Origin of the sequence: Desulfocicer vacuolatum DSM 3385 (genome assembly GCF_900176365.1) — a bacterium.
In the GTDB taxonomy this organism is placed as follows: Bacteria; Desulfobacterota; Desulfobacteria; order Desulfobacterales; family Desulfobacteraceae; genus Desulfocicer; species Desulfocicer vacuolatum.
Genome location: NZ_FWXY01000024.1, coordinates 1 through 57,671 on the forward strand (window position 1 = coordinate 1; position 57,671 = coordinate 57,671).

Consider the following 57,671-nt stretch of genomic DNA (forward strand, 5'->3'; position numbering starts at 1 on the left):
GGCCTTGAATTCTGTACTGTAACTTCTCAATTTTTCTCTGCTCATTTTTATGCTCCTTTCAGGCATTTTTTATTACCCGATTACGAGCAAAAAGTTTCCACATTATATAGGGGGTTAGAGAGAACTCATGGGGCGTAACATGGTCATAAACCTCGTTCTGGCGAATATCCTTTCGCCCGGACCATTTGGCAATATCAAGTTGACTGAGGCCGCCCCTTTGGGCCAGGGTGTTTAGCCAGTGCCTGAATTGGTGAGAGGTGATAACGATGGGGCTGCCGTCAGGCTCAGTAAATCCAAGACGACTGAAGACAGATGCTTTACCATGTTTTTGGCCTGCACCCAGCTGATTGTTTATGGTGTCAGTGGTAACGGTTTCAAACATGCAACGGTATGCAACTCTTCTGGGGTGGAAAACATTCCTGGGAACCACAAGTAGAGCCCCGCTGTAATTAAGGCTTGTTTCTGGATTTAAAAAAGGAAAATGCTTTGGGAGCATTTTAATGATGGCCTTTTCAAATTCATGGAAATTAAAATAGATGTGATGTCCAGATTTTATTTCTTTTACTCCAACATTCCGTGCCCATCGAATACCCTCGTCCGGCTGGGCCAGCCCAATGATTTTACTGACATCCTTTCCAGTGATTAATTTTTCACCTTTTAAATGTAGGCAGTCTTCAGGCAGATAAACCCTGTTGGCATTTTCTTCATACCATCTGGCCATCCTGCGGGCTTCTTCTGTCTCTTTTCGAAGTTTTGAGACGGCATCCTTTACTACGTCCACCATGGTTCCGATAATCCATTTGACCATGGGGGCGGCTCCCTTGGAGGGCCACCATCTGAGTCCATAGGCTTCACTACCATCTGGTTGTTTCTCATGGACCTCACAATCCACCGGGAGTTGGAATACCTCATTGATGCGATCCGATGCGCCGCAGAGAACAGCGACGATTGAGGTGCTAATGATATCAGGTGCCTCTGTGGCTAAATTATAAACATGGGGCAGGGCAGAAAGACCGGCTTCAGATGGTAATTTGTTCAATCGGTCCTCGTCTGCCTTCTTTCCCACCCGGTTTTTATCTTGGGAGCGCTTCAGGGGGTTTTTCCATATAAAAGCGTGGGCCACCAGCTTATTTTCAACCAGAAAGTGTGAGATCATCCCAAGCTGAGAGCCGATTCGGTAGGAGGTGGAGGCTTTAAATTTATCCCGAATAAGCTGGGCTGAACGATTGAAGACTTCAGCGTCTGATCGTTCAACCTTTGAATCTCCGTGAAGCTCCAATAGGGCTCGTTCTAAAGCACGCAGGGCCGATAGCCTAAAGCCAACGATCTTGGTGGGTTTCATGCCATGCTGATACCGCATATAGGATTTGGCAAAATTCAAAAACGGTAGAGAAAGGAGTGCGCCCGTTTTCTGTTTTGAGGTGTCATGGTTGCTCCATGTTAAAGCCACCCGCCCCTTACGACCTGAAATAAATACCCAGGGTGTCACATCCCAAACACCAGCATCCCAGTCCAGATCTTCCCCAAAGATGGTCAGTTCATTACGGCACAGGTCAATAAAGCCTTTGAGGTTATGGGCGGCATCACACTCATTTCTTGGAATAAATTGAATGATATCAGACATGACCTGCCCCCTTCAGTTTGATCTCCTTGCATTTTTGGACCACGTCTGCCACTGCAAGAATGGTTCTGTCGTTAACAAAGGCAATTCTTTCATCACCGGTCTGCTCCAGAGTCCTTTCACGTTTTGAAATGAGCTCTTCAAGCACTATTTCATGGGGACCGTCAAGCCAGGCCTGAAATTTCCGGCAGGTGTAACAGGCAATGGGGGCATAGGCCCCGCAGAAACCATACTTTCCACAGGTGCCGACACCTCCGCCTTTGGGTGATGCTATATTGGGGTTTCTAATTCTGCTGGCAGGGTCATCACCCCGTTTTGCCTTTGACTCATCTTCAATAATAATGCCCATAAATGCCTGGGCCATGGGTGCCAACTGCAATGCAATGGCCTTATCAATTCGTTCTATGATTTCCGGCGTTGCCTCAACATAGACACCCACATTCTGAATATCACTATGATCCAGAAGATCAGCAATAATAAGTTCGCCATGGCCCTCCATGGCAGCACGGGTGCCAATGGTTCTGCGAAAACGGGTGGGTGAGACTTTGATTTTTTTTCCGGTTCTTTCTGAAGTCACCTTCAGTTTTTGAAATATCCTGACTATCTCATTGTACAGATATGTTCCATTGCAATGATGACTGAATCCCACCGGGTTTGAACTCAACCAGTTTGGAAAGATTGGAAGCTCTTCAGCATCAATTTTGTCGGTTAAATTCTCCCGATGATATTTTTTTATATTTTCAATATGAATTTCTAAAAGTCGACCAAGGTCATGGTCCAGGGCACGGGATTTCAATTCCTCCCGAATATTTTGTCCCCTTTGCTTGGCCCTTGGCACCTTGAGCAGGTAGCTGGAAGAGCCGTCCTTTGCTTTAAGGACTGTAAGATCCTTTATTTTTAAGGCAGCAAGCTGGATATTTCTTGGTCCCAGTGCCATGTATAAAAGGGTCAAGACATACTGGTGGGTTTGAATTTTGTCCTGGGAATAGGCATCGTGCAGCGCCCCATAGATTCCATGCAATTCAATTTCTGTAAAGGGTCCTTTTTCCGGGTCCATGGTCAGAACCGCTTCCCCCTTAAAGTTTCCCCTGAGTCGTAACTGGTTGAGCAGGGCCGGTACTTCCGGTTGAATTCCCGGATAACCGAGGGCATGCCATTTTTTAAAGAATCCCGCCAAAACTGTAAGATAATATTCTTTTTTAGCAGAAAGCTTGTCTTTGTAGTTTATGATATGGGTACTGCTGATCGTGGACAATAATTTGTCAGAGTAAACCCCCTCAACAAATTTCCAGAAATAGAAAAAAATGTTGTCAGAAAAACTGGCTGATTTTTGTTCAATATAAAAGAGAATTACTTTTTTAAAGGCTTGAACTAAGTTTGAGTCACAATATCTGCCAAACTTATTAAAATCCAGGCAGATATTGTGACTGAGGTCGGCAATCACCCATTTGTCATCCTGGGGGTAAAATTGGAAACCACTCCTGCTTATTGCCAATTCTGGTAGTGACAACAACTCGTTCACTGGTACAGCAGATTTTAAAGGATTCATGACTTTACTCCTTTTTCATTAATTTTTTCTGTAGTTCCAAGGACGCTTCATTCGCTTTTTTCCTGACATATCTTTTCGTGTATGTCGCGGCCATACCGGAAAATTCAGACCAACCCATTAAATAGGAGCGTAGCTTCTTCTCTTCAGCCTCGGAAACATTATTTTGTTCCATTATTTCTGAAAATCTATCATTCCATGTATGTCTTAAAACATGGCTAGTAAGGTTGTCCGGCAAATCGGATATTTTATTTCGCAGGGTTCTGAACACTTTTGTAATACCAGCCAATGACAGGGGTTGCCCAGTACCTGTTGCAGTAAACAGGAACTCATGTCTGCCAGCACCAGGCGTTTTATTTCGTACATTTAAGATATAATCCTCAATCAGTGCTGCAAGGTCATCCTCAAAGGGAAGGATTCGGTCACGGGTCTTGGCGTTGGGTTCATAAGATCGTGGATCGTCCAGGTCGTCAGGAACTCTCCTGATCAGCAGTTCATTGGATTGAAAATTAATATCTTTGATGCGGGTCAGGAGCAACTCCCCTTTTCTGGCTCCCAGAACAAGCATCATTAAAATAAAAAGGCGATTTCTGACCCGCACTTCGGGATACCGCCAGGGGTTTTCAGGAGAATCGGGGCGGATGACATCCATAAGTCGCTTCTGGATGTCAGGGTCAAGTCCTTCCCGACTACCTTTTAAATTGCGCCCCTTGCTCGCCGGCAATCTGGCCTGGATGGCTTCTCTCATCTGCAAACGGGAGGTTTTAAACAAAGAGTGTGCTTTTGATTGTGGTGAGATCTTAGGCATCTGCTGTTGAGCAAGCCAATCCAGGTAGTCCCGGATATATAAAAGGCGGATCAGTTTTGTTTTGTTATCAACGGTACAGATCTGGGTATGAACGGATTTTCGATATTTTTCAATGGGATAGATACCGTTTGTAACGCCGGGTTTAGACAATTCCGGGAAGTTTTCAATATCTTTGCAGAGTTGGCCATAGGTAAGACCAGCTACAGAAACCAAACTCTCAATTTCCACGATGCCGAGCAAATCTTGATCTGAAAAACGCACATCAATGTTAATGGTGTTTGCATATGCCCAGGTGTAGAGATGCATGATCGCCCGGAGATTGGCTGCCAATGTTGCCGAGGACTTGCCTGAAGATCTTTGGATGGCGATGGTGTATACAGTTGGTAAAAATAGAGGCTTTCCATCTGCTTTTTTTATAAGGATGGGAAATCTTTCTCCATCATCAAACCTGAGCCATTTGATATAAAAAGGACTGGGCATAGTTTACACTCCATATGAGTACTGTTCACTACAAAATAGTATAAACTATAATTGTGAGAGTGTAAATCTAAAAATGGCGTAATTTTAATAAATTACGCCATTTTGTTTACATATTTATATTAGGTCATTTTCAGAACGGAATGTCATCATCACCTTGACCACCACCCGTCATACCCGGATCAGCCGGGCTGGTCCCGGGACCTGCTCCGCCCTGATATCCACTGTCAGGGGAAGCTCCGCCGCCCTGGGGGGGGTGCGGAGGTTGATACCCACCTCCACCCTGGCCGCCGTTTTGGTATCCGCCACCGCCCTGGGGTTGATAGCCGCCGCCACCCTGGGGTTGATAGCCACCACCGCCGCCTTGTCCACCTTGGTATCCTCCGCCACCAGCAGCTCCCCCGCCACCGCCGAGGAATTGAACGTTATTGGCAATAATATCAGTACTGTAGTGGGTTTGGCCTTCTTTTTCATATGTGGATGTCTGGAGTTTTCCCTCCACGTAGACCTGACGTCCCTTGGACAGGTATCGCTCGCAATTTTCACCCATTTTCCCGAAAACGGTGACCCGGTGCCATTCGGTTTTTTCCTGGCGCTGTCCAGTGTTTTTATCGGTCCACACATCACTGGTGGCAACTGCCAGTTTTACAACGGCCGTTCCCTGCTGGGAATATCGGATTTCGGGATCACGCCCCAGATTTCCCACTATGATTACTTTATTTACGCCTGCCATGTGATCCTCCTGTTCATTAATATTTATCTACTTTTACACATTGGGTTTTGTACCTTAATCTGATACGCCTGTCAAATATCCGCTTCCTTGTCAGACCGGTCATGCATAAAGGAATTGTTTTCATTTTTCATAGGGAATATCATCTGCTTTGTCATGAAAAGCCGGGCCGGTAAAACAGATAACAGCTTAAAATCCAGCCATAAAATCAGATAGCGGTGGGTTTTCCCATGACACAGCTCATCATATCCCTTTTAATCCGGGTAACCCACAAGCAAGTGGGTGTGGATGTATAATAATGATCTTTACATGCTATACTGAGCGGGGTATATGAAGAAGATGAAAAAAATAGCTTTGGAAAAAAGAATCAAAAGAAGAATCACCGCACGGGATCATATATTTTTTGCAGCCTGTGCACCGGGGTTAAAACGTCTGTGCCACCGGGAACTTATTCAGCAGATGCCCGATTTGAAAAATGTAAACATGATTCCCGGCGGAGTGGAGTTTTCCGGCACTGTTCAAGACTGCTATAAAGCCAACCTTTACCTTCGAAGCCCTTCCCGGATCACCATGCGCATTGCCGGGTTTAAGGCGGAAAATTTCAGAACCCTGGAAAAACGGCTTCAGGAGATCGAATGGGAGTTATACTTAAAAAAAGGTATTGCCTTTTCCTGCGATGCGGTCACCCGCCATTGCCGATTATACCACAGTGATGCCATTTCCCAGAGGGTGGAAAAACAGATCCTGGATTATTTTGATCAATTACCCCATGAAAGAAACAGCTCTGTTGCCCGGGGAATTCAAAGTGCCAGCCAACGGATTTTAATCCGGGGGGAGGATGATCGGTTTGAGATTTCTTTGGACAGCAGTGGTGACGGCCTTTACAAGCGGGGGCTTAAAAAATATGTGGGGGCAGCCCCCCTGAGAGAAACCCTGGCCTTTGCCCTTCTTTCTGCGGCTGAATATACCCCGGGAAAACGTCTCATTGACGGTATGTGTGGATCAGGCTCCTTTTCCCTGGAGGCTGCCATGATCACCCGAAACATGGCCCCAGGATTGTTTCGCTTTTTTAGCTTTGAGCAATGGCCCTGCTTCAGTGAAAAGCAGTGGCACTATTTAAAAAATGAGGCCACAAAACAGATAAAACTTTTAAGCGAACCCACTGTGTTTGCATCTGATCTTGATTTGCAATGCGTGGAGGCCCTGGAAAAGACGGTGGAGGAATTTGATCTGTCATCCACCATCCAGGTGTTTCCAAGTGATTTTTTTGCTTTGAGGCCTGATGTTCTTTCTTCCGGTCCCGGAGTGGCTGTATTAAATCCCCCCTATGGTAAACGCATTGGAAGCCCTGCAACCATAAAAGCATTATATAAACAAATCGGTGAAAAACTGGAATCTGATTTCAAGGGGTGGACGGTTGTCATTATCATGCCGGACCGGCAGCTGGCGGAATCGTTTTCTTTTTCCCATCGTTGGATGCCTTTGTTCCATGGGGGGCTTGAGCTTCATGCCGCCATTGGGCGGGTGTAAGTAAGAGGGGGGATTTGTCAATAGTTTGATGCTTCACATGGGGGATTGATGATTACATCAATGGGTCGGAAAAAGTAAGTTCATCCGGCATAAGTCAACCAAGGATATCTGATTTGCTTTTAAGGGGTATGCATGATTTCATCAATTAAGATTCCAGGTAAAATTCCAGATAATCGTTTCGGTGATGTCATCACCACCATTGATTCCCACACCGAAGGGGAGGGCACCCGTTTGATTGTGGACGGGCTGGGAAATATCCCCGGTATCACCATGACAGAAAAGCTCAACTACTTTAAAACCCATCACGATGATGTGCGATGTTTTTTGACAAGAGCCCCCCGGGGGGGTGAAATTCTGGCCGCCATGGTCACCGATAATGTGACACCGGAGGCTGCCTTTGGCCTCTTATATATGGATGCAAAAAGATATCCTTACCTGTGCGGACATGCCACCATTGGCGCTGTGGTAACCCTTGCCCAATTCGGTTATCTTAAATTAAAAGAGGGCAACAACGTTATCGGGGTGGACACACCGTCGGGGCTCATGACCGTGGAGGTAACATGCCAGGAGCAAGAGGTGGTCTCCGTGGCCATGGATATGGTCCCTTCTTTTGTGTACGATACTGCAAAGGAGATCACAGTGGAGGGATTTGGAAAACTTTGCATTGATCTGGTGTGCACCGGAGGTTTTTTTGCCATGGTGGACACGGAACAGCTGAACCTTTCGCCGGTACTTGAAAATAAAAATGTGCTGGTGGACCTTGGCATGAAAATCATTGATGCTGCCAATGAGCAGCTTAAGGTGGTGCATCCTGTTCGATGGGATGTCACCACCGTGGATGTTACTGAGTTTTATGAATCTACCAATGAAACCCCGGCCACCGGGGGCAGGGGCATGGTGATTTATGGTGAAAGCCATATGGATCAATCTCCCTGCGGTACCGGCACGGCAGCCAAACTGACCCTGCTTCACCATTATGGTAAAATCGGCATGCACCAGCCGTATATCAATGCAAGTCCTCTGGGAACCACGTTTGAGGCTTCCCTTGTGGATAAAACCTGCATTGGAGACCTGGAGGCCATGGTCACCCGGATCAAAGGCCGGGCATGGGTCACCGGCATCCACCATTTTGTCATGGATAAAACAGACCCGTTTAAACAAGGATTTATTATTTGATGCCAGCATTTCCTGATCTGATTGTGTTTAATGCAAGTGTTTGTACCCTGGATGAAGAGGTGCCCCACGCCAGCGCCGTTGCCATATGCGGTAAATATATTCAAGCAGTGGGTGGGGACAAAGAGGTGCTTGCCCTGGCCGGTCCCGGGACCCGGAAAATTAATCTGGAGCAGCAATTGCTGCTGCCTGGATTTACAGATACCCATTTTCATTTTTATGAATGGGCATTAAATTGCGACAGCATTGATTTTTCATCAGTTTTCAGTTTTAAAGATATGGAAAATGCCATACAGGGAAAAGCGTCTGTTCTGCCGCCGGGTCGTTGGATATTGGGCCAGGGATTTAATGAATCCGATTGGCCGGAAAACAAAATGCCTGACAGAGAAGATCTTGATCGGGTGGCCCCCTGCCATCCGGTGTGCATCTGGCGGTGCGATCTTCACCTGGCCGTGGCCAACTCCATGGCCCTGAAACTTGCCGGAATTGACAGGCACTCCCCGGAGCCCCGGGATGGCGTTATTGTAAGGGATGCATCGAAAAGGCCCACGGGGGTACTCAAAGAATTGGCCCCGAACCTGATAAGGGACGCCCTGCCGGAGCTGCCGGAAGCTGAGCTGCTTTGCAATATGGAAAAACGAATGTCCCAGGCCCATGCCCTGGGATTGACCGGAATACATGATATTCGTCTCATGGGAGGAGAAGAAGGCGCCACAGCACTTCAGGCGTGGCAGACCCTTCATGCCCGGGGGAAACTTGCCCTTCGGTGTCATGTCTCTTTGCCCGGTGAAATGACACAACAGGCCGCTGCTCTGGGCTTTCACACCGGGTTTGGTGATGATCTGTTGAAAATCGGGCACTTGAAATTTTTTGCAGATGGGGGCATGGGGGCCCGCACCGCATGGGTCACGGAAAAATATATAGATGCCGCCTATGGCATGGCCCTGACCCCGGTGGAGGAGATTGAAGCTGCGGTGGGGCTGGCCGATGGGGCCGGACTTTCTTGCATGGTCCATGCTGTGGGAGATCGGGCCTGCCATGAAATTATTGATATGTATGCCCGGATTGAAGCCCGGGGGCTCAGCCGGTGCACAATTCCCCACCGGGTGGAGCATGTCCAGATGATCCTGCCGCAGGATCTTCATCGTTTGGCCACATTAAAGAATCTGGCCGTTTCCTGTCAACCGGCCAATTTAAGCATTGATATCTCCATGATTGACCAATGCGTGGGAGAACGGGCAAGATATGCCTACAATCTTAAAAATATCCTGGACAGTGGTGTGCCCATGATGCTCAGTTCCGACGCCCCGGTGGCAGACCCCAACCCCTTTGCCGGGATTTATGCGGCGGTGAACCGGAAACGTGCAGATAAAATCCCAGGGAAGGGATGGTACATGGAACAGGCTCTCACGGTGGCTGAGGCGGTGAAGGGATATTCTTTGACCCCGGCCCGGGCATCCGGCTGTGGGGAATCTCTGGGTTCCATAACCCCTGGAAAACTGGCGGATATGGTGGTAACCGATCGAAATATATTTAAAATACCTCCGGAAGACATCCTTGATACCAAGGTGGTCATGACCCTTTTCAACGGCCGGGTGGTCCATGGATGACAACGATCTTGATGTTGGGTATCTAAGGGCTATTTTTGATCAGTCAGCCGATGGTTTGATGATTTGTGATGCCCAGGGCAGAATACTTAAAATGAACCGCAGTGCTGAACGACTCAATGGAATTAAAGCCTCCGAGGTGTTGGGAAAGAAGGTGGCCAGTCTTGTTAAAGAAGGACAGCTGGACAGATCTGCCACCCAGGAGGTGCTGGAAACCAGTCGTCAGGTCAGTGTGGTCCAGGTCACCCCTAAATCGGGGTATACGCTTCTGGTCACGGGGACTCCGGTGTTTGACACCAATCATGACATTGCCTTTGTGGTGGTGAATGAACGGGATATTTCTCTTATTGAAAACATGCGTCAGGAGCTTGACCGCACCCGGCAGGAATCCGAGAAAATACGAAATGAACTCACGGAATTAAGTCTGCTGGAATTGAAAGAGAACAATATTGTGGCTGAAAGCAATCCCATGAAGCAGACCCTGCATCTGGCCCTTAAACTTGCCGGCATTGATGCCTCCCATATTCTTATCCAAGGAGAATCCGGCACAGGTAAAGGGTTGCTGGCCAAATTCATCCACGCCCACAGCTCCCGGCGAAAAAAAACCTTTATGCAGATAAATTGTGCAGCCCTGCCGGAAAATCTTTTGGAGGCAGAGCTGTTCGGTTATACAAAGGGGGCGTTCACCGGAGCAAAGGAAACGGGTAAACCCGGCCTTTTTACCCTGGCATCCGGAGGCACATTGTTTCTGGATGAAATTGGAGAGATGCCCCCCCGGGTCCAGGCGAAATTATTAAAGTGTCTGGACGATCACGAAATAATGCCCATTGGCGGTACCACGGGAAAAAAGATCGATTGTACCATCATTGCCGCCACCAACCGGGATTTGAACCAAAGGGTTGCCACAAAACAGTTCCGTCTGGATCTGTTGCACCGTCTGAACACCTTCCCCCTTTCCATTCCTCCTTTGCGGGAGCGGCCCGAGGATATCCTGGAGCTGGTAAATCTTTGTCTTAAAAAGTATAACAAAAGATACCGTCGCCGGACACATATGGGGTATAAAGCCTTTGATGCCCTGAAAGCATATGAATTTCCCGGTAATGTTCGGGAACTGATTAATATCGTCAAGCAGGCCGTTGTCATGTGCGATGGAAGGTCTCTTGACGATTATATTATCCATGCCACTGCACCTGCCGGGCGCTGCATTTCGCCGGTTAAATCCACCAAAAATCCCACGGATCTTCCGGGAAAACTCATGGCTGTGGAGCATGATATGCTCCGGCAGGCGGTTCAGCAATGTCGTACCACCCGGGAGATTGCCGAATTTCTTGGCATCAGTCAGCCCACCGTTGTCAGGAAACTGAAAAAACACAGTATGGGCAGGTTAAAGAAATAACACTTGTCGTCATCGTGACACAGCTTGATCGTCACTTTCACCATGCCGGTGAATTTGTGGATCTTATTCCGGGTACCACATTGGAAACAGGATCGCCGGAATAGAAAAATAGAGGTATTTTAATTTCTTGATTCACATTTAGATCAAAGTCTTCAAAACCCCTTTCAATAATATGTTTTGGAGAATATGCTTAGATTCATAATTAAATCTTTTTTGTATTGTCTTTAAAATCAGGATGTTGAGCTTTTAGGGATGATTCATTAATGAATTAAATGCCGATTTTTATTTTTTGTGTTAGAAATTTGGTTGTTAAAATTACTTTTAATTCAGTAGTTTACAATAAATCGTCGGTGGCGGCATGTTAATTGTAATGTTAATTAATTTTTAACTCAACTTTCGGTGTTCGCATTTCGTGGTGGGGTCAGGCTTTCGTTATTGACATTATCGAGGCTTTTTTCGTTGGCAAAGGCCCTGGTCGATAACATCAATAACAAAAGCCTGACCCCGTCGGCACACTGACCCCATCGGTACATTTAAAAATGCCGGCTTTGAAATGAAGCCCGAAAGTTGAGTTTTTAAGATTCATAACAATTGTTCTTTCTTTACCCCTCCATGGTGACGGCCAAATATTTACGATGGTCTTTGGGATTAAAATAGAAAATACAGGACATCCTTCATGAAAGAAAAAACATGGAAACCGTGGTTATTGTTATCTCCTTCACTGGCAGCTGTTTTTTTACTTCTGGTGGTTCCGGTCTGTTTTGTCATTGTTTACAGTTTCTGGCTAAGGGCCCCCAGCGGGCAGGATATCCCTGCCTTTCAGATGGGAAATTACGCCAAGTTTTTCGCAGATTTCTTTTATCCCTCCATTCTTTTGAAAACCCTGAGGGTGGCCCTGGAAACTGTTTTTTTCTGTCTGATCATGGGGTATATTCCAGCCTATTTTTTTTATAAGACCGAATCACGGTTCAAGCCCTACCTCATGGTGCTGGTCATGCTGCCGTTCTGGATCAGCTTCATCATCCGGACCCTGAGCTGGATCAACATACTGGGGGATTCCGGTTTAATCAATCATCTCTTGATGAATATGGGTATCATTAAAAGTCCCCTTGCCATGCTGTACAATGAGGGGGCCGTTATCATGGGACTTTTACAGTATCTGTTGCCCTTTATGATAATGAACATCTATGTGAGCCTGGACGGCATTGATAAAAGTCTTGTGGAGGCTGCCAAAAGTCTGGGGTGCACCGAATGGCAGGCATTTCGAGAGGTGACGCTTCCCCTGAGCCTGCCCGGTGTGAGTGCCGGGTGTCTTCTGGTGTTTGTCCTCACCTGCGGTACCTATCTGCCCCCCATGATTCTTGGGGGACCGGGCAACGGCATGATTGCCAATTTGATTTTCAAGCGGGTTATCGGCACCCTGGACTGGCCCTTTGGATCTGCCATCAGCACCATTTTGCTCTTATTGCTGATTCTCATTGTTTACACCTACAACCGGTACCTGGGTATCAATCAGATTTTTAAATCCATGAGTAATTCATGACGGTTTTTATTAACCATAAAACCCCCGGGCAACCTCAGCAGAGCCGCCCCCCGACGGGCAATAGGAACCGGACAATTGAGCTGTCTACAGTTCCGGTCCGGGCCCATTGCCCGTCGGGGGGCGGCGGTATAATACCATTTAGCTCCGCGTCTACGACCCTATATTTGTTGTGTTCGCCAGGAGATGCTCGTTTATATGAAATACGCCTCAAATCAGGGGTGTGTTTCAGGCTTTGTTGTGGGTAGGCCCGGCCCGGGCATGGCAATTGTGTAAAAAAAACGTAAGGATCTAATATGAAAAAATTCATTTCCGGATGGTCATTGATAAAACTTTACACCCTGCTGATTTATGTGTGGATGTTCACTCCCATTGTGGCCGTGGTGATCCTGGCGTTTAATCCCCAGCAGTTTGGCACCTTTCCCATGGAAGGCTTTAGTTTTAAATGGTTTGTGAAGCTTTCCCGCAATGCCACTATTCTGGATGCCTTTAAAAATTCCCTGGTGCTGGGGGGATTTACAGCGGTGTTTTCAACGGCCATTGGGGTTCCTGCGGCCATGGCGTTCATTCGATATGATTTCAAGGGCAAAGACTTTTTAAATACCCTGCTCATTGCCCCCATCATGATTCCCGAGGTGGTGTTGGGGGTGGCCCTGCTTTTGTTTATCCGGTGGCTGCAACAGCCCAAAAGTTTTGCCTTGCTGCTCATTGGCCATGTGGTGCTTACCTTGCCCTATGTGCTGCTCATTGTCCAGGCAAGGCTTGTGGGGATAAAAAAAGAATATGAGGAAGCGGCCCTGTCCCTGGGGGCCAGTCCCTTTCAAACCTTTAAGGAGATCACCTTTCCTTTGCTGGCCCCGGCCATTTTTGCAGGCATGCTGTTTTCTTTTACCATCTCCTTTGATGATGTAACGGCAACCCTTTTCTGGGCAACGGCCCAGAATCAGACGGTGCCTGTAAAGATATTTGGTATGTTGAGAAATTCCATCAGTCCGGAAATCAATGCCCTGGGAGCGGTGATGATTGTTCTTACCGTTTCCATTCCCCTTGCGGCAGGCTACGTGACCCGGCGCTTTGCCCGGGGAAGTAAGTAAAAATAACCGCCACGGGCGGACCGTATTCTGACCTCGTTCCGCCCACAACAAAGGTAGAAATATTCCCCGGGTTTGCGGGGCATTTCATATAAAAAAAAATTGAGTTGCCAACGGATGTACCTGGTTTTTAACCTGAAACAATTAAGGAGAAAAGAATGGGAAAAAATTTGGAAAAACGATTGGACGAAGTGTATGAAAATTACAAGAATGGCAATATCTCCCGCAGGGATTTTGTTAAGTTCGTCGGTATTGCCGGTGCATCCCTTGGCATCATGGCCGGACCTTCCGGACTGGTGAGCCGGGCCTTTGCCGCAGACAAATCCATTACCTGTCACTCCTGGGGCGGCACCACCTCTGAAGCATTGAGAAAATTTGCCTTTGATCCCTTTACCAAGTCCACGGGCATCAAGGTGATTGATGCAGCCTTCACCGGCATGGATGCCTTTTTAACCCAGGTGAAAGCATCCATTCCACCGGGGGGAGAGTTTAACATTGCCCATTTAAGTGCTGTGTATGATTATGCCCGGTACACCGACCTTGGGTTTGGGGTGGCCCTGGATGAGGCCAAAATTCCCAATTTGAAAAATGTTATGACAAAAATGACAGAAACCCTGCGTAAAATTTCCAAGGGGACTCTCTCCGCCGTGCCCTACGATCTGGGCCAGACCGGTATTGCCTACAACACGGATAAAATATCCAAAGAAAAAGCCGAAAAGCTGGGGGCCTCCCTGTTGTATGACAAAGACTTGAAAGGAAAGATAGGCTCCTGGGGCGGTGATTTCAGGACAAACATGTGGTATGCGGCCCTGCACACCGGTCAGAGCCCCAATAACATCACGGATGAGAAGGCCGTGTGGAATGCCTTAAAGGAACAGCGGGGGTTGATCAAGAAATATTGGGCATCGGGATCGGAACTCATGAGTCTTTTGGCCAACGGCGATATCTATGCCACAGTGGCATGGTCCGGTCGGGTGGCAGCATTGCAGAAACAGGGCCATCCCATCGGGTACCTGGCCCCGGACGGCACCTATTCCTGGATGGAGTACATGTATGTGCTTAAGGGCACAAACCTTGATGTGGCCCAGCAACTGCTCAACTTCATGCTGGAACCGGCTGCATCCATTGCCGTTGCCCAGGGTCAGAATTATCCCACCAGCCTGGATCCCACCAAGATTGATATGCCCGAAGATGTGAAGAAACTTCCTGCCTTTGATCCCACAGGAAAGTTGGATGGATACTTGTTTGCCGATCCTGCCTATTGGAATGCCCATCAATTGGACTGGGCCGAAAAGTGGGACCGGATCATGGCTGGCTGATTGCGTAAAGGTCAACACCCCTTGAGCTAAGGGCTCAAGGGGTATTTTAAAACAGTGGGAGAAAATGGTTTGACACAAGAAAAAAATCCGGCTTTTGTCAGGTTTCAGGGAATTGAAAAACGGTATGGCAAGGTGGTGGCCGTGAAAAAAATGGATCTGGAAATTCCGGAAGGTGCATTGGTCACGCTATTGGGGCCTTCGGGGTGCGGGAAAACCACCTTGCTGCGCATGCTGGCAGGCCTTGAGACACCCACCGGTGGGGATATTTTCATCAAGGGAAAGCGCATTAATGATACCCCCATCCATAAACGGAATCTGGGCATGATTTTTCAGAATTATGCCCTGTTTCCCCATAAAAGTATTTTTGACAACGTGGCCTTTGGGTTAAAATATCGGGCTGTTCCTAAATCTGAAATAAAGGACAAGGTTGAAAAAGCCCTGGAAACGGTGCGCCTTCCCGGGGTGGGAAACCGAAATCCCTCCCAGCTTTCCGGGGGGCAGCAGCAGCGCATTGCCCTGGCCCGGGCCATTGTCATTGAGCCCGATGTGCTGTTGATGGACGAGCCTTTGTCTGCCCTGGATGAAAATTTAAGGGAAGACATGCGCCGGGAAATTGATAATCTCCAGGCTGAACTGGGGGTGACCACCATTTTTGTCACCCATGATCAAAGAGAAGCTCTTTCCATGTCAGACAAGGTGGTGGTGATGAAGGACGGGCTTGTCCAGCAGGAGGGCACCCCCGAAGAGGTTTACAATAATTCTGCCAACCATTTTGTGGCTGATTTTTTGGGACATTCCAATTTTTTAAGTGCTGTGGTTGAAGAAAAACACAACGATGTTCTCAAAGTCCGCCTGGATGATAAGAGCAGTTGCCTGGTGAGCCCGGTGGGGAATTTTGAAAAAGGGGATAAGGCGGAAATCGTGATCCGTGCCCAGAAAATGAAACTGGGGTACCAGGACGAACACTCCCCGGAAGAAGATATGAATTTTTTTCACGGCACCATTGTGGACCGCAGTTACATGGGGGGCGAGGTGAGTTATTTTGTGGAACTCCCCGGAAAACAGGTGCTGCATGTCATTAATTTTGTGAAACGTTCTCCCTATCGTCGGGGGGACGATGTGTATGTGAAAGTGGACCCATTTCATTGTCGATTGCTGCAATCATGAGCTGATTCTTCCCATATATTCGGTGTTGTGATCAACCCTTTTTACTTGATGACTTCTTTTTTGCGAAACCGGCCATAAAAAATGGAGTCATCACGTTTTAACAGGAAAATTGCGTTTTGGCGAAGGCAAAGGTGAAAACAGCGTGGCAGAACTTTCAAATTTCATTCCCTTGAAAAAGAGTTTTCTGTGGGTCAAGCAACATCTGGATCCCTCTTGGAGCTATATTGTCATTGAAAACAATGGAAACTCACAGGGATTGTCCTTGTTTAAGATGGATCACAGGGTTTATGCCTGTTTAAAACAAGAGAATTACACTTGGCAACAGGTCATTGACATGGATGTTTCCAGGGAATACTTAGTGATACGGATTCCGCCTGATAATGAGGAAACGCGTTTGGGCAGGATCATGGGGCTCGGGTTTCCCGGAAATACAGTGTATTATTTATACAAAGCTGAAGAGATAAGAAAATGAAAGAAAATCTGGATGGGCGGCTGACAATCCGCTTTGAGCATTCAAAAAAAGAGGCAGATGTGCCATTGTCCACCTTGGTGGATGGTGCGGTGAAATTTTTGGAATTTTACGGAAATGCGCAGTTCTGTGGCCGTGAATTTATTGCCGTTACAGGGCAGGGAAATGGAAAAACCAAGCTGGCCGCACTTTTGGGGGCCACGGGGTATGAAGCGGATGCCATGGGTTTTTTTTCTGCGGTGTTTGGGGCCATTGGCAGTGCCCGGGCACAGCATCTGGTCGTAAATGAAATAACAATTCCCCATATGCTGCTGGTGGCATTGCTGGAACGGGTGATACCGGGACATGGGTATCTTTCCATTAAAAATCCCCAGCGCCTGGAAGTGACCACCAATCTGGATATCCCGGATGACCGGCGGGGGGATCTCCAGAAGGTCATGGATAAATATCCAGTGCGCCTTTCCCGACATACCATTCGGCAGATGATGGTCTCCCGGGATGTGGCATATCAATACATGCCCTTTGTGGAAGAACTGGGTTCTGTGGGCCATGTCAATACCTGGATTGGTCAGTTCCATGAAGGATTGCTGGAGCAGATGTACCAGAACCGGGTGATTTTTTTGCTTAATATGAGCTGCCCTGTCTATTGTCGGTTTTGCTTCAGAAAACATAAAGAGTCCAGGAATGAAAACAATCCCACGGTGGAAGATGTAAAAGCAGCAGTAAAGCATGTGGCAGATTCTCCCTCCATCAAGGAGATTGTGGTCACCGGGGGAGACCCTTTTTTGAACCGGGCCAACATGGCCGCCACCATTGACGGACTCATGGCCGTGGATCATGTCCAGACCCTGCGCCTTGCCACCCGGTCGGTGGCCTATTATCCAGACCTGTTTCTGGAAAATGAAAAGGCCTATCTTAAATATCTCAAGCAAAAGAGTCTGGAACTCCAGCAGAACGGCAAACGCATGGAGCTTGCCACCCATTTTATTCATCCCGATGAAGTTTCTCCTGAAGCCCTTGATATTATTTCTGATCTGGTAAAAAATGGTATTGCCGTGTATATCCAGACCCCGTTTTTAAGTGACTGCAATGACACAGGACCTGAGCTGGTGAAATTGTTTCATCTTCTCCGGGGGGCCGGGGCTGAGCTGCACTATATTTATATTCCCTGCAGTCCCATCCATGGGAATTCCATTTATTGGAAATCCCTGTCCGACGGTATCTACATGGCAAAACACCTTAGAGCCCATTTGTCAGACCGGGTGATGCCACGGATCTGCACGGCCACCCCCATTGGTAAGATGGACTGGCACACCAGTGGCTGGGCCGTGGAGCGGGTGGCGGACAATGAAAATTTTGTGTGGATCAGAACGCCGTATACCCCGGCATATTTTAAGGTATTTGCTCCCTTGACGGAAAAATTGACCAATATCCGCACCAATGCCGAGGGCACCATTGATATCCAGTACATGGCAAAAATCGGGGATGACAGTCTCCTCCTTGGGGAACGCCCTGTTAAGGTTGCCCCGAAAAATGCGTTGGCAATGGATGCGGATGTGTCTGCCCTTAAGGAGGAATTAATTGCCACCTGTCAAACAGACGTTTCCATGGTGGAAACAAATATTAAAGGCCTTTCCCGCCTCCATGAAACAAGGGTTCTTGTGGATGCAGATGGGGTGGAAAAAGAGGCGTTAGCCTACATCGCAGAAGATAGCCGGATAACCGATGTGGTGGTCACGGCCAGGGAAGATGCAATGGACAGTCTTTATGTTATTTCCAAATTTGTTCGACAATTGCAGGATATTTCCCACGTCAATGCCGTGCGACTGCGATCCATGGCCTTTGCAACAAGTCCAGAAATTTACACCCTGGGGGTGGTCAATACCCTGGGGGATCTGAACCGATTGTCTGTGGTTAATCCCTTGCGACTTGAAATTGAAACCTGGTTTGTACAGGATCAGGAGGTTCAGCCCATCCATGCCGCCGTGGCAAGGCGGCTTAACAACAAGGGCATCACCGTTTACGCCAATGTGCCCTTGCTGGGCGGTGTAAATGACACAGATACCGCCATCCATGATCTGGCCTATGTCCTTCGACGATCGGGCATTGAGTTTCATCATCTTTATGTGGCGGGACTGCCTGTCCAGGGGCAATGGAATATAAAACATCCCGTGGATTCCTATGATGTCATTGACATTGCCACCATGGTGAGACGGGAAGGGTCGGGCCGGGAGATTCCCAGATACATCATTGCAACGCCCCTGGGTGAGGTGGATTATGGATTAACTTCTCAATTTATCCGGCAGGGGGATGCGCTAAAGATCAAACTCACCTGTTATGATACAGACTATTATCGATCCATGGACCCAAGGTTCTGCTTTCCCAAAGGTGTGGATCAGGATCTGGATGGACACCCTGTTATGGAACTGCCGGGATTTGTTAAAACCAATGATTTTCCCATTTCCTGATTTGGAGGCTGAATGATGAGATATCCCTATATTGATTATTGTGATCAGGTAAAGATTTGTCCGATTTTTGAAGGGTTGACAGGGGACCCCCTGGTGCTGGATCTGGGTGCAGGGTCTCCGGTGTATGACAAGGTGGATCTTTATGATCAAAAGGCTTTCCAGGCATGGCTTGATGGCATGATGGATGGACAATACACCTGGGGGGTGGCCTCCTATCTGGAAAACCGGGAACCTTTGCTGACCTATCCCCAGATGCGCAGGGAACAGCGGTATTACCACCTGGGCCTGGATATTATTGTGAATCTGGACGCCGAGTTACATGCCCCCCTGGATGCCACGGTGGTACACAGTGATTACGAAGAAGGGCCGGGAAATTATGGTGGTAATGTGCTGTTGCGCCATGACAGTGATGATTTTGAAACCTTTTATTCCCTGTATGGGCATTTAAACCGGAAACAATTACCCCGGGTGGGGGATGCCTTTGGGGCAGGGGATACCTTTGCTGTGATTGGAGATTTCCATGAAAACGGCAACTGGTTTTACCACACCCATCTCCAAGTTATTACCCAGAAAGGCTATGAGCAGGGCTGGGTTTCCAAAGGCTATTGCACGGCCGGGGATCTGGCTGTCATGGATGGAATCTGTCCTTCGCCTTTGTCTTTGTTTAAGGTTTGAATTCGGTTTTTATATAACCGCCACGGGCGGACCGTATTCTGATTCGGTTCCGCCCACAACAAATATGGGATCGTAGACGCGGAGCCAAATGGTATTATACCGCCGCCCGGCCCGGCCCGGAACTGTAGACAGCTCAATTGTCCGGTTCCTATTGCCCATCGGGGGGGCGGCTCTGCTGAAGTAAACTTGGATGCTGCCTTTTCATGTAAACTGCCATGGGCAGACCTTAAAACTTGAAAATCCCCTGATCGAACTTAACTGATCAGGGGATTTTTATGTTTTAAAATTTATCTAAAATGGGAGATGTCAGTTTTAACCTCCAAAGGAGGCATCATCCATATCCACGGCAACAGAACTTGTGGTTTTCAAGGCTTTGAGATTACCCATGGTGATGGGCAGCTGGGTGTCCACAAAAAATTGCAGGGATTTAACCACACCGTCATAAAAGGGTTTGTCTTTCTTTTTGGCTTTTTCAAGTTTCCGGGCTGCCACAGACGCTCTCCACAGAAGCATCCAGGCCACCACCACGTCGCCCACGGCATCCTGAAAGGGATGGGCATTGGCAAAGGCATTTAATACCTTGGCGGACATAGCTGTCTGTCCCATGTGCATGGCCACTTCAGCCATGCTGTTCATGGCCAGCTCAACTTTTTCTGCCTGTTCTTTCAAGGCTTCAATCTCTTTGGCCCCTGCCACGGCTTTTTGCATCTCTCCAAAAAGATCCATCACAGGTTTGCCTTTGTTCATACCAAGTTTCCGGCCCAGAAGATCCATGGCCTGGATGCCGTTGGTACCCTCATAAATAAGGGTGATGCGGCAGTCTCTCAGCAATTGTGCCATGGGGTATTCTTCAATAAAGCCATATCCGCCATATACCTGCATGCCCTGGCTGCACACTTCAAAGGCCCGGTCCGTGACATAGCCTTTGGCAATGGGGGTGAGGATCTCCACCATGCCCTGGTATTTGGCCCGCTCCTCCTGGGTTTCACCAATGGCGGCAAGATCTGCACAGTAATTTACATAGTAGAGAATGCTTCGCATGCCCTCCACTAATACCTTCATTTTCATCAACTGACGCCGAACATCAGGGTGGTTGATGATGGCCACGGATTTGGCCTCGGGATTCATCATTTCCAGGAGATTTTTTCCCTGGACCCGTTCCCTTGCATAGTTCACGGCATACATGTAGGCAGAGGTGGCACAGGCAAATCCCTGGTAGCCAACCAGGAGCCTTGCCTCGTTCATCATGACAAACATGGCCTTCATGCCCTTGTTTTCTTCCCCCAGAAGGGTTCCCACGCAATTGCCGTTGCTGCCAAGGGCCAGAGAGCAGGTGCTGTTGCCGTGGATGCCAAGTTTGTGCTCAATGCCGGTGCAGATGACATCATTAAATTCACCCGGAGTGCCGTCTTCGTTGACCCTGTATTTCGGCACCAGGAATAAAGAGATGCCCTTGGTGCCCTCGGGGGCGCCTTCAATGCGGGCCAACACAGGATGGATGATGTTTTCTGTAAGATTGTGCTCTCCACCGGAAATGAATATCTTTTCACCGGTGATGCTGTATGTACCGTCATCATTTCTTTTAGCCGAGGTGGTCAATGCACCCACATCGGAACCGGCACCGGGTTCAGTGAGAAGCATGGTACCGGCCCATTTACCGGAATACATGTTTTTGAGGAAGATTTTCTTTTGCTCATCGGTTCCAAACTCTTCCACCAGCTTGCCGGCCCCGTGGGTGAGACCGGGGTACATCATAAAAGGATAGTTGGCACCGTTGAAATATTCCATGGCTGCAGAAGCAATGGTTCTTGGCATGCCCTGTCCGCCCCATTCCGGGTCTTCGGTCATGGCCAGCCATTCGCCTTCATTAAAAAGATCATAGAGGCGCTTAAAGGATTTTGGTGTGCTCACCACACCGTCCTTGAGAGTGCACCCTTCCTGGTCTCCTTCCTGCTGGGTGGGCAAAATTTCTTTGATGGCCAGATTTCTTGCCTCGGATACAATGAGATCAATGGTTTTTTTGTTGAATTCAGCAAAATCTTCGCTTTTTTTAGCAAGGGATGCAGCATCCAGCAGTTCATGAAGTAAAAAATCAATGTCCCTTCGATCAGAAATAAATTGTGCCATGGGGTGTCCTCTCCTGAAAATAGTTGTGACAGCAGGTGGTTTTTGTGCCGTTACAACCGTTGAAAATTTAGATAATAAGTGAATTGCTCTTCATTTTTTATTCTGCTATGATCCCCCGGGTTTCTTTGGATGGATCATTCAGTGTCTGGTCTTTGTTAAAAAAACTTGACCATTTATTATTATGGTAAAAAATTGGTGCAGTTTGTTGTTTTTAAGTTTATGTATGAAGATTTTTTGTTGTCTTTTGTTTATGAATATTTAAAATGAATGCTTATTCATTGCATGCGTTGACAGCATAGTCAATGAAAAATTTAAATTTATGGAAAAAAAGTGTATGGAAAAAATATTAATCAGTGGGTGCCTTTTGGGAATGAATGTGCGTTATGATAATAAAAATCAATCTATTGAAAGTGAGATTGTTATAAAATGGCAGCGGGAAAGCCGTCTGGTGGTGGTGTGCCCGGAGGTGGAAGGGGGGCTTTTTGTTCCAAGGCCTCCGGCGGAAATTGTGGAGGGGGGTGGTGAGGATGTACTCAATGGAAAAGCCGGTATTTTAAATAAAAACGGTGAAGATGTGACGGCTGCATTTATCCGGGGAGCCGAGATTGCCCTTGAATTGGCAAAGCGGTTTTCCATCCGTATTGCCATACTCAAGGAAAAAAGTCCTTCATGTGGCTCATCTTCTATTTATGACGGTTCATTCAGTGGGAAACGAATTCCCGGTCAAGGGGTTACTGCGGCGTTGTTAAGGAAAAACGGCATTAAAGTCTTTTCAGAAAAACAACTTGCTGCTGTCCAGGAATATATAGGCCTGTTACCGAATTAACTCAAGAATCATAAGTTTTTATGGGTTGTTTAAATATTAAACCGGAATAAAAGCGTTGTAAGGGAGCTTACAGGTTTTAATTTAGCTCTTAGACAAAGCAGTGTTTTTAAAAAGTAATTTTTTGAAATTTATAAAAGGCAAATCAATAAATTGTGATTTTCTTAAGGGTTGAAAAATAATCATTTCAATGAAATATTCAAATTTAAAGGAAATTATGATGAAAATGGATGAATACCGAAGAATTAAAAAAATCTGGATAAAAAAGAATTGATTGAATATATTGGTTAGGGTACCCGTGGGCTGCCGTTTATAAGATAATTTATTTTCCCGCAAAATAAATTTGTCCCTGTTTTTGTAAAAACGGTTTGCCAAATAGACCATTAAAGGTATACGATTTTAACTGTTTTTTTGAGTTTGCATGGATAACACCACTCTATTTTAAATACTCAACTTTCGGGCTTCATTTCAAAGCCGGCATTTTTAAATGTACCGATGGGGTCAGGCTTTTGTTATTGATGTTATCGACCAAGGCCTTTGCCAACGAAAAAAGCCTCGATAATGTCAATAACGAAAGCCTGACCCCACCACGAAATGCGAACACCGAAAGTTGAGTTAAATAGTAAAGATGTTGACGAGTGGTGAATGGATAAAAATAAGGAGAAAGAATGCAATTTATTGTAACAGGATATGATGGAACGGATGATAAGGCTCTGGACAGGAGAATGGCTGCCAGGGAAGCACACCTTGCCATGGCAGGGGATATGCATAAAAAAGGCCGCTGGCTTTATGCCGCCGCTATTTTGGATGAGGCAGGTAAAATGATGGGTTCCATGATTGTGTGTGATTTTGATTCCAGAGAGGCCATGGAGGCAGAATGGCTCAATAGCGAACCCTATGTGACGGGGAAGGTCTGGGAACGTATTGAGATTAAAAAGGCCCAGGTGGCACCTTTTTGTGCTCCTTAGATTGCTTTGATCTTATTAACTTAACTTTCGGGCTTCATTTCAAAGCTGGCATTTTTAAATGTACCGACGGGGTCAGGCTTTTGTTATTGATGTTATCGACCAAGGCCTTTGCCAACGAAAAAAGCCTCGATAATGTCAATAACGAAAGCCTGACCCCACCACGAAATGCGAACACCGAAAGTTGAGTTATTAATTTCATGGGATGCAATACTTTTTTTGTAAAAAAACTCAAATCAAGGGAAATTCTTGAGCGTTGTCCTGGGCAAACCAAGGTGAAATACAAGTTTTGCCCGTGGCGTTTTTATATGAGATACTCCGTAAATCTGAGGGATATCTCAAGATTTGTTGTGGGCGGAACCGGATCGGAATACGGTCTGCCCGTGGCAGTTATATGAATTGTTTTATTACAAGGAGGAGAATGTAATGAAGAAAATTATGATGCTGACCCTGGGGCTTTTCATGGTATTGTCCGTGGGATTTTCTGCAAGTGCCAAAACAATGACCGTGGGTCTGGATGCCGATCCGGTTTCCCTGGATATCCATGTGCAGCTGTCAGGCGGTATGCTTCAACTTTCCCACTGGTGCTTTGATCCCCTGGTCCGTTGGACCCAGGAGATGACTTTTGAGCCCCGTCTGGCCACAAAATGGGAGCGCATTAATGAGTATCGCATGCGTTTTTATCTGCGCAAAGGCGTAAAGTTTCACAGCGGCAATACCTTTACTGCCAAGGATGTTAAATGGACCTTTGACCGCATGAGAAACAGTGTGGATTACAAAGGTCTCATTGAACCGTTTGTGGGTGTTGCCATTGTTGATGACTATACAGTGGATATTGTTACGGCAAAACCCTATGCGCTTCTTTTGAATATGGCCACTTATTTCTTTGCCATGGACAGTGAATTCTACTCCGGCAATGATGAGAACGGCCAACCCAAGGATGCCATTGTAAAAATCGGCCCCTCCTTTGCCCTGAACAATGCTTCGGGTACCGGACCTTATGTGGTTACCTCCCGGGAACATGGCGTAAAAGTGGTGTTTGAGCGCTTTAAGGATTATTGGGATACAAAATCCCCGGGTAATGTGGATAAAATGATCCTCACCCCCATTAAAGAAGATGCCACCCGGGTGGCCGCCCTTTTGTCCGGTGATGTGGATTTCATCACTCCGGTGCCCCCCCAGGATTTTAAACGCATTGATTCCGATCCCAACGTAAAGCTGGTTACTTGTAACGGCGGTCGTATTATTACCCTGCAGCTCAATCAGAAAAGACGTCCTGAGTTTAAAGATGCAAGGGTACGCCTGGCCATGGCCTATGCCATTAACAATGCCGGTATTGTTAAAAAAATCATGAAAGGCACTGCCACTGTGGCAGCCCAGCAGGGACCTGAAGGATATGCCGGCTACAAACCTGAATTGACCCCCCGGTATGACCTTAAAAAAGCCAAGGCTCTCATGAAGGAAGCAGGACTTGAAAAAGGCTTTGAGTGCACCATGATATCCCCCAATAATCGCTATGTTAATGATGAAAAAATTGCAGAAGCCGCCACCCAGATGCTGGCAAAAATTAACATTAAAGTAAATTTAAAGACCATGCCCAAGGCCCAGTATTGGGACGAGTTTGATGCCCAGGTTGCCGATATTCAGTTGATTGGATGGCATTCTGATACAGAGGATTCCGGTAATTTCAGCGAATTTTTGATGATGTGCCCGGATAAAGCCACGGGGTACGGCCAGTATAACAGCGGCAACTACTGCAATAAAAGAGTGGATGAGCTGACCCTGGCAGCCCAGGCCGAAGTGGACCTGGCAAAACGGGCTGACATGCTCAAAGAGATTGAACAGATCCTTTATGATGAAGCTGCCTTTATTCCTTTTCATTGGCAGAATCACTCCTATGCCGGTAAAAAAGAGCTTGGCATTGCACCGGTTATCAACTCCATGAATTTTCCTTACTTTGGTGATATTGTCGTAGAATAATTGTCATGGGCAGGCCTGGTTTTTTTCAGTCGGGTCTGCCTGGAACAAAGCAGAACTTTCACCTGAATCCATGACCGCTCCATGGGGGAATCCAATGCTGTGACTCTCCTGTGGTGTGGTCTCCAAACATGAAGAAGAGTCTCTATGTTTGCATTTATTATCAGAAGAATTACCCAGGCCATTTTTGTCATGCTTGTGATCAGCATGGTGGGATTTGCCATTAAAAATAAAATTGGAGATCCGGTGCGGGATCTTGTGGGCGAGCGGGTAACACCGGAAGAGCGGGCCCAGATCCGGGATCAATTGGGACTCAATGACCCATTTGCTGCGCAATATTTACGGTTTCTTAAAAATGTGACCAAAGGAGACCTGGGCCAATCCTTTTTTTATAAAAAACCGGCCCTTGATGTGATTGTGGGCAAGGCACCGGCCACCCTGGAACTGGTGTTTGGCGCAGCCCTGATTATCATATTGGTTTCCATGCCCCTGGGGGTATACACGGCTTTAAAGCCCCAGAGCGCTTTTTCCCGTTTTGTCATGGGGTTCAGTACCCTGGGGGTTTCCATGCCGGTGTTTCTCACTGCCATCATGCTTATCTATGTATTTGGAGTGAATCTGCACTGGCTTCCTTCCTATGGCAGGGGAGAAACCGTGGATCTGTTTGGTAACGGCTGGTGGCAGACCGGTTTTTTAACCCTGGACGGTCTGGAGCATTTGATTTTGCCCTGTATCTCCCTGGCGTCCATTATGCTGCCTTTGTTCATCCGGCTCATTCGTTCGGAAATGATGGAGGTGTTGGAAACTGAATATATCAAATATGCCTGGGCCAAGGGGTTGAGTCCCATGCGTATCTGGCTGGTCCATGCCTTTAAAAATACCCTGCTTCCTGTTGTCACGGTGTTTGGGGTACAGATCGGTATCATGTTTGCCTTTACCATTCTGACGGAAACCGTTTTTCAATGGCAGGGCATGGGATATATGTTCCTGGAAGCAGTGGAACGATCGGATATTTCCCTTCTCATTGCCTATCTCATTGTGGTGGGATCGGTGTTTGTGCTGGTAAATACCCTGGTGGACATTCTGTATGGTTTTATTAATCCCACAGTGAGAATAGCAGGCAGAAAGTAAACTACCCCTACCCTAAAGGGATAGCGGCTTTTTAAAAAGCCGTAATGTTTTAGAGTGGTAGCTTTTAAGAAATCTTCGGATTTTGAGAAAGTTTGAGTTTACCAGACTCAGGTAGAAGAAATTCTACCTACGATAGATAGGTTATGACACAAATGATTGCCGCCCCAGATCAGCATCGAATGTCGCTTGTATTTAAAAAAGGTTGAGGGAAGACCCAGTGATATAAGCTTTGAAGCCTATTTATCTTTGTCGAGGGGAAGTCGGATTTTCCAATTGGTAATAGATTGGAAATACGCATAACCTGAAGAGGAAAAACTTTATATTAGTTTTTGTACTTAATCAAAAAAAAGAGCCACTAATGCCCTGCAAGCCTTCAAAAGCTAAAAGATTATTAAAAGAAGGCAAGGCCAAGGTAATAAACCGAATGCCATTTACAATCAAATTAATATTTGGTTCAAGTGGATATAAACAGCCGGTGATTGTAGGTATGGATACTGGCTCTAAAGTTATTGGATGTGCTGCTATTGCTAACAATCAAGTTGTTTATCAATCTGAAATCCAGATCAGGCAAGATGTTTCAAAAAAAATGCAAGTTCGGAAGAATTACAGGAGAACGAGAAGGGGAAGAAAAACAAGATACAGACCTGCTCGTTGGGCTAATCGGGCTTCCATGAAGAAAAAGGGGCGGTTGGCTCCAAGCATTAAATCAAAAGTAGAATCTCATTTAAGAGAAAAAGTTTTTGTAGAGTCTCTCCTGCCAGTTACTGAATGGATTGTAGAAACCGCCAGTTTCGATATTCACAAAATCAACAATCCAAACGTGAATGGGAAAAGTTATCAAGATGGAAATCAAAAAGGCTTCTACAATATTAAGGCTTATATCCTGAGTAGGGATAATTATAAATGTCAGTCAAGGCAGAAAGTCGAGCATTCTAAGAAACTCAATGTTCATCATATTGTTTTTAGATCAAAAGGAGGAACAAATACGCCTGATAATTTAATTACTTTGTGTGAAAATTGTCATAAAAATCTTCATGCTGGAAAATTTAAATTAAAGACCGGAAAATCCAGAACAAAACATGCAGCTGAACTTGGAATAGTTAAATCTCAATTAAAAAATTATTGGGATTTTAAGGAAACTTTTGGATATGAGACTAAATATTTTAGAGAGCAAATTCTTAAATTAGACAAAACTCATTATCTTGATGCTGTGGCGATCTGTGGACAAGCGGATGTTAAATTATTGGATAAAATATTTCATAAAAAACATATACCTTCAGGTGATTATCAGCTAACAAAAGGTAAGAGATCCGAAAAAAAAATTCCAACCGGAAAATTATTTGGATTAAGGAAATTTGATTTGATTAGAACAAGTAAGGCAGTTGGGTTCATTAAAGGTAAAAGAAGTTCAGGTTATTTTGCCTTAATGGATATTTTTAATAACACGCTAACTGCTTCAGTTAATGTCAAAAAGGATTGTCAAAGACTGACAGCAAGAACTACAACTATTATACAGGAGATGGCAATTCCTCCCCTACCCTAAAGGGGTAGGGGTTTCCTTGCCACAAAAACATATGAAAGCATCTCTTAAGCGATTTAAAGAATCTTATTTTTTTTACAGTTTCAAGCGGGATAAGGTGGCTATGGTCAGCTTTATCATCCTGGTGCTCTTTCTTTTGTTGAGCATCGGTGCCCCCATTATCTCCCCTTATAATCCCTATGATTCAGCCAACATTGATATCATGAATTCCGAAATTCCTCCGGCCTGGTATGAAGAGGGATCAACACAGTTTCTTCTGGGCACAGACAATATGGGTCGAGATCTGTTGTCCACCATGTTTTACGGATTGCGTATTTCGGTGATGATTGGTCTTGGAGCGGTGTTTCTCCAAGCCATGATCGGTATCATGGTGGGACTCACCGCAGGGTATGTGGGGGGAAAGGTGGATGCCGTACTCATGCGCATGGCAGATATTCAGTTTTCCTTTCCCTATCTCATGGTGGCCATTTTCATCAGTGCAGTATTTCAGATTCTATTTGGCATTGGCAGTTATGAAAAACTTGCCGTGCCCCTTCTTGTTGTCATCATCGGGCTTTCTGAATGGCCGGTGTATGCAAGGACCATCAGGGCTTCGGTCATGGGGGAGAAAAATAAGGAATATGTGGAGGCAGCAAGGGTGATCGGTCTTTCCCGGCCGGTGATCATGGTGCGCCATGTGCTTCCCAATACCCTGACATCGGTGATGGTGATTTCCACCATACAGGTGGCCAATGCTGTCATGAGTGAGGCGGCCTTGTCCTTTCTGGGGTTGGGTATGCCGGTTACCATGCCTTCGTTGGGGTCTTTGATTAAATCGGGATTTGAATATATTTTTTCCGGCATCTGGTGGATCACCATATTCCCCGGTATTTTTCTTATTTTATTTGTGCTGGTGATCAATCTTCTGGGGGACTGGATGAGGGATGTCCTTAACCCGAAATTGTATAAAGGATAGTGTCTTATGTCTCATCTTTTGGAAGTAGAGGATCTGGAAGTTAAATTTGCTCTGAGGGGCGGGGATCTCACCGCCATTAACGGGGCCAGCTTCACCCTGGACCCCGGGGAAAAAATGGGCATTGTGGGGGAAAGCGGGGCCGGTAAATCTGTCACCGGGTTTGCCATTATTAATCTTATCTCCAAGCCCGGATTTATTTCCGGGGGCAGAATATTGTTCAACGGAGAGGAGATCAGTTCCTTTTCCGATGAAAAAATGCGAAAGATCCGGGGAAACCGCATCAGCATGATTTTCCAGGACCCCATGATGACCCTTAATCCTGTCTTTACCATTGGTACCCAGATGGTGGAAACCCTTAAGGCCCATAGAAACATTTCCCGTCATGATGCGGAAAAAATTGTCCTTGAAAAGTTGAAGAAAGTTTATATTCCTTCGCCGGAAAAACGTCTTTCCCAGTACCCCCACGAGTTTTCCGGGGGCATGCGTCAGCGAATTATCATTGCCATGTCATTGCTCACTGATCCCGCGCTTATTATTGCCGATGAACCCACCACGGCCCTTGATGTCACCATCCAGGCGGAGATCATGGATTTACTCCAGGAACTTTGTGACACAGATGAAATGGGGCTGATTCTCATTACCCATGATCTTGGGGTGGTATCCCAGGTGACGGAAAAAATGGCAGTGATGTATGCCGGTAAAATCATAGAAGCCGGTGCCACGGATCAGGTGGTGACAAATCCGGCCCATCCCTATACCAAGGGCCTTATTAAATCGTTGCCCGGTATGATAAAGCCCGGGGAGGATCTTTACCAGATTCCCGGCATGATGCCCAATTTGACAGATATTCCACCGGGGTGCGCCTTTAATCCCCGGTGTCCCGTTAAAGAGCCGGTGTGCCTGGAAAAAGAACCCAAACTGCTGTCCACAAAACAGGGGATTATGGCCGCATGTCATATGGTTGGACAATGATCACGCGCCATTGATTTTAGCAAGGATATTATGGATACTAATACTTCAATTCTCAGTATAAAAAATATTGTTAAACATTTTGATATTTCCGGAGGGGTGCTGGATCAGCTCAGCTTTCAAAACGGAAAAATTGTCAGAAAAAAAACCACTGTAAAAGCGGTGAATGACGTCAGTCTTGAAATTAAAAAAGGTGAAACCCTGAGCGTGGTGGGGGAAAGCGGTTGCGGTAAATCCACCCTGGCCCGGGTGGTCATGGGCCTTTACCCTCCCAATTCCGGAGAGGTGCTTTACAAGGGGGAACGCATTGACCATCTGACCCATGAAAAAATGCTGCCCTTTCGCAAAAAATTGCAAATGATTTTCCAGGACCCCTACGCCTCACTAAATCCCCGGAAAACGGTGTGGCAGACCCTGGCAGAACCCCTGCGGTTTCATAATCCGGGTATTAATGCCACAGCGGTTGAGGATAAAATTGCCTCGGTGATGGAAGATGTGGGGGTGAATCCTGCCTGGAAGGGTCGGTATCCCCATGAGTTTTCCGGGGGACAGCGCCAGCGCATCAGTATTGCAAGGGCATTGATCCTTGATCCTGATTTTATTGTGGCCGATGAGCCGGTGTCTGCATTGGATGTCTCCATCCAGGCCCAGATCTTAAATCTTCTCATGGAAGCGGGAAGGGATCGGGGGCTGACCTATCTTTTTATCACCCATGATCTTTCTGTGGTGCAGCACATCAGCAGTCGTGTGGCTGTGATGTACCTTGGCACCCTGTGTGAGGTGGCAAAGGCTGATGCCTTGTTTGCCACGGCCCGGCACCCCTATACCCGGGCATTGATCAGTGCCATTCCCCGGGTGGGGGAAAAAAAGGCCAAGCATATTAAATTAAAGGGAGAGGTGCCCACCCCGGTGAATCTTCCCACGGGTTGCGTGTTCCATGGCCGTTGTGTTTATGCCCGGGAACGTTGTGTTCAAGAGGTTCCAAAACTTTTGTCCCTTGGGGACGGTACCTTTGTGGCCTGCCATGGGGTTGAAGAAAATTGGGAGATGGTGTGATGGATAACAATGATGTACTGCGCAGGTTTCGTTATGCCCTGGATATTAAAGATGCCACCATGGTGAAAATTTTTTCCATGGGAAAGTGTAATGTGGATCTTGCCGGCGTAAAGGCCCTGCTTAAAAAAGACGATGAACCGGGATTCAGGGTTTGCGGTGATGATGCCATGGGTCTGTTTCTGGATGGGCTGATTACCTATAACCGTGGGGCAAGAGAGGATGGGGCACAGACATCGTTTAAATCATCCCAGCCATTGAATAACAATATTATATTGAAAAAAATGAAGATTGCCCTGGAATTGAGGCAGGAAGATCTCATGGAAATATTTCAACTGGCCGGTGTCTCTGTTTCTAAGGGCGAATTAACAGCACTGTTCCGCAAAGAGGGGCACAAGAATTTCCGGCCCTGCCAGGATCAGTTTTTGCGCAATTTTTTAAAGGGGCTTGGGATTCGTCATCGGCGGTGAAGTGTCGTATACAAACCAAAATTATGAAATTATAATTGTTTCCCGGCCCAGCCGGGAATCTGTTTTTACGGTGAAATTACTCCGGGGATATTTTGATTGCAATATTTTCATATTATGATTTTTATCCCCCCGGAGCCGGGAGTGGGATGCCGGATGTACGGTCAAGATGAGCTGTTCCGGCACGGTCATGGGGTATTTTTTCTCAATTTCATCCAATGTTCTGTCAAGAAATAATTCCGAAAAAACCAGATGTCCAAAGGCCGGATGCCAGGGTCCTGCCACCATGGATTGGGGGTCCTGGAGAAGATCCGAGGCCTGGAGACCCATGCGTATCACCGGGATTTTGTGTTGGTTGAATATTTTGTACAGCTCTTTCACCAGGGTGACGCTTTCAGATAATTCCATGGGGATATACCGGCCCTGGCGATACCACCGGGTCATCACACTTCCCTCAAGTACAATTAAAGGGTATATGCGCATGAAATCCGGTTTTAAACGGCAGATGGCCTCAGCCGTTTCAAGGGCCGTGCGAAAGGTATCACCGGGGAGCCCCACCATCATCTGCATGCCGGTGTGAATACCATATGCCTTGAGAATACCGGCAGCATTCTTGGTATCTTCCCGGGTGTGACCCCGGCGGGCCTGTGCTAAAACCCGGTTGTCCATGGATTGAACCCCCAGCTCCACAGTGGTTAAATCATAGTTTTTAATGGCCCCAAGAATTGATTCAGAGATGGTATCCGGCCGGGTGGAGCATCTAACATCGTCAATTTTTCCTTCATTTACCAATTGCTTTGCACATTCCAGAAGATCCACAATTTTTTCTTGGGGAAGCCCCAGAAAATTGCCGCCAAAGAAAGCCAGTTGCACCTGACGTCGTTTCCCCTTAAATTCCAGGAAACGATTCACCTCTTTTTCAATGAAGTCGGCATCGGGCAGGGGATGGCTTTGGCTGGTGATGATGGATTGATTGCAAAAGGCACATTGGTGTGGGCAACCGGAATGGGGGATGAAAATGGGGATGACCAGGGGTTTTTCAGAGCGCATGGATTATTCCCGGCACACATTGTTGTCGCAATTTTGTGCACTGTCTTGCCCGTTGGATTGGGTCGGGGGATTATCCGATGTGAGGATTTTTCTTTTTTTCAGGTGCTTCAAAGCCTTTTGGGCAGCATCCTGCTCTGCTGCTTTTTTGCTTTTTCCCATGCCTGTGGCCTGGATGTCGCACACCTTTAATTTGACCTCAAATGTTTTGGCATGGTCCGGTCCCTGTTCTCCACAAACCGCATAGCGAGGCGCTGTTTCACCCATTTCCTGGACGTATTCCTGTAAAAGGCTTTTATGGTCATCCACCACAGTGGCACTGCTGGAAATATGGGCCACCTCGTCCTGGAAAAGGTCTTTGATCAGATGGGCGGTTTGGATAAATCCAAGGTCGAGATAGATGGCCGCCATCACCGCTTCAAAGGTGTCGGCAAGGATGGAGTTTTTTTCTGCACCGCCGGAGAGCCACTCGCCTTTGCCAAGGGAAATAAATCGTCCCAGATCAATTTTCCTGGCCATGGTTGCAAGGCCGGGTTCGCTGACCAGACCTGCCCGCATCTTGGACAGATCCCCTTCCTTCATTTCCGGGGCCTGCTCCATGAGAAATTCACCAATAACAAGACCCAGCACCGCATCTCCCATGAATTCCAGGCGCTGGTTGTCACAAAGGGTTACGTCCTGGGATTCGTTCACATAGGAGCTGTGGCGCAGGGCCGTGGCCAGAAGTTCTTTGTCAGTGAAGGTGTGACCCAGGTTTTCTTCAAGGATTTCCAGGGCCGCCGGGGATTTGTGAAGATCAGCCACGGCATTGGAAAGGTTTTCAAACAGATGGCATGGGATATGAAGATTTCCAGTGCCCCTGCCCATCTGCACTTCAGGTTTCATATCGCCATGGAAATCAGATCCTCCGGTGACCAGCAGGCCTCTGTTTTGGGCCATTTTTTCAAAATACCGGGTCTGTTCTTCCGAATGATCCGTGTGGTGGGCTTCAATGCCGTCAAGTCCCATGGCCACAAGATCATCAATGAGCTCTCCCATGGGGTAGGTGTCTGGGGGGGAAATAAGTCCCGGATGGGCCAGAACAGCAACGCCTCCGGCCCTTTTGATAAGCTGTATGGCGTCTTGGCAGGAGAGTCTTGCCTTATCCACATGGGCCGGTCGACCGGTGGCAAGGTAACGGTCAAATGCTTCATCAAAGGTGGCCACCACGTTTTTTTCCATCAGAGCAAGGGCAATGTGGGGACGTCCCATCTGGCCGTTGCCACAGATTTTTTCAACATCCCCAAGGGAAATATCGATGCCTGTCTGTTGAAGTTTTTCTATGATCCGGGGGTTTCGGTTTTCCCGGGCCTGCTGCAGGGTTTCCAGGGTTTTGTGCAGGAAATTATCATAAATACTGAACCCATAGCCCAGAATATGAAAACTGCCTCCTCCGTTCATGCGGTCAAGGGGGCTTGCACTGATCTCGATGCCGGTCATGAATTCAAGGGACTGGGGAATGCCGGTGTCCATGACCCGGCACACCCCGTCTATGGTATCGTGATCGGCAATGGCAATGGCCTTAAGTCCCAGCTCCCGGGCCTGATCCACAATTTCTTCCGGGCTGCAGGTGCCATCCGAGGCACTGGAGTGAATATGAAGGTCGATCACGGGTATGCTGTCCTTAAATACCAAGGGCTTTTTCCATCATTTCTTCCCTGGTTTTGCATTCAATGCACTGGGTGGTCACCGGGCGGGCCTTCAGTCGTGCCGGGGAAATATCATCTCCACAGGTTTCACAGATACCAAAGGTGTTATTTTCAATGCGAATCAATGCTTTTTTAACTTTTTTGATGAGCTTATGTTCCCGGTCTCTGATTCTGAGCTCAAAATTGCGTTCTGATTCGTGGGAGGCCCGGTCCGTGGGATCTGCAAAATTGTCCTTGGGAAGTGTCATTCCGGTTACAGTGGTATCAGCATGGGAAAGCAGATCATTGAGTCTTTCTGTCAAAAGTTCTTTAAAAAACTGTATCTCTTTTTCTTCCATGGTTCTATCCTTCGACTTTGGGTTGCTTCTGATCAGATTAAAAATAACAGATTCAAATTTTCGGGTTTGATTCCGGTGAACCAAGGATGCAATGCCGCCGCGTCAGTTGCCGGAGCCAATCTCCATCTTTAATGAATGAATCCCGAAAGTTGAATTTAGTATTGTAATCTTTATCCATGATAAAGTAAAGTTTAAAATTGAAGTCAGGCCTTCCGTATGTCTACTCTGAAAGGGGCTTAAAGCTCTTCTGTGTGATCAAGGTTAAACAAGTGTCGGGCCGCGTTGAGGTACCGGGCGTCATCTCTGTGGTTCCCCATGTTTTTTAAAAACCGAATGGGGTCATGCATGATTTTATCGGCAATGGAACGGGTCATGCGCTGGATGGCTTCGTGGTCCCGGGGGGAGAGATGGGGCATGGAATGCATGGTTTTTTTGATTTCTGCCTGGGCAATGGCATCAATTTTTTTTCGAATGGCCACAATGGTGGGGACCATCTCCAGGCTTTCCATCCAGTTTATGAATTTGATCACGGCCTCATCCACCAGCCGTTCGCCTTTGACAGCTTCTTTGTTCCGTTCTTCAATGTTGTCATTGACAATATCCTGTAAATCATCAATGTCATAGAGAAAGCAGTTGTTTATCCGGTTGATGTCCGGGTCCAGATCCCTTGGCACGGCAATGTCAATGAAAAACAAGGGGCGGTTTTTTCTGGAACGCATGATGCGTTTAAGCTGGGGAGCCGTGAGGATAAATTCCGTGGCCCCGGTGGAGCTGATGATGATGTCCACTTCTTTTAAAAAATGTTCCATTTCTTCAAATTTTACAGCCTTGCCATGGAATTTTTCCGCCAGGGTAATGGCATTGCAAAAGGTTCTGTTGGCCACCACAATTTCTTTAACACCGCTTGAAATAAGGTGTTCCACGGCAAGCTCTGCCATTTCACCGGCCCCCAGCAGCATTACGCTTCGGGTGCTGATGTCACTGAATATCTTTCCGGCAAGTTCCGTGGCAGCATAGCTGATGGATACGGCATTGTCCCCGATGCCTGTTTCTCTTCTTACTTTTTTTGCAATGTTAAAGGCTTTGTGCATCACACGGTTCAGGATAACACCTGAGGTGTTGGCTGCCACACTGTTGCGATAGGATTTTTTCACCTGACCCAGGATCTGGGGTTCCCCCACCATCATGGAATCCAGGCTGCAGGCCACCCGGAAAAGATGGCGGATGGCTTTGTCACCTGTGTGGATATAAAGGGCGCTTTCAAATTTTTCCACAGGAACGGATTTAAACCGGGATATAAATGTTTTAACACAATCCTGACCGTCTCCCCGGGCCGGAATAAACAGAATTTCCATTCTGTTACAGGTGGAAAAAAGCACCAGCTCCCTGATTTCAGGTTGCTGAAAAAGGTCACGCAGGGCAACATCTGCCTCATCTCCGGTGAAGGAGAGAACTTCTCTCAATGCCACGGGGGCAGTTTTATGATTGATCCCAATGAGTGTTATTTGTGGCATTGTGCCTCTATTTATACATGGATTGTCATGGGGGGCAGTATATGGTTCACAGGACAACCCATGGGATGTATCTATCTTCATTTTTTATAAAAACTCCGCCTGAAATACTTCAATGAGCAGTGATTCCCCTGTTGCCGGACCTTTTGGATTAATATCCGGCAAGGCAGGGCCGTGATTCTCTGATCATTTTTTAAACTCACATGGTAAATCCCCGGTGGTGACCACCGATGAGAAAATTGACGCCCAGAAAGGTAAACACAAGAACGGCAAAACCGATAATGGTCATGATGGCCGATCGTCTACCCTGCCAGCCCGAGGTGAGCCGACCGTGTAAAAGGGCGGCATAGACAAGCCAGGTTACGGCTGACCAGATTTCCTTGGGGTCCCAGGTCCAGAAGCTTCCCCACACGGCCTTTGCATACACAAGGCCTGTGATAAGACCTGCTGTGAGCATGGCAAATCCCGTGATCACGCAGGTGTAACTTGTGCTGTCCAGGAGATCCAGCGAGGGAAGCCGGGTAAAAAAGAACCCTCTTTTTTTTGCCTTGATGGCATTTTCCTGTAAAATATAAAGGATACCGGCACCACATGCCAGGGCCAGGGCCGCCTCTCCGGAGAAAATCAATATAATATGGGAGACCAGCCAGAACCCTTTTAAAAAAGAACCCGCAGGAACCGGTGCCCCGGGCAGGGCCACCATGGCCATCATCATCAAGGCAACCAGGGGGGCTGCAAAGATACCCAGTATTTTCAAGTTGAATTTCGTCTTAAGTACCAGAAACATGCCTGACAGTGCCAGGGCCGCAATGGACAGTGTTTCTTTAAGATTGTGTATGGGCAGTGTCCCCATTTGCACACTCACCATGAGAGTACCCATGGCATGGAAGATGAATCCGGCAAGAATAAGGGAAAGGGCCGTATGTTGCATTTTTTCTTTTTGCATGAAAAGATAAAGGGCATAGCCCACGGTGCTGGCCGTGTACAATGCCGTTGCAATAAAAAACAGTCCGGTGGGTATGGTGTCCAGTGTCATGTGGGATCTCCGGGCATCAGGTTTTCATAGGTATAGCCACTGCCAAGGATGGATAGGAGCAGGTGGTTGATTTTGTCAGTTTGATTTTCCATGATCATGCCAAGGAGATCTTCATTTATCAGGGTGGAAAATATGGCTTTGTGTCTGTCCGGGGCATGTCCCTGTGCCAGTAATCGGGAACGAATTTTTCCCATGAGGAGCAGAAAATCTGCGTATTCTTCACCAAACCGGGCCTCCAGATCCTGCCGCAGTTTTTTTGCAAAGGCAGGGCTGTTCCCCGATGTTGACACCGTGAGGATCAGGTCCCCCCTGTGAACAATGGCAGGCAAAATAAAATCCGAGGCATCAGGGTCATCGGCAATATTACACAAAATGCCTTTGCTTCTGGCATCTGCGGCAATTTGCCGGTTCAGTTGCCGCTGATCCGTGGCGGCAAACACAAGGGTGGTTCCCACAATATGTTCCGGGGTGTACGGTTCTGATATCCATGAGATCCTATCCGCCGTTTCCCGGGGGATTGTGTCCATGAGCCGGGGACTGACCATTTTAACCAGGGCACCGCTTTTTGCAAGGGTCCGGGCCTTTCGCATGCCGACCTTTCCTCCCCCCACCACCAGGCAGGTTTTTCCCTTGACCTTGAGATGAACAGGATAGTATGGAATAGAACTCAATAAAAATCTCCTTGTTTATAAAAGAGGGTCATTATATGTAAAGTCAATTGAATTTTCAATGCTTAACTAAACTTTCCAGAAATTCTAATAACTGCCACGGGCAAACCGTATTCTGATCCGGCCCTGCCCACAACAACGCTTGAAATACCCCCCACGGTTTGCGGAGTGTTTCATATAAAAAAAATGGAGATGTCTTTATTATGATTATTGATTTCCATACCCATATTTTTCCTGGAGCCATCCGTAACGCCCGGGAAGAATTTTTTGACAATGAACCCGCCTTTGAGTTGCTGTATGACACCCCTAAATCCCAGCTGGTGGGGGTGGATGCCCTGGTGGAGACCATGGATGAACAAGGGGTCGATTTTGCGGCGGTTTTTGGCTTCCCGTGGATCAATGCCGATACGGCCAGGTTGAACAACGATTATATTCTGGAGGCGGTGGGACGCTACCCGGATCGCTTAAAAGGTTTTGCCTGTTTTGATATGTCCTGGGATGGTGCTGCCGGTGAGGCGGACCGTTGCATAAAAGGGGGACTTTCCGGGGTGGGGGAGCTTGCCTTTTATCTTTCCGGCATTGATGAACACGCCCTTGACCGGCTTGAGCCTGTTATGGCGGTGTGCCTTGCGGCTGGAAATCTGCCGGTGATGATTCACACCAATGAGCCTGTGGGACACAAATATCCCGGTAAAACACCGGTGACAATTGAACAGATTTATGCGCTGGCCCGGCGTTTCCCTGATAATAAAATTGTGTTGGCCCACTGGGGAGGAGGGGTGCTGTTCTATCACCTGTTAAAAAAAGATGCCAAAAAAATATTGAAAAATATATGGTATGACACAGCAGCCTCTCCTTTTTTGTATGATACCGGAATTTATCGGGCTGCAGCGGAAATTGGGGTTATTGACAAGGTTTTGTTTGGCACGGATTTCCCCTTATTGAAACCGGCAAGATATTATAAGGATTTTGATGTATCAGGGATGTCTTTGGAAGAGCGGGCCATGGTCAGTGGTAAAAATGCGGCAGCATTGCTGTGGCCGGATGCGGACCCTGATTTTTAAAAAAGTGTTTGAAACAAAAGTGAATATTCGGTCAGCAGCCCATCTTCATCTGTTTGGGCCTGCTCACCTGTATTCAGGAGGCAGGAATGAGTGAAATCATTGTAGAAGGAAATCGAACCATTGTAAGACCTAATATGGATATCGTCGCTTCCGTGGCAGAGGATTTTAAGCAGGAACTGCTTTTAACCATTGAAGCCAATTCCGGTGATCTTGTCATTGATCTTAAAGGCGTGGAAATGGTGGATTCCATTGGCATTGGTGTTATTATTTCCATCCATAATAAATTGGCAAGGGCGGCCAGGGAGCTTAAGGTGATTAATGTGTGCCATTATGTTTTTGGCCTTTTCAGCACCATGCGCTTAAATCGTCGGTTCACTGTGGAGGCTGTCTGAATTTTTTTTGTATGAAAAGGCAGCCCCCAATTTTACCTAAGGCAGAGCCGCCCCCCGATGGGCAATGGGAACCGGACAGTTGAGCTGTCTACAGTTCCGGAATAACAAAAGCCTGACCCCGCTGGCACACTGAGCCCATCGGTACATTTAAAAATGCCGGCTTTGGAATGAAGCCCGAAAGTTGAGTCAATAAAATCTGACTCCCTGAGCTCTGCCCGTGGCAGTTATTGGGTAGATGATATGGCGGTGGGTCCGGAAACAGATAACCCAAGTGGAGATTGTATGAAAAATAAATTTGAAAAGATGTGGCCGGTTTTGTGTCTGGCCCTGGGAATGGTATGGCCCGGATATCTCATGGCTGCAGGGGAGGGTGCCCTCTTGACCCGGGTGGTGACCGCTCCGGTGATTGAAAAAAATGTTGCAGAAACCACCCGGGTGGTGGGAACTCTTTTTTTTGATCGTGTGAGTCATCTCTCCACAGAGGTCAGCGGGCTTGTCAATGCGGCCCATGTCCGGGAAGGGGATCGGGTGAAAAAAGGGCAGGTGATGTTTGGCCTGAACACCGATTTTGTTGACAACGAGATTGCATCGGTGCAGGCGGGTATGGCCCAGATAAAGGTGCGTCTGGGCAGGGCGGAAAAGAGCTTGAAACGCTATGAAACGTTGTTTAATCAAAAAGCGGTGAGTGAGGCAGAGTACGATGACATTGTGCTGTCCCGGGAGGATCTTGTGCGCCAGGCCGTCATACTTGAAAAACAGCTTGCCCTGGCCCGCCTTAAAAAGCGTAAAAGCCTTATCAGAGCCCCTTTTGACGGGGTAGTCATTGAAAAAAAAGCAGACACCGGGGACTGGGTCTCTCCAGGGGGGCGTCTGTGCGTTGTGGGCTCCATAAATGATCTTTTTGTCAAGGTGCCGGTTTCTGAAAAGCTTCTTACCTTTGCCCGCAAGGGCGAAAAAGTGCCGGTGGCCATTGATGCCCTGGGTATGAACGATATCGGTACCATTGACGGCATTATTCCCGTGGCCGACCCCCAGACCCGGAGCGTTTTTGTAAAGGTGAAGCTGCCGGAACTGGCGCATCCGGTGTTGAATATGTCTGCCACAGTGTCCATGCCCGTGGGGGAAAAAAAGAATATGCTTTTGATTCCCAGGGATGCCCTGATAAATTTCAATGGTCAGGATATGGTGTATACTGTGGATAAGGGTAAATCCGTTCCCATTCCTGTGACCATCCTTTCCTATGTGGGGGAAAATGTGGCCGTGGGCCCCGGCAAAATTACCAAAGGCATGGCCCTGGTGGTGGACGGCAATGAGCGCTTGCGCCCGGGCCAGGGGGTTGAAGTTGTCAAGGCACCGGAAAGGTAAAAATCAGTGAATATTCGGTCAGCACCCCATATTCACCTGTTTTGGCCTGCTCACATAGCAATAGTATGCTACGCAGTCCCAAACAGGTGAATATGGGGCACTGCCCAAACATTTACATTGCCAAACCGAATATTTACAAAAATCATTGAAAGCAAGAATGCTGCTTAAGGATAATTCCATATGAATGTCATTAAAACGGCCATTGGCAGGCCAGTTACCATGGCGGTCATGGTGATATTAATTGTGTTGTTCGGACTCATCGGTCTTACCCGGCTGCCCATTCAGCTGGCCCCGGATACGGATTTACCTGAAATCGAGGTAAGAACGGTGTGGGCCGGAGCCAGCCCCACAGAGATGGAAAGTGAGGTGGTGGAACGCCAGGAAGATAAGCTTAAAAGCCTTCAGAACCTCCAGAAAATGGAAAGTTCATCTTATAATGATTACGCCACCATTACCCTTACCTTTGATCTTGAAACCGACATTGATACAGCCCTTTTCCGGGTTTCCAACAAGCTCAATGAAGTGTCTGAATATCCTGATAATGTGCTGCAGCCGGTGCTGTCCAGCTCCGGAGGATCTTCCCAACCCATCATCTGGATGCTGTTAAAGACCAAGGAAGGCCCGGACACGGAAATTTTGAAGTACAAAACTTTTTTTGAAAATGAGATCCGTCAATACCTGGAACGGATAGAGGGGGTTTCTTCTCTTTTGGTTTTCGGTGGCACCGAGGATCAGCTGGAAATTGTCATTGATCCTGAAAAAATGACCCGCCGGGGCATCACCATCAATCAGGTTATCTCCCGTCTGGTGGCAGCCAATCAGGATATCTCTGCAGGCGTTCTGGGCATTGACAGGAAAAATTATCGCATCAGAACCGTGGCTAAATTTCAAACGGCCCTGGACCCCCTGGATGTGGTGATTTACGATGATGGTATCAACCGGGTGTTTCTGCGTGATGTGGCCACCACCGCCATTGGCTATGAACCCCAGTTTGTCTCTGTTATGGAAAACGGCAGAGAGGGCATTGTTGTGGGGGTTAAAAAGCAAAAGGGCGGCAATGTCATTGACATTGTGGAGCGGGTAAAGGCCGAGGTGGATCGGCTGAATAAAGAAGTGTTGGCCCCCAGGGGTCTATATATCAACTGGGCCCATGATGAAGCCCCTTATATCCTGACCTCCATTGACAACATGAAACAAAATGTTCTCATTGGTGCCATCCTTGCCGTTGTGGTGCTGCTGATATTTCTGGGTAGCCTGCGTTCCACCCTCACCATCAGCCTTGCCATTCCCATTTCCGCCGTTGGTACCTTTATCTTTTTGTGGCTTTTGGACAGAAATTTAAATGTGGTGAGCCTTGCCGGTATCTCCTTTGCCGTGGGCATGCTGGTGGACAATGCCATTGTGGTATTGGAAAACATTGACCGCCACCGCCAGATGGGAAAAAAAATATTTGACGCCGTTTACCAGGGGGCAAGCGAAGTGTTTGGTGCGGTGGTGGCGTCCACCCTCACCACTGTGGCAGTGTTTTTGCCTGTTATTTTTATTCGTCAGGAGGCAGGGCAGCTTTTTAAGGATATTGCCATTGCCATCACCGCCTCCATTGCCTTGAGCCTTCTGGTATCAGTTACTGTGATTCCTTCATTTATGCATTTTATTTACAAAAACAGGCCGCCGGTCAAGGCCGATGCGGTTAAAAAAGGACCGGGGGCATATGTGGGGGCTTTTTTTGTGGGTATGATCATGGCGGTGTCCAATCTTTTCCAGAAAAATGTTTTCACCCGCATTGTGTGCATCCTTGTTTTTACCTCGCTGTCCATTGCTGCGGCCTGGAGTCTCATGCCCAAGGCTGAATATCTGCCCCAGGGCAACCGTAATTTTGTCATGAATATTCTGGTGCCGCCCCCGGGATATTCCGCAGAAAAACGAAGGGAAGTAGGGGAGTATCTTTTTGATCAGACCGATAAATACCGGATTCCCGGAGATCATGATCTGCCCTTGATCCGAAACATGTTCTATTTTTCATCGGATTTTCTGTCGGGGTTCGGTCTGTCCGCCACAGATGAATATGAGACCCAGGCCAGTCGGTTCATTCCCACTTTGACGGCCTTGATCAACTCTTTGCCCGGCATGTTCGGCATCAGTATACAGCCGGGGATTTTTGAAAGTGGTATCGGTAAAGGGCGCACCGTGGATTTAAACATTTCCGGTGAAGACATGAACGCCATTGTCGGCGCGGGGCGGACCTTGTTCGGGGCGGTGTCTCAAACCATCCCCGGTTCCCAGATCCGTCCGGTGCCTTCCCTTGAAATCTCCTACCCCGAAGGTCGGGTGGTGGCAGATAAAATGAAACTTGCAGCCAATGGTCTCACTGAACGGGAACTGGGTATTTATGTGGACGTACTCATGAACGGCAGAAAGGTGGATGAGTTTGGCCCGGAGGGCAAAGATCGCATTGATCTTGTGGTCCGGGGGGCAAAAGATCGTTTTAAAACCCCGGAGGATATTCTCAATGCCCCCATTGTCAGTAACATTGGAAGGCAGGTACGGGTGGGGGATGTGGCAAGCATTTCCTATGATTCGGGTATGACACAGATTGATCGGCTGGAGAAAAAAAGAAACATTCGTCTGGAGATCACCCCGCCCCTTGACATTCCCTTGCAGACGGCCATTGAAACCATCAAGGGGCTTTGTGATAATCTGCTGGCATCGGGTAAGGTGAAAAATGTCAGCCTGGATCTCGGGGGCAATGCAGACAAGCTTGAAGAGACCTTTGATGCCTTGAAGTGGAACCTTTTGCTGGCTTTGATGATCACCTACCTTCTCATGGCAGCGCTGTTTGAAAATTTTCTTTATCCGTTGATTATCATGTTCAGTGTGCCCCTGGCTGCGGCGGGGGGGCTCATGGGGCTTCGCCTGGTGAACCTGTTCATTGCGCCACAGCCTTTGGATGTATTGACCATGCTGGGCTTCATCATTCTTGTGGGAACAGTGGTGAACAACGCCATCCTCATTGTCCATCAGTCTTTAAACAATGTCCGGTATGCCAATATGCCGGGGATGACTGCCATTTCTGAGTCGGTGCGAACCCGTATCCGGCCCATTTTCATGAGTGCCTGTACCAGTATTTTTGCCCTTATGCCCCTGGTGGTTGCCACGGGATCGGGCAGTGAGCTGTACCGGGGCATCGGCAGCGTGATCCTTGGGGGCTTGGCCCTGTCAACGGTGTTTACGCTGTTTGTGATTCCGGCGCTTCTGGCGTTTTTCATCGGGCTGGAGAAAAATGTGGATGTGAACCATGCTCAATAATAGAGGTCTGGAGGAAAGAGTGGGATTAAAAACCATGAAAAAATATATTTTTATACTGTTTTGTGCACTGGTGATTTTGATTCCGTCGGGATCGGCTTTTGCCCTTGAAACCCTTGATATTTTGCAAAAAGATGCCTGTGAGAACCGTGACCTGGTTAAACGTTACCAGGCAGATCTGGATATTCTTATGGCCCGGGAAGTAAAAACCCGGGGGGCTTTTTATCCATCTTTGGACCTTGGATACACCCTGAATAAATTAAATCATGACACCGCCGCCGGTGAGGACAGTGAGAATGACACTTTTACCGGGACAATCTCATGGAATCTTTTTGCCGGTTTTAAAGATTATTATACCCTTAAGTCGGTGCAGAATCTTACCCGGGCCGGTCAATTCAAGCTCGATTTGATCCGGCAGGATATTCGTCTCAATGTGGCCATGGATTTTCTTGGCATTTATCGCTCCATGGAGAATCTTAAAGTGGCCGAGGCTGCAGTGAAGCTCTATGATGACCGGTTGCGCCAGATTGATCTAAAGGTCAAGGTGGGGGTGTTGAAAAAGACCGATTTTTTAAAGGTCAAGGTGGAGATGGACAATGCCCTTCAGACCCGGCGGCGGGTGGAAGCGGCTGTGGCGGCGGGAATCAATCGCCTGGCCTTTGAAATTGGCAGATCCGTTGACGCAGGTGAACTCGATTTTGCCATTTTCAACCATTTGCCGGAAAAAGGATCTGTTACGGAATGTCAAAAACGTCTTTTATCAAGCAGGAGCGATCTTAATGCCTTGAGGATGGCCTTTGCTGCAGCTGAAATGAACGTTTCTGCATCCAGGGCATCCCTTTATCCCCGGGCCGATCTTTCCCTTGGTTACAGCTCCCACACCCGGGACGGTTTTTTTCCTGAGAATTTTGAAAATTCCGATGATGAGGTGCGTTGCCAGGCGGTGATCTCCATGAATCTTTTTGACGGCATGCAAAAATATGCCGTTACCCGTCAGGCAAGGCTTGAGCAGCAGAAGATTCGGTTTGATATCCGGGAGCTTGAAGAGACCTTGAAAACAGAGCTTGAAAATGTTCTGCTTGATATGGATGTGGCCTTTGATAATTTGATTGTGGCAAAGGCCGGAACCGTTGAAGCAAAAGAAAATTTAAGGATTACGGATCTTGCCTTTGGCCAGGGCATCGGCACTTCCACCGACGTTCTGGATGCGATTTTCGGTATTTCCCGGGCACGGTTTAATCTGGTCACCGCCTACACCGAGGTATTTGAGACCCATTTCAGGCTTCGACGTCTTTTGGAAGATTTTTAACCCCGGCGCGGTTGAGCAAGCTGCAAGCCGGGAATGAAAAATATTGGATTTTCAATGGAAGGCAAAAAAAAAGCACTTGCAAATAAAAGTTATTTGCAAGTGCTTTTTTGGTCGGGGCGAGAGGATTCGAACCTCCGACATCTTGCTCCCAAAGCAAGCGCGCTACCAGGCTGCGCTACGCCCCGCCAAACACAAGACGACAAACTATCATTGTCTTTGGATTAATGCAAGTTTAAAATTGCCTTTCCCGAAAAAAAACCTTGGTGCAATTATCTTGACACCAACCCATTTAAAGATTAACTTATTACATTTTATTTGGCGTATGAAGATTCTTTGCATTTTGCTTTTGCCGGGCAGTTGAGCCCATGGAAATGTACTGAAAAAACAATAGAAATTTATTCATAGCGTTTTGCAGATGTGCAGAATCATATCTGTAATTTAATGATTTAGGGTCGCAGAAAGGAAACAAATGCAGGTAAGTATAGAAGATAAAAGCACTGTCAAAAAAGTGATTCACATTGAGATTTCAGAAAAACAGGTCTCCAAAGAACTCAATGATGCCTACAAAGAATTGAAAAAAACGGTGGACATTAAAGGGTTTAGAAAGGGAAAAGCGCCCCGCAAGGTTCTGGAAGCAAGATTCAGCAAAGATGTTCATGCTGATATCACCCCCCGTTTGATTCAAAATGCCTTTGTGGATGTGGTGGAAGAGCATAAGCTTGATCTGGCAGGTGCCCCCCGCATAGAGCCCCCGGAACTGGTGCCCGGACAGGCATATGCCTTTGATGCCGAGGTGGAAGTGCGACCTGAGATCGAGGACGTGGATTTCAAGGGCCTGGATCTTAAGAAAACCATGTATGAGGTATCTGAAGATGAAATAGACAGTCAGATTCAGATGGTTAGAAAAAGTCTGGCCACCAAGGAAACCGTCACCGAAGAGCGACCGGTTGCCAAGGATGATTTTGTGCTCATTGATTACCAGGGGTTTGTGGATGGACAGCCCTTTGACAAAACTCCCCTGGTGGAAAATTATGTCATGGCCATTGGCGGCACTGTGATGCATGAAGAGTTTTCCGCAAAACTCACCGGTGCCCTTCCCGGTCAGAAACTTGAAATTGAGATTGCCTATGGTGAAGATGCTACAGATAAAGAGCTTGCCGGCCACACCATTACATATAAAGTTGAGTTAAAGGAAATCCAGGAAGAAGTCTTACCTCCGGAGGATGATACCCTGGCTGAAAAGCTTGGGGAATTTGAAAATCTCGAAGCTGTTAAGGCGGTTATCCGGGATAACCTGGAGCAGGGCTATGCTCAGCGCATTAAACATGAACTCAGCGAACAGGTGTTTTCCGCCCTTTTGGAAAAAAATGAATTTGAAGTACCTGATGTGCTTGTGGATGCAGAGCTTGAGGGCATTGTAAAAGAAGCCAAGGATGCCTATACCCAGAACAATGTTAACCTGGAAGATGTCGGCCTTGGTGAGGATTTCCTCAGAACCCAGTATCGGCACGTTGCGGAAAAACAGGCCAAAAGACATCTGCTGCTTGCTAAAATCATTGAGCAGGAGAGCCTGGAGCTCACAGAAGAAGAGCTGGAAAAAGGCTTTGAAGAGATGGCTGTGGGTATGAAAGCCACCGCAGATGCTGTGAAAAATTTCTTTAACATGCAAAAAGATCAACTGCAATATTTCAAACATAACCTGCTTGAAAAAAAGGCAGCTGATATTATTATAGAAAGTGGAAACATCACAGAAATAACCCCCGAGGAAGCCCAGGCTGCCCAGGATGCAGAAGCTGCCAAAGCAGTGGAAGCTGCGGCTGCAGCCCAGGAAGCAGTGGGTGAAGATGCCGCAGGTGAAGATACAGAAGCCGTAACCGAAACCCCGGCAGATGACACCACGGCATAATATTTGTGATGGATGTTTCCATGATGCCAATCAGTAAAGATACAAGGAGAGAAAAGTGCCTTTAGTTCCAATGGTAGTTGAGCAGAGTAACAGGGGAGAGCGTGCCTATGATATCTACTCAAGACTTCTGAAAGACCGGATTATTTTTCTTGGCTCTGCCATCAATGATGAGATTGCCAATCTTATTGTGGCACAGCTTCTGTTTCTGGAGTCGGAAGATCCTGAAAAAGATATCAATTTTTATGTCAATTCCCCCGGGGGCGTTGTCACTGCCGGTATGGCCATATATGATACCATGCAGTATATCAAGCCCGACGTGGTGACGGTGTGTATTGGTCAGGCTGCCAGCATGGGGGCACTCCTCCTTGCTGCCGGGGCTGACGGCAAACGCTATTCTCTTCCCAATTCAAGGATTATGATCCATCAGCCCCTGGGAGGTGCCCAGGGGCAGGCGTCGGATATTCAGATCCAGGCCAACGAGATCCTTCGGATGAAAGATTCTCTCAACGAAATCCTGGCCAGACATACCGGCCAGTCCCTTGAAAAAGTTGCAGTGGACACGGATCGCGATTTTTTCATGTCCGGTGAGGAAGCAAAGGCCTATGGCCTTGTGGACCATGTGGTGCAGAACAGATCGGATGTGGAAAAGGAAGGCGCGCCAAAGGAGAAGTAATATGGCCAAAAAAGAAGATGGCAGTGATAAACTGCATTGTTCCTTCTGTGGGAAACATCAAAAAGAAGTGAAAAAGCTCATTGCAGGTCCAGGTGTTTATATCTGTGATGAGTGCGTGGAGTTGTGCGAAGAGATCATTGAAGATGACGGCAGTGAAGTGGAGGCCCCGGAAAAGAAAACCGCTACAAAGCGGTTGCCGCCCCGGGAGATCAAGGAGCTGCTGGATACCTATGTGATTGAGCAGGACCGGGCCAAAAAAGTGTTGTCTGTGGCGGTTTACAACCATTACAAGCGCCTTGATGCCGAGGATAAACGGGATGATGTGGAGATTCAAAAAAGCAATATTCTGCTCATTGGACCCACAGGGTGCGGGAAAACTCTTTTGGCCCAGACCCTGGCCCGTTTTCTGGACGTGCCCTTTGCCCTTGCCGATGCCACAGCCCTCACCGAAGCAGGGTATGTGGGGGAGGATGTGGAAAATATTGTTCTCTCCCTGGTCCAGAATGCCGACTATGATATTGAAAAGGCCCAGCGGGGCATTATCTACATTGATGAGGTGGATAAAATTTCCCAGCGGGGTGATAATCCCTCCATCACCCGGGATGTTTCCGGTGAAGGGGTGCAGCAGGCCCTTTTAAAGATCATTGAAGGCACCACGGCAAGCATTCCTCCCAAGGGAGGGCGCAAGCATCCCCAGCAGGATTTTGTAAAGGTGGATACCTCCAATATTTTATTCATTTGCGGGGGAACCTTCACAGGGCTTGAAAAGGTGGTACAAAGAAGAATCAGCACAAAATCCATGGGATTCGGTTCTGAATTAACCCACAAAAAAGAACGACCCGTGGGGGAACTGCTGGAGCAGCTCAAACCTGAAGATCTCATTAAATTCGGTTTAATTCCTGAATTTCTTGGAAGACTTCCCATTGTCACCTCCCTTGGAGAACTCAATGAGTCTTCATTGATCAAGATCCTCCAGGAACCCAAAAATGCCCTGGTAAAACAGTACAAGCGTATGCTGGAGCTTGACGGGGTTGACCTTCAGTTCACCGACGAGGCCCTGGTGGCCATGGCAAAGGAAGCTGTGGGACGAAAGGCCGGTGCCAGGGGGCTTCGGGCCATTATGGAAGAGACCATGATGGACATTATGTATGAATTGCCCTCTGTTAAAAACGTAAAGGAGTGTATTGTGGGGGAAGAGGTGGTGTTGCAGCATGAAAAACCCATCCTCTTGTTTGAACAGACCCAGAAAAAAGCATAACCACAGGGAATTAAAATACGAATGATCAATATCACCAAATTGTTTAATCCCGACGGTTCCGAGGCCGATCCCAGCGAGTTGCCCATGGTGCCTTTACGGGATCTGGTTCTCTTTCCCCACATGATCTCCCCGGTTTTTGTGGGAAGAGAGCCCTCCATCAAGGCGCTGTCTGAAGCCATGGCCAATGACAAGATGATTTTTCTGGTCACCCAGCAGGATGCTGAAACCCTGAAACCCAAGATGAATGATATTTATCCGGTGGGAACCCAGGCAAAGATCAATCAGCTTTTGCGTCTTCCCGATGGAACCGTAAAAGTGCTTGTGGAGGGACAGTGCCGGGGGAAAATTTCCCGGCTGCGGGAAATGGACGGATATGTCACGGCCCAGTTTTTACCTGTGACCGATATTCCCATGGACCCCTCTTTGACCAAGGCATCGGTGCGCACCTTAATGGAAGCCTTTGAGAACTATGCCAAAATATCAGGTACCATTGGCAAAAGTTTTTTAAAAACCCTTTCCGAGGTGAGTAAAGATCCCGGTGCCCTGGTGGATACCATGGCGGCCCATATTCCGCTGAAGGTGGCGGATAAGCAAATGCTTCTGGATACCCCAAAACTTGAAGAACGCTTTGTTCTGCTGTTAAAGATGATTGAAGAGGAAAGTGAAGTGGTGACCATGTCCGAGAAAATCAAGGGCAGGGTCAAAGAGCAGATGGAGGCTCTCCAGAAAAAGCATTACCTCAATGAGCAGATGCGGGCCATCCAGAAAGAGATGGGGGATGAAGGGGCTGCCCCCCAGGAATATCAAGATCTTGAGCGGGATATCAAGAAAAAACGCCTGCCCAAAGAGGCGGCGTCTGTGGTGCGCAGGGAGTTTGAAAAACTCAAGCTCATGTCTCCCATGTCTTCGGAAGCCACAGTGGTGAGAAACTATATTGAATGGATAACTTCCCTGCCGTGGTATCGAAAAAGCCGGGTAAAGACGGATCTTGTCCAGGCGGAAGAGATTCTCAATCAGGACCATTACGGACTTGAAAAACCCAAGGAACGGATTCTTGAATTTCTGGCCGTCCAGATGTTGGTTAAGAAAATCCGGGGACCCATTCTTTGTCTGGTGGGGCCGCCGGGGGTGGGGAAAACCTCCTTGGCCCGTTCTGTGGCCCGGGCCATGGGACGCTCTTTTGCCAGAATTTCTTTGGGCGGAGTCCGGGACGAGGCCGAAATAAGGGGACACCGACGTACCTATATCGGTGCCATGCCGGGGAAAATTATTCAGACATTGAAAAAAACCGGTTACAGCAATCCGGTGTTTTGTCTGGATGAGGTGGATAAGATGAGTACGGATTTCAGGGGAGATCCCTCCTCTGCGCTCCTGGAAGTACTGGACCCGGAACAAAATCCCACATTTAATGATCATTACCTGGATGTGGATTATGATCTGTCCGATATTCTTTTTATCACAACGGCCAACACCCTCCATGATATTCCCGCTCCGTTGCAGGATCGCATGGAAGTGATTCGTATCTCCGGATACACCGAGTATGAAAAGGAAAAAATTGCCCATGGTTTTCTCATACCCAAGCAGTTGAAACTCAACGGCCTGGATGCAGAACGGGTGAATTTTTCCCACAATGCCGTGTTGAGCATCATCAAGGAGTACACCCGGGAAGCCGGGGTGAGAAACCTTGAGCGGGAAATTTCATCGGTGCTGAGAAAGATTGCCAGGCACATTGTCCAGACCGGTGATGATAAACTGAAAAACATTTCTGCCAGAACCGTTGCCAAACATCTGGGGCAACCGCGTTTCCGCAATGGGGTGCTTGAGAAAAAAGACGGCATCGGCATTGTCACCGGGCTTGCCTGGACCCAGGCCGGGGGGCAGCTTTTAACCATTGAAACTGTTACCATGCCGGGTAAAGGCAATGTAAAGGTCACGGGAAAACTGGGCGAGGTGATGCAGGAGTCTGCATCGGCTGCGGTGAGTTATGTCAGATCCCGGAGCCTTTCTCTGGATATTCCGGAGGATTTTTATAAAACCCTGGATATCCATATCCATGTGCCTGAAGGGGCCATTCCCAAGGATGGGCCGTCGGCCGGTATTGCCATTTGCACAGCTGTGGTTTCCGTGCTGTCCGGGATGGCTGTGGACAGAAAGACCGCCATGACCGGAGAAATTACCCTTAGGGGACGTGTTTTGCCCGTGGGGGGCCTTAAAGAGAAGCTTCTGGCGGCCCATGCCAGTGGTATCAAGCGGGTGATTATTTCCCATGAAAATGAAAAGGATATCTCTGAACTTCCCCCTTCCATCAGAAAACAGCTGGACATTGTCCTGGTGGAAGAGATGGATGAGGTCCTTTCTTTGGCCCTGGTGGAAAAAAAATAAAAGAGATGCTTTTTTTTGCTTGACACCCGGAGCGATTAAATATATATATTGTCTCGTTTTTGAGGGGGCGAATAACTCAGTTGGTAGAGTGCAACCCTTACAAGGTTGAAGTCACAGGTTCGAGCCCTGTTTCGCCCACCACCTCCAAAACGATCACTTAATGCGGGGGCGTAGTTCAGTTTGGTTAGAACGCCTGCCTGTCACGCAGGAGGTCGCCGGTTCGAGTCCGGTCGCTCCCGCCATTAAAAAGATCAAAAAAGGGGATGTCAACGTTATCGTTGACATCCCCTTTTTTGTTTGAAAACCCAGGTCCGGGTACTCTATATTTTCTGCTCCATTGCCATGAAACAGGGAATGCAAAGATATTGTCCACCATACCGTCGTATCCTCGATTCCATGGTCATTTCTCCACAGGTTTCACATTGGATACTTTCCAGGATCCGTGCCGGTCGTACCGGTGGTGTGGATACCTCTTTAACGCTGAATAACTCATCCAGATCGGCATTCATGATGCGTGTGATGGCCTCTTTTCGAAGTGTTTGACACTGTTCCTCTTCTTCCGGGGTGGCCGTGCCTGCGGTCACTTTACCCATGAGTTTTCCAAGGATTTCCCGGCCGGGGTCATTGCTTCGGAAGTTATCCAGAAAAAGGGCACGGAAGCCCTTTTCTGCTTCTCTGTCAAAAAAGGTAAATCCTGATTTTCCATAATCTTTGTGCACCAGGTTGCCCTTGCCATAGCTGCACCCGGTGAGGAACTGGATAGCATCCAGGGCGCACATGTCTGTTTCAGCCACGCACACCGGCTTTTGGGCTTTATCTATCTGGAGGCGTTGAATGGCAAGTTCGGAAAGTCGAATACCAATGGCCAGACCCGGGCAGGTGTGGCCGTGGAAGGCAATGGTTTTCTCAATGATTTCCTTGTCAATGGTACATCCCATATTTTATCTCCTTCAGGTTTATGGGTTCAGGTATAAGGTCCGGTAAAAAATTAATAGATTTTTTTGTTGGTTGTGGGTCATGATTACCCCACAGCAGTTATCAATCCCACAACAGCGCCGGTCATGCAGGTGGCAATGGTACCGGCAAGGACGGCACGCAATCCCAGGGATGCAATCTCGCTTCTGCGGTCCGGTGCCATGGTGCCCATGCCGCCGATCATGATGCCAAGACTGCCGGGATTGGCAAATCCACACATGGCATAGGTGAGGATCAGACGGCTGTTTTGGCCCAATGCGTCCTTGGGAAGATTGCCAAGATCCATGTAAGCCAGGAACTCATTTAAAATGGTTTTGGTCCCCATCAATGAACCTGCGGTGTGGGCCTCGTGCCATGGGATTCCCATGAGCCAGGCCACCGGAGACATGATCCATCCCAGAAGGCGTTTCAGGGTAAAGCTTTCCCCCTGGAAATGGGGAAGAAGTCCCAGGAGCAGGTCCACAATGTACACAAGGGCCACCAGCACCACCAGCATGGCAACAATGTTGATAAAAAGCTCCACCCCCTGCATGGTACCCTGGGTGACGGCATCCATGGAACTTGTGGCGGTTTCCGGGGGGGTGGCATCCCCTGAAGTGACGGGGCGGGTTTCCGGAATCATTGTTTTGGCAACGGTGATGGCCGCAGGGGCGCTGATGATGGAGGCCACCAGAATATGGCCCAGCACATCGGGGATGGTGTCTTTGAGCAAGGTGGCATAAAGCACCATGACGGTTCCGGCAATGGTGGCCATGCCCGTGGTCATGAGAGAGAAAAGCTCACTTCTGGTGAGATCGGGAAAATAGGGGCGGATAAAAAGGGGCGACTCCACCATGCCCACAAAAATATTGGCAGATACTCCCACCCCTTCAGCCCCCCCCAGCCCAAAGGTTTTTTTTAAGACCCAGGAAAAACTTTTCACCAGGGCGGGCAGAATTTTCCAGTAAAAAAGAAGGGATGAAATGGCGCTCATGAGAATTAAAAGGGGCAGGGCCTGGAATGCCAGGATATAGGATGCTCCGGGGAAGGATTCTGAAAAGGGCAGCGTTCCCCCGCCAAGGTAGCCAAACACCATGGATGTTCCGGCTTTACATGCTTCAACCAGGCCAAGCACGGCACTGTTCAGAACAATGAAAATTTGTCGGAAAAAAGGCAGCTTCAGCAGTAGCACTGCCAGCAGGAATTGAATAAAAAGCCCGGTGAATACGGTTTTTAATTTTACCGCCCTTGGGTTTTCACTCACGGCCCAGGAGACGGCAACAAATATTATCAGTCCGGCAATGCATTGAAATGCCATGGTCTGCTCCTTTTTTGTTCTTTTTTGGCTATGCTTCATTTTCCAGTTTACATTTTTTAAAAAGAGATCCCCATTTCTTGGGACAACCTGACCAAAAAGTGTAAACTATTTTTGAAGTTGTATGAAAGACGCCCTTTTTTTTATCATTGGTTTGACTTTTTGAATGGAAATAACAATGAGATAACTAAGGCCTGCAATGATAATAATTGAAGGGCCGGATGAGAGTCCCCGGAAAAAACCCAGGGCAAGCCCTGTGGTGTTAAATGACATGCAAAAGAAGATGGACAGCAGCATCATTTTCCACATGCGGGTGGTGAATTTACCGGCCACTGCAGCCGGTAGCGTCAGGAGAGCAATGACCATGACAATGCCCACAATTCTCACCAGCAATACAATGGTGAGTGCAATGAGACATAAAAGAAATATGTAGTATACGTGGGCATGGATACCCCTTAATGTGGCAAATTCATCATCAAAACACACCGCAAGAAGCCGGTTGTAAAAAAGGAGGGTGGCGGTAACGATGAAAGCGTCCAGAATCAGCACCAGGACGATGTCCCGGCTGGAAATAAGCAGGATATCTCCAAAAAGAAAGCTTGAAATTTCAAAATATCCCGGGGTAAGATCAATAAATATCAGTCCTGCGGCCATGCCCACGGACCAGATGGCACCAATGACGGTATCTTCCCTTTCCTTTGCATACAAAGAGACCAGCCCCGTGATAATGGCAGCAGCCAGGGCCGATGCCACAGCTCCCATCATGGGGGTGAGCCAGGTAAGGCCAAAGGTTCTGTTCAGGTACAGGGCCGCCCCAATGCCCCCAAAGGCGCAGTGAGAGATGGCTCCGGCAAGGTAGCTGATGCGTTTGGTCACCACATAGGTGCCGATGATGCCAAAGGAAATGCTGGCCAGGATTCCCACAATCAGGGCATTTCTTAAAAATTGAAAATCAGGCTGGGTCAATATCTGGATAAGATCAGTCATGCATGTGCCCCATTTCACAGCAGCGGTGGTCATGGCGTATCATTTTAAGATCTCCTCCGTAAATGTCTTTTATCATGGTGCCGTCAATGGTGGTGGTGGGATGGATCACCACCTGGCGATTGACGCAGATAACACTTTTCACCACCTGGGAGGTGAATCCAAGGTCATGGGATACCAGAAGTATGGTCATTCTGTGGTTCAGACGTTGCAAAATGTTGAACAGATCTTTTTCTGATTCCTGGTCAATGTTGGAGGTGGGTTCATCCAGCAGCAGCAGTTCAGGTTCGCTGCAAAGGGCCCGGGCAATCAGTACCCGTTGCTTTTGACCACCGGACAGGGCATTGAAATGGGTTTCCTTAAAGGTGTCCATCTTCACCTCTTCCAGGGCCGTTGCTGCGGCATCCCTGTCCCGGGAGCTGTAACGTCCCCATTTGCATCTGGCCAGTCTTCCCATGAGGGCCACATCCATGACAGTGACGGGGAACTGCATATCCAGATGGGAGTATTGGGGCATGTAACCTATTTTAACCCGGCTTTTTGCCGGGGAAGTGCCAAAAATTTTGATGGTACCGGAACTGGGGGGTAATAGCCCCAGGAGCAATTTTAACAGGGTGGTCTTGCCCCCGCCGTTGGGGCCCACAATGGTGGCAAAATCCCCTTGGGGAACGGTGAGGTTGACATCCTTCAACACATTCCTGGCCTGGTAGGCAAAACTCATGTTTTTTATTTCAACAACTTGTGGCGTTTCCACAATATTAATAAATTCCTTTAATATTAAATCAAGAGCAGATAAATATTTGTTCAGGTTTTATTTAAAACCGGGACGCAGGCTTTTTACCAGCTCACCATTTTTAGCACATATGAAAAATAATTGAAATTGAATATGCCGGGTTGATCTTAAAGGGCCTTAAGGAATTGCGGGCTTGGTCATAAGGGAGTCAGCAATTTTTAATTTACCATTTAATACTCGATGGTTGTTATTTTTCGTGAATGAGACCCCGAATAAACGGTAAATTAAAAATTGCTGACTCCCTAAGGTCGGCTATTTTATGAAGGATTTTAATGATGAAAATTAAATTTGATTATTACGGTGACTTGCGGCGAGCAAGTTTTTGTCTCCCGTATGGTGGCCAGCTTATGATCCCCAAAAAAATTCATCAGCCATAAGTCTTTTAATTTGTGATACACATAGTCTGTTTTTTTGAAACTGAATGCACTGAATGAGAACTTCGAACTCATGAATAAAGAAAAAAATATCCCAGGGTGGTATAAATGGCAAAAAAGAGAAAACGTGGTAATCTCATAAAAAAAATGAAACAAAAATTCATGGGCTTGCCTTTTGAAGATTTGATGGAAAAAGCGGACAACTTTCTTGCCTCCGGCAAGCCGAGGGATGCCATTAAGGTCTATAAAATAGCAATTAAAGCATCAAAATCATCGGAGCAGTTGAAAGTTGTTCATAACAACCTATTTATGGCGTATCTGGAGAGGGTAAAGGAACTCACCGAAAAAAATATGCTTGTTGAGGCAAAGGCCCTTGAAAAACAATCTTTGACTTATTTACCCGCCCCGGAGCTCATGAATCGGACTGGTATGATTGCATTTTTGGAAATGAGTGATATCCGGGAAATTTTTGAATATGTTGTGAAATACCTTAAGTGCCAAGGAGATGATCGTATTGTGTCTGCCATGATTGCCGATGCAATTCTACTCAACAATGCATGGCATTTTCTGGAAAAAACAGATGATGCCGGGGGGCTCTCCCGGGATGCATCCATTGTCAAATCGTCTGTTCCTCTTATGGATAAAGGGCATTGGGAAAAGGCGGCGCAGTCTATGAAGACCTTGCCACGGACATCTCCATTTGCCCATATTCGCATGTTTTGCCGGGCAATGGCTTTATTTGCCGCCGGGGATGACAAGAAAATGATAAAGGCCATTTCTTTTATTCCCGGGCAGTCTGTTTTTCGAAAGATTGCAGACACCCTTGAAACAACGGTTCAATGTGTTGAGGAAAAGCGTATGATCCAGGGAGATCAAAGCCTTGTCGGCTGTTTGTGGGAGGGGCCGTTAACTGTCTGGGAAACGGCGGATGAAATTATCAAGCAGCTTGAGAAAAAGAAGTTTGATAAGAAAACAAAACAGTTGATCCGGGATTTTTCAACCGCTGTTTTGCCGGATAATCCAGAGTATGCCCGGCAATATATCCTGGAAACCCTGTGGCAGCAAAATATTTCCGATGAAAGAAAGTTCATTGCACTTGAGAAGTCATTATTGCCTGAAAAAGCTGATCTGATAAGTGCAAAGCGAGGGATCGTATTTCCCGAAAACGCTCTTTTAAATACTGTGAAATATCTTGATTGTTTAAAAAAGTCCGGCGTTGATGCCCATCTTCTTGCATTGACGGAATCCCTTATTATTTTTTCTCTTTGTGATTATATTCAGGGGGGATCAGAATCGGCTGTTTTGAATGAGGCTTCTGAGAAAGTGACAAAAAGATTTGGTATCTCTTCCAATGATGATTTTGATTTGAGGTTCATGCAGTTTGTTGCTCACGGTATTAAATGTGATCCCAAAAACCGACCTCTTTATGAATTATCGGCCAACCTGAAGAGCCATTCAAGGAAATTAAAAAATCTTAAAGAACAATTGCTTCTTTCCATGTGTGAGGTGTATCCGGAAGATCCTTATCCCTGCATTGAACTGGCTTCTTTATATCATTCCAAGAATGCTTTTAGAAAGGCTGAAAACATTCTTAAAAAAGCCATGGAGATTGCCCCCTATGACAGCCGGGTGCAGGATCAGCATCTCATATCACTCATTATATCCGCAGATAAAGGCGTTAATAAAA

The 57,671-nt window shown here is 47.4% G+C and carries 45 protein-coding genes and 3 tRNA genes (1 of these 48 running past the window's edge); 32 read left to right on the forward strand and 16 right to left on the reverse strand.

The genetic code is table 11. The features are described from left to right. Window positions 1–58: 58 nt before the first annotated feature. The 4 genes from B9A32_RS17375 to B9A32_RS17390 all read right to left on the reverse strand — a co-directional run bounded on the left by B9A32_RS17375 (window position 59) and on the right by B9A32_RS17390 (window position 5,185). Window positions 59–1,624 (reverse strand): hypothetical protein, encoded by a 1,566-nt coding sequence (locus B9A32_RS17375; RefSeq protein WP_084071234.1) that lies wholly within the window; start codon window positions 1,622–1,624, stop codon window positions 59–61. After that, window positions 1,617–3,170 carry a site-specific integrase gene (locus B9A32_RS17380; protein WP_139795876.1) on the reverse strand — a complete coding sequence of 518 codons (1,554 nt, stop codon included), beginning with the start codon at window positions 3,168–3,170 and terminating at the stop codon, window positions 1,617–1,619. The genes B9A32_RS17375 and B9A32_RS17380 overlap by 8 nt, the downstream gene beginning before the upstream one ends. 4 nt (window positions 3,171–3,174) lie before the next feature. Continuing rightward, complete coding sequence (locus tag B9A32_RS17385; protein ID WP_084071235.1) at window positions 3,175–4,455, reverse strand: tyrosine-type recombinase/integrase; 1,281 nt, start codon at window positions 4,453–4,455, stop codon at window positions 3,175–3,177. Window positions 4,456–4,585: 130 nt separating this feature from the next. Further along, on the reverse strand, window positions 4,586–5,185 hold the full coding sequence (locus tag B9A32_RS17390; protein WP_084071236.1) for a single-stranded DNA-binding protein: 600 nt from the start codon (window positions 5,183–5,185) through the stop codon (window positions 4,586–4,588). A 351-nt stretch (window positions 5,186–5,536) separates the two neighbouring features. On the opposite strand from B9A32_RS17390, the gene B9A32_RS17395 reads away from it, so the two are divergent. From B9A32_RS17395 to B9A32_RS17445, 11 genes are all read left to right on the forward strand, one after another. After that, a complete protein-coding gene (locus B9A32_RS17395) occupies window positions 5,537–6,712 on the forward strand; it encodes a THUMP domain-containing class I SAM-dependent RNA methyltransferase (protein ID WP_212637991.1) in 1,176 nt (391 codons plus the stop codon). Between the two features lie 132 nt (window positions 6,713–6,844). Further along, the gene (locus B9A32_RS17400) at window positions 6,845–7,888 is read left to right on the forward strand and encodes a proline racemase family protein (RefSeq protein WP_084071238.1); all 1,044 of its coding nucleotides are present in this window, start codon (window positions 6,845–6,847) and stop codon (window positions 7,886–7,888) included. Beyond that, window positions 7,888–9,495 (forward strand): amidohydrolase, encoded by a 1,608-nt coding sequence (locus B9A32_RS17405; protein ID WP_084071239.1) that lies wholly within the window; start codon window positions 7,888–7,890, stop codon window positions 9,493–9,495. Before B9A32_RS17400 ends, B9A32_RS17405 begins: the two co-directional genes overlap by 1 nt. Further along, window positions 9,488–10,888, forward strand: a complete 1,401-nt coding sequence (locus tag B9A32_RS17410; protein WP_084071240.1) for a sigma-54 interaction domain-containing protein — start codon at window positions 9,488–9,490, stop codon at window positions 10,886–10,888. Before B9A32_RS17405 ends, B9A32_RS17410 begins: the two co-directional genes overlap by 8 nt. A gap of 676 nt (window positions 10,889–11,564) precedes the next feature. Further along, window positions 11,565–12,431 carry an ABC transporter permease gene (locus B9A32_RS17415; protein WP_084071241.1) on the forward strand — a complete coding sequence of 289 codons (867 nt, stop codon included), beginning with the start codon at window positions 11,565–11,567 and terminating at the stop codon, window positions 12,429–12,431. Window positions 12,432–12,724: 293 nt separating this feature from the next. After that, complete coding sequence (locus B9A32_RS17420; RefSeq protein WP_084071242.1) at window positions 12,725–13,522, forward strand: ABC transporter permease; 798 nt, start codon at window positions 12,725–12,727, stop codon at window positions 13,520–13,522. Window positions 13,523–13,677: 155 nt separating this feature from the next. Continuing rightward, on the forward strand, window positions 13,678–14,838 hold the full coding sequence (locus B9A32_RS17425; RefSeq protein WP_084071243.1) for an extracellular solute-binding protein: 1,161 nt from the start codon (window positions 13,678–13,680) through the stop codon (window positions 14,836–14,838). 69 nt (window positions 14,839–14,907) lie between these two features. Then, on the forward strand, window positions 14,908–16,005 hold the full coding sequence (locus tag B9A32_RS17430) for an ABC transporter ATP-binding protein (protein WP_212637992.1): 1,098 nt from the start codon (window positions 14,908–14,910) through the stop codon (window positions 16,003–16,005). Between the two features lie 142 nt (window positions 16,006–16,147). Next, window positions 16,148–16,477, forward strand: a complete 330-nt coding sequence (locus B9A32_RS17435; RefSeq protein ID WP_139795877.1) for a hypothetical protein — start codon at window positions 16,148–16,150, stop codon at window positions 16,475–16,477. Further along, the gene (locus tag B9A32_RS17440; RefSeq protein ID WP_084071245.1) at window positions 16,474–18,942 is read left to right on the forward strand and encodes a radical SAM protein; all 2,469 of its coding nucleotides are present in this window, start codon (window positions 16,474–16,476) and stop codon (window positions 18,940–18,942) included. The genes B9A32_RS17435 and B9A32_RS17440 overlap by 4 nt, the downstream gene beginning before the upstream one ends. 12 nt (window positions 18,943–18,954) lie before the next feature. Further along, complete coding sequence (locus B9A32_RS17445) at window positions 18,955–19,617, forward strand: peptidoglycan DD-metalloendopeptidase family protein (protein WP_084071246.1); 663 nt, start codon at window positions 18,955–18,957, stop codon at window positions 19,615–19,617. A gap of 312 nt (window positions 19,618–19,929) precedes the next feature. Here the strand turns inward: B9A32_RS17445 and B9A32_RS17450 are convergent, their stop codons facing one another. Then, entirely contained in the window at window positions 19,930–21,744 is a 1,815-nt protein-coding gene (locus tag B9A32_RS17450) for an acyl-CoA dehydrogenase (protein ID WP_084071247.1), read from the reverse strand. A 334-nt stretch (window positions 21,745–22,078) separates the two neighbouring features. Here B9A32_RS17450 and B9A32_RS17455 point away from each other — a divergent pair, with 334 nt between their 5' ends. The 9 genes from B9A32_RS17455 (at window position 22,079) to B9A32_RS17505 (ending at window position 31,627) form a co-directional block, all read left to right on the forward strand. Then, window positions 22,079–22,570: a 2-thiouracil desulfurase family protein gene (locus tag B9A32_RS17455; protein ID WP_084071248.1), complete on the forward strand. Its 492-nt coding sequence runs from the start codon at window positions 22,079–22,081 to the stop codon at window positions 22,568–22,570. A 665-nt stretch (window positions 22,571–23,235) separates the two neighbouring features. Continuing rightward, window positions 23,236–23,535: a YciI family protein gene (locus B9A32_RS17465; protein WP_084071250.1), complete on the forward strand. Its 300-nt coding sequence runs from the start codon at window positions 23,236–23,238 to the stop codon at window positions 23,533–23,535. Between the two features lie 423 nt (window positions 23,536–23,958). Continuing rightward, window positions 23,959–25,512, forward strand: coding sequence for an ABC transporter substrate-binding protein (locus B9A32_RS17475; protein WP_084071252.1), 1,554 nt, complete (start codon window positions 23,959–23,961; stop codon window positions 25,510–25,512). 144 nt (window positions 25,513–25,656) lie between these two features. Further along, the gene (locus tag B9A32_RS17480; RefSeq protein ID WP_084071253.1) at window positions 25,657–26,640 is read left to right on the forward strand and encodes an ABC transporter permease; all 984 of its coding nucleotides are present in this window, start codon (window positions 25,657–25,659) and stop codon (window positions 26,638–26,640) included. 319 nt (window positions 26,641–26,959) lie between these two features. Next, window positions 26,960–28,183 carry an RNA-guided endonuclease IscB gene (iscB, locus tag B9A32_RS17485; RefSeq protein WP_084071254.1) on the forward strand — a complete coding sequence of 408 codons (1,224 nt, stop codon included), beginning with the start codon at window positions 26,960–26,962 and terminating at the stop codon, window positions 28,181–28,183. Between the two features lie 16 nt (window positions 28,184–28,199). Continuing rightward, window positions 28,200–29,135, forward strand: a complete 936-nt coding sequence (locus B9A32_RS17490; RefSeq protein ID WP_232367216.1) for an ABC transporter permease — start codon at window positions 28,200–28,202, stop codon at window positions 29,133–29,135. Between the two features lie 6 nt (window positions 29,136–29,141). Then, window positions 29,142–30,107: an ABC transporter ATP-binding protein gene (locus tag B9A32_RS17495; RefSeq protein WP_084071256.1), complete on the forward strand. Its 966-nt coding sequence runs from the start codon at window positions 29,142–29,144 to the stop codon at window positions 30,105–30,107. 30 nt (window positions 30,108–30,137) lie between these two features. Beyond that, window positions 30,138–31,160 carry an ABC transporter ATP-binding protein gene (locus tag B9A32_RS17500; RefSeq protein ID WP_084071257.1) on the forward strand — a complete coding sequence of 341 codons (1,023 nt, stop codon included), beginning with the start codon at window positions 30,138–30,140 and terminating at the stop codon, window positions 31,158–31,160. Continuing rightward, window positions 31,160–31,627 carry a YehS family protein gene (locus tag B9A32_RS17505; RefSeq protein ID WP_084071287.1) on the forward strand — a complete coding sequence of 156 codons (468 nt, stop codon included), beginning with the start codon at window positions 31,160–31,162 and terminating at the stop codon, window positions 31,625–31,627. The genes B9A32_RS17500 and B9A32_RS17505 overlap by 1 nt, the downstream gene beginning before the upstream one ends. 21 nt (window positions 31,628–31,648) lie before the next feature. Here the strand turns inward: B9A32_RS17505 and B9A32_RS17510 are convergent, their stop codons facing one another. From B9A32_RS17510 to B9A32_RS17535, 6 genes are all read right to left on the reverse strand, one after another. Next, window positions 31,649–32,674 carry an elongator complex protein 3 gene (locus B9A32_RS17510; RefSeq protein WP_084071258.1) on the reverse strand — a complete coding sequence of 342 codons (1,026 nt, stop codon included), beginning with the start codon at window positions 32,672–32,674 and terminating at the stop codon, window positions 31,649–31,651. Between the two features lie 3 nt (window positions 32,675–32,677). Continuing rightward, window positions 32,678–34,321, reverse strand: coding sequence for a ribonuclease III (gene rnc, locus B9A32_RS17515; RefSeq protein WP_084071288.1), 1,644 nt, complete (start codon window positions 34,319–34,321; stop codon window positions 32,678–32,680). 13 nt (window positions 34,322–34,334) lie between these two features. Continuing rightward, window positions 34,335–34,697 carry an RNA polymerase-binding protein DksA gene (gene dksA / locus B9A32_RS17520; RefSeq protein WP_084071259.1) on the reverse strand — a complete coding sequence of 121 codons (363 nt, stop codon included), beginning with the start codon at window positions 34,695–34,697 and terminating at the stop codon, window positions 34,335–34,337. 236 nt (window positions 34,698–34,933) lie between these two features. After that, window positions 34,934–36,211, reverse strand: coding sequence for a glutamyl-tRNA reductase (gene hemA, locus B9A32_RS17525; RefSeq protein ID WP_084071260.1), 1,278 nt, complete (start codon window positions 36,209–36,211; stop codon window positions 34,934–34,936). A gap of 196 nt (window positions 36,212–36,407) precedes the next feature. After that, window positions 36,408–37,244: a c-type cytochrome biogenesis protein CcsB gene (ccsB, locus tag B9A32_RS17530; protein ID WP_084071261.1), complete on the reverse strand. Its 837-nt coding sequence runs from the start codon at window positions 37,242–37,244 to the stop codon at window positions 36,408–36,410. Further along, window positions 37,241–37,915 carry a precorrin-2 dehydrogenase/sirohydrochlorin ferrochelatase family protein gene (locus B9A32_RS17535; protein WP_232367217.1) on the reverse strand — a complete coding sequence of 225 codons (675 nt, stop codon included), beginning with the start codon at window positions 37,913–37,915 and terminating at the stop codon, window positions 37,241–37,243. Before B9A32_RS17535 ends, ccsB begins: the two co-directional genes overlap by 4 nt. Before the next feature lie 200 nt (window positions 37,916–38,115). Here B9A32_RS17535 and B9A32_RS17540 point away from each other — a divergent pair, with 200 nt between their 5' ends. The 5 genes from B9A32_RS17540 (at window position 38,116) to B9A32_RS17560 (ending at window position 45,345) form a co-directional block, all read left to right on the forward strand. Next, on the forward strand, window positions 38,116–38,976 hold the full coding sequence (locus B9A32_RS17540) for an amidohydrolase family protein (RefSeq protein ID WP_084071262.1): 861 nt from the start codon (window positions 38,116–38,118) through the stop codon (window positions 38,974–38,976). A gap of 86 nt (window positions 38,977–39,062) precedes the next feature. After that, complete coding sequence (locus B9A32_RS17545; RefSeq protein ID WP_084071263.1) at window positions 39,063–39,368, forward strand: STAS domain-containing protein; 306 nt, start codon at window positions 39,063–39,065, stop codon at window positions 39,366–39,368. Window positions 39,369–39,650: 282 nt separating this feature from the next. After that, window positions 39,651–40,733, forward strand: coding sequence for an efflux RND transporter periplasmic adaptor subunit (locus B9A32_RS17550; RefSeq protein ID WP_170923889.1), 1,083 nt, complete (start codon window positions 39,651–39,653; stop codon window positions 40,731–40,733). A gap of 180 nt (window positions 40,734–40,913) precedes the next feature. Next, a complete protein-coding gene (locus B9A32_RS17555) occupies window positions 40,914–44,039 on the forward strand; it encodes an efflux RND transporter permease subunit (protein ID WP_084071265.1) in 3,126 nt (1,041 codons plus the stop codon). Further along, entirely contained in the window at window positions 44,029–45,345 is a 1,317-nt protein-coding gene (locus tag B9A32_RS17560; RefSeq protein ID WP_084071266.1) for a TolC family protein, read from the forward strand. Before B9A32_RS17555 ends, B9A32_RS17560 begins: the two co-directional genes overlap by 11 nt. 108 nt (window positions 45,346–45,453) lie before the next feature. On the opposite strand, the gene B9A32_RS17565 is transcribed toward B9A32_RS17560, so the two are convergent. Continuing rightward, a tRNA-Pro gene (locus tag B9A32_RS17565) sits at window positions 45,454–45,530 on the reverse strand. Between the two features lie 284 nt (window positions 45,531–45,814). Between B9A32_RS17565 and tig the strand changes: the two genes are divergently transcribed. The 6 genes from tig to B9A32_RS17595 all read left to right on the forward strand — a co-directional run bounded on the left by tig (window position 45,815) and on the right by B9A32_RS17595 (window position 51,806). Then, window positions 45,815–47,251, forward strand: a complete 1,437-nt coding sequence (gene tig, locus B9A32_RS17570) for a trigger factor (RefSeq protein ID WP_084071267.1) — start codon at window positions 45,815–45,817, stop codon at window positions 47,249–47,251. A gap of 55 nt (window positions 47,252–47,306) precedes the next feature. Further along, on the forward strand, window positions 47,307–47,924 hold the full coding sequence (clpP, locus tag B9A32_RS17575) for an ATP-dependent Clp endopeptidase proteolytic subunit ClpP (protein WP_084071268.1): 618 nt from the start codon (window positions 47,307–47,309) through the stop codon (window positions 47,922–47,924). A gap of 1 nt (window position 47,925) precedes the next feature. Beyond that, window positions 47,926–49,182: an ATP-dependent Clp protease ATP-binding subunit ClpX gene (gene clpX / locus B9A32_RS17580; protein WP_084071269.1), complete on the forward strand. Its 1,257-nt coding sequence runs from the start codon at window positions 47,926–47,928 to the stop codon at window positions 49,180–49,182. A 21-nt stretch (window positions 49,183–49,203) separates the two neighbouring features. Continuing rightward, a complete protein-coding gene (lon, locus tag B9A32_RS17585; protein ID WP_084071270.1) occupies window positions 49,204–51,564 on the forward strand; it encodes an endopeptidase La in 2,361 nt (786 codons plus the stop codon). Between the two features lie 65 nt (window positions 51,565–51,629). Further along, a tRNA-Val gene (locus B9A32_RS17590) sits at window positions 51,630–51,705 on the forward strand. A 23-nt stretch (window positions 51,706–51,728) separates the two neighbouring features. After that, window positions 51,729–51,806, forward strand: a tRNA-Asp gene (locus tag B9A32_RS17595). Between the two features lie 78 nt (window positions 51,807–51,884). Here B9A32_RS17595 and B9A32_RS17600 read toward each other — a convergent pair. From B9A32_RS17600 to B9A32_RS17615, 4 genes are all read right to left on the reverse strand, one after another. Continuing rightward, window positions 51,885–52,502 carry an FmdE family protein gene (locus B9A32_RS17600; protein ID WP_084071271.1) on the reverse strand — a complete coding sequence of 206 codons (618 nt, stop codon included), beginning with the start codon at window positions 52,500–52,502 and terminating at the stop codon, window positions 51,885–51,887. 83 nt (window positions 52,503–52,585) lie between these two features. Continuing rightward, window positions 52,586–53,836 carry a NupC/NupG family nucleoside CNT transporter gene (locus tag B9A32_RS17605; RefSeq protein WP_084071272.1) on the reverse strand — a complete coding sequence of 417 codons (1,251 nt, stop codon included), beginning with the start codon at window positions 53,834–53,836 and terminating at the stop codon, window positions 52,586–52,588. Window positions 53,837–53,941: 105 nt separating this feature from the next. Next, window positions 53,942–54,820, reverse strand: a complete 879-nt coding sequence (locus B9A32_RS17610) for a metal ABC transporter permease (protein WP_084071273.1) — start codon at window positions 54,818–54,820, stop codon at window positions 53,942–53,944. Next, window positions 54,813–55,571, reverse strand: coding sequence for a metal ABC transporter ATP-binding protein (locus B9A32_RS17615; RefSeq protein ID WP_232367218.1), 759 nt, complete (start codon window positions 55,569–55,571; stop codon window positions 54,813–54,815). Before B9A32_RS17615 ends, B9A32_RS17610 begins: the two co-directional genes overlap by 8 nt. Before the next feature lie 560 nt (window positions 55,572–56,131). On the opposite strand from B9A32_RS17615, the gene B9A32_RS17620 reads away from it, so the two are divergent. Next, window positions 56,132–57,671, forward strand: partial view of a hypothetical protein gene (locus B9A32_RS17620; RefSeq protein ID WP_212637994.1) — the 5' portion only. It continues 1,106 nt past the right edge of the window; 1,540 of the gene's 2,646 nt are visible here — the first part of the coding sequence; its start codon is at window positions 56,132–56,134; its stop codon lies off the right edge, out of view.

Excerpts from the sequence above, each read along its gene's own strand:
- B9A32_RS17375 (WP_084071234.1), bottom strand. The coding sequence starts at position 1,624 with ATGTCTGATATCATTCAATTTATTCCAAGAAATGAGTGTGATGCCGCC.
- B9A32_RS17380 (WP_139795876.1), bottom strand. The coding sequence starts at position 3,170 with ATGAATCCTTTAAAATCTGCTGTACCAGTGAACGAGTTGTTGTCACTA.
- B9A32_RS17385 (WP_084071235.1), bottom strand. The coding sequence starts at position 4,455 with ATGCCCAGTCCTTTTTATATCAAATGGCTCAGGTTTGATGATGGAGAA.
- B9A32_RS17390 (WP_084071236.1), bottom strand. The coding sequence starts at position 5,185 with ATGGCAGGCGTAAATAAAGTAATCATAGTGGGAAATCTGGGGCGTGAT.
- B9A32_RS17400 (WP_084071238.1), top strand. The coding sequence starts at position 6,845 with ATGATTTCATCAATTAAGATTCCAGGTAAAATTCCAGATAATCGTTTC.
- B9A32_RS17405 (WP_084071239.1), top strand. The coding sequence starts at position 7,888 with ATGCCAGCATTTCCTGATCTGATTGTGTTTAATGCAAGTGTTTGTACC.
- B9A32_RS17410 (WP_084071240.1), top strand. The coding sequence starts at position 9,488 with ATGGATGACAACGATCTTGATGTTGGGTATCTAAGGGCTATTTTTGAT.
- B9A32_RS17415 (WP_084071241.1), top strand. The coding sequence starts at position 11,565 with ATGAAAGAAAAAACATGGAAACCGTGGTTATTGTTATCTCCTTCACTG.
- B9A32_RS17420 (WP_084071242.1), top strand. The coding sequence starts at position 12,725 with ATGAAAAAATTCATTTCCGGATGGTCATTGATAAAACTTTACACCCTG.
- B9A32_RS17425 (WP_084071243.1), top strand. The coding sequence starts at position 13,678 with ATGGGAAAAAATTTGGAAAAACGATTGGACGAAGTGTATGAAAATTAC.
- B9A32_RS17440 (WP_084071245.1), top strand. The coding sequence starts at position 16,474 with ATGAAAGAAAATCTGGATGGGCGGCTGACAATCCGCTTTGAGCATTCA.
- B9A32_RS17445 (WP_084071246.1), top strand. The coding sequence starts at position 18,955 with ATGATGAGATATCCCTATATTGATTATTGTGATCAGGTAAAGATTTGT.
- B9A32_RS17450 (WP_084071247.1), bottom strand. The coding sequence starts at position 21,744 with ATGGCACAATTTATTTCTGATCGAAGGGACATTGATTTTTTACTTCAT.
- B9A32_RS17455 (WP_084071248.1), top strand. The coding sequence starts at position 22,079 with ATGGAAAAAATATTAATCAGTGGGTGCCTTTTGGGAATGAATGTGCGT.
- B9A32_RS17465 (WP_084071250.1), top strand. The coding sequence starts at position 23,236 with ATGCAATTTATTGTAACAGGATATGATGGAACGGATGATAAGGCTCTG.
- B9A32_RS17475 (WP_084071252.1), top strand. The coding sequence starts at position 23,959 with ATGAAGAAAATTATGATGCTGACCCTGGGGCTTTTCATGGTATTGTCC.
- B9A32_RS17480 (WP_084071253.1), top strand. The coding sequence starts at position 25,657 with ATGTTTGCATTTATTATCAGAAGAATTACCCAGGCCATTTTTGTCATG.
- B9A32_RS17495 (WP_084071256.1), top strand. The coding sequence starts at position 29,142 with ATGTCTCATCTTTTGGAAGTAGAGGATCTGGAAGTTAAATTTGCTCTG.
- B9A32_RS17500 (WP_084071257.1), top strand. The coding sequence starts at position 30,138 with ATGGATACTAATACTTCAATTCTCAGTATAAAAAATATTGTTAAACAT.
- B9A32_RS17505 (WP_084071287.1), top strand. The coding sequence starts at position 31,160 with ATGGATAACAATGATGTACTGCGCAGGTTTCGTTATGCCCTGGATATT.
- B9A32_RS17510 (WP_084071258.1), bottom strand. The coding sequence starts at position 32,674 with ATGCGCTCTGAAAAACCCCTGGTCATCCCCATTTTCATCCCCCATTCC.
- dksA (WP_084071259.1), bottom strand. The coding sequence starts at position 34,697 with ATGGAAGAAAAAGAGATACAGTTTTTTAAAGAACTTTTGACAGAAAGA.
- hemA (WP_084071260.1), bottom strand. The coding sequence starts at position 36,211 with ATGCCACAAATAACACTCATTGGGATCAATCATAAAACTGCCCCCGTG.
- ccsB (WP_084071261.1), bottom strand. The coding sequence starts at position 37,244 with ATGACACTGGACACCATACCCACCGGACTGTTTTTTATTGCAACGGCA.
- B9A32_RS17540 (WP_084071262.1), top strand. The coding sequence starts at position 38,116 with ATGATTATTGATTTCCATACCCATATTTTTCCTGGAGCCATCCGTAAC.
- B9A32_RS17545 (WP_084071263.1), top strand. The coding sequence starts at position 39,063 with ATGAGTGAAATCATTGTAGAAGGAAATCGAACCATTGTAAGACCTAAT.
- B9A32_RS17550 (WP_170923889.1), top strand. The coding sequence starts at position 39,651 with ATGAAAAATAAATTTGAAAAGATGTGGCCGGTTTTGTGTCTGGCCCTG.
- B9A32_RS17555 (WP_084071265.1), top strand. The coding sequence starts at position 40,914 with ATGAATGTCATTAAAACGGCCATTGGCAGGCCAGTTACCATGGCGGTC.
- B9A32_RS17560 (WP_084071266.1), top strand. The coding sequence starts at position 44,029 with ATGCTCAATAATAGAGGTCTGGAGGAAAGAGTGGGATTAAAAACCATG.
- tig (WP_084071267.1), top strand. The coding sequence starts at position 45,815 with ATGCAGGTAAGTATAGAAGATAAAAGCACTGTCAAAAAAGTGATTCAC.
- clpX (WP_084071269.1), top strand. The coding sequence starts at position 47,926 with ATGGCCAAAAAAGAAGATGGCAGTGATAAACTGCATTGTTCCTTCTGT.
- lon (WP_084071270.1), top strand. The coding sequence starts at position 49,204 with ATGATCAATATCACCAAATTGTTTAATCCCGACGGTTCCGAGGCCGAT.
- B9A32_RS17600 (WP_084071271.1), bottom strand. The coding sequence starts at position 52,502 with ATGGGATGTACCATTGACAAGGAAATCATTGAGAAAACCATTGCCTTC.
- B9A32_RS17605 (WP_084071272.1), bottom strand. The coding sequence starts at position 53,836 with ATGGCATTTCAATGCATTGCCGGACTGATAATATTTGTTGCCGTCTCC.
- B9A32_RS17610 (WP_084071273.1), bottom strand. The coding sequence starts at position 54,820 with ATGACTGATCTTATCCAGATATTGACCCAGCCTGATTTTCAATTTTTA.